This is a genomic window from Fibrobacter sp., assembly GCF_045601785.1.
Lineage (GTDB): Bacteria > Fibrobacterota > Fibrobacteria > Fibrobacterales > Fibrobacteraceae > Fibrobacter.
Map to the genome: position 1 here is coordinate 1 of NZ_JAZSAF010000061.1, position 54,870 is coordinate 54,870.

A 54,870-nucleotide genomic window follows, 5' to 3' on the forward strand; every position below is an offset into this window, starting at 1 on the left:
ATCAAGCGGCTCACACTGTGCTTTTCCATGTATTCGCTCATGTCGATACGCACCAGCGCGTTCTCGTCGTCGAACAGTTCCACGGCAAGCGCCTTCGCAAGTTCCGTCTTGCCCACACCCGTCGGGCCCAGGAACAAGAAACTACCGATCGGCGCATTCTCGCGGCTTAAACCGCTACGGTTACGGAGTATTGCTTCCGAAACCGCTTCCACGGCCTCGTCCTGGCCAATCACGCGGGCATGCAGGCGTTCGTCCAGGTGCAACAACTTGGCCTTTTCGCCTTCGCACAGCTTCGTGACAGGGATTCCCGTCCAGCGGCTCACCACAAGGGCGATGGTCTCTTCCGTCACCTCTTCGCTCAGGTCACTGTCGCTGGCGGACTTCTTGATTTCTTCGGTCTTCGCGGCGATTTCACGCTCCAAGTTCACAATCTTGTTGTACTTGAGTTCGGCAGCGCGGTTCAAGTCGTAGCGGGCTTCAGCCTGCTCCATCTCGTCTTTCGCCTGCTGCAAAGACTTTTTAAGACTCTGCAATTCGGCGTTTTTCGCGCGCCTCTCCTGCCAACGATCCTGCATCAGCTTTACAGCCGCATCCGTCGTCGCCAGCTCTTCACGCAACTCTTTCAGACGCTTTACGCTGGTGTCATCGGTTTCCTTCGCCAAGGCCTGCTCCTCGATTTTCATCTGGAGTTCCTTACGCTGCAAGGTGTCCAAAGCTTCCGGCACCGTATCCATCTGCGTCTTCACAAGGCTTGCGGCTTCATCAATCAGGTCAATAGCCTTGTCCGGCAAGAAACGGTCACTGATGTAGCGGTTCGAAAGTTTCACCGCCGCCACGAGCGCGTTGTCGTGCAGACGCACGCCATGGTGCGCATCAAAACCGTCCTTGATGCCACGGAGAATGGAAATCGATTCCTCTTCGCTGGGCTCGTCAACCTGCACGGGCTGGAAACGGCGTTCCAAGGCGGAATCCTTCTCGATGTACTTGCGGTATTCCTGCGTGGTGGTGGCACCGATGCAGTGCAGTTCACCACGGGCCAGTTTCGGCTTGAGCATGTTGCCCAAGTCCATAGAGCCTTCGGTCTTGCCCGCACCCACGATGGTGTGAATTTCATCGATAAACAGCAAGGTATTGCCGTCTTCTTCAAGCGCGTCCAGCACGGCTTTCAAACGTTCCTCAAAATCGCCACGGTATTTTGCACCCGCCATCAAGGCAGACAAATCCAGCGCAAACAACTTCTTGCCCTTCAGGGCGTCGGGCACATCGCCGCGGTAAATACGCTCGGCGAGCCCTTCCACAATGGCGGTCTTACCCACGCCCGGTTCACCGACCAGGCAGGGGTTGTTTTTCGTCTTACGGCTCAGAATCAAGATGACGCGGCGGATTTCCTCTTCACGGCCAATCACCGGCGAAAGCTTTCCGTCAGCGGCCATTTCCACGAGTTCACGGCCGTACAATTTTAGCGGAGACTGTTCCTCGGCATTCGCGGCACCCGCAAACGGATCCGAAAGCCACGTTTCCACGACCTCCACGCTGCCCAACGCATCTTCAAAAACCTTCGCAAGGCCACGGTCGCCCGAGAACTTCATCAATGCCACGAGCATATCGCCCGGGGTCACCATGCGGTTCACCTGACGCGCCGCCTGCACAGAGGCGCGCAAAATACGGTTCAAGTCGTTATCAGGTTCCACGTCGGGGTTCACGCCTTCCATGCGCGGAATCTTCTGCACAAACGGCTCCAGCTTGCCGCGGAGCTCATTCGTCTTCGCGCCCTTCGACTTGTAGAGTTTCTTCAAGGTGGCATCGGGGCCTTCTACCAGGCCCACCGCCAAATGCGCCGCACCCAGGTAGGAATGCGAGCAACGGTCGCGCAAGCTCTGCGCCTTCGCCAACACCTTTTCTGCATCGTTATTGAAATCGGACATAGTTGCCTCTTTTTTATTTTTACCGCTTTCCAGATGCAAAACCCGTGCCAAGGCCCTAAAAGCCCTAAAAATACCGAGATTTTCTTCCCGTGTTTAATAAAAAAATGCCTTTTTTTCAAAAAAAAACGCTTTTCCGGCTCTTTTTGATACGTCGGGGTGTTGTAAAACACAACAACACTTTGTCGCCGACCACTATACCTTTTCACCCCGTAGGAATCTATCTTATAGATACGAAACCAAACATCCCAAACACCAACGACGGCATCCCTTTGGGGGGGATGCCGTTTGTTATATTTGTGCCATGTATATTATCGTAGGTCTTGGAAATCCGGGTACACAGTACCAGAATACGCATCACAACGCCGGCTTCATGGCTTTAGATACGCTCGCCAGTTCCGACAAGGACTGGAAATCGGAGCATAAGGCTCTGACGATGAAGGTAAACATTGCGGGGGAGGAAGTTCTCCTGGCAAAGCCGCAAACCTACATGAACCTCTCAGGCGAAGCCGTGCAGGCCCTGATGACTTGGTACAAGGTGAAAACGGACCACCTGCTGGTTTTTAGCGATGATGTCAACTTGGATGTGGGCCGCATCCGTTGCCGCAAGGACGGCAGTCACGGCGGACAGAACGGACTCAGGAACATCATTGATCATGTGGGCGACAAGTTTCCGCGCATCCGCTTCGGAGTCGGCAAGTGTCCGCCAAAATTTGACCTTTCCAACTGGGTTTTGGCGAAGTTCTCTCCCGAAGACCGCCCCGTATTCAACGAGGCGATTGCAAAGGTCCCCGCCTTGGTAGAATGCTATTTTAAGCTGGGAATCGAGAAGTGCATGGAACGCTACAACGGAAAGTAGCGGGGCGCCTTATTCCCTGATTGTGAATCGGAGCTCGGCGAACGGAGTGCAGAAATCCAGGTTCTCGAGGTTGTTCGTCTCGATTCCTGTGAACATACGGTAGCCGCCGCCTATCGAAATTTCAAGCATCTTGGTGACGCGGTAGTTGAAGTGCGCCGCCATATCCGCCGTGAAGAAGTAGTCTTCGGATTCGAAGGATTCGTCTTCGGGTTCCATCACGTAGAGCGCACCGCCACCAATTTGGATAGGCACGGAAACAGAGAACTTGTCGAAGCGGAGCGGGAACAGTTCCACGAATCCGCCGAACGACATGTACTTGATCATCTGTTTTTCTTTGACATTGTAGTTGCGAACATCGCTCAGGAGCCTGGAGACCCAGACACCCGTAGAAAACAGCGGGTTGATGTCGAGACCGATGCGCAGGTTCGCGAAGATGGCGCCGTCGTCAGCCACAAGCACGTTTCCGCCGCTTACGCCGATGAATGCCTTCAGGCCGTCGTCGGATTTTTCTTCGGGGGTGAACTGCACGCTGCGGAGTTCGGCGTTTGCAACTGCCGCAATGGCAACAACGAGCAAGAGAATCTTCTTCATAGTCGGTCTCCTTCTGAAAGTTAATCTACAGCCTGTCCTTCGTCATGTTCAGCCCTTCGGTGGGGGCTCCTTCCCAGTTCCATATACGGTCTTTGGATTCGGGCCAGGTGCAAATCGTCCACACCACGGAATTTCCGCAGAGGACTATGGTCCAAATGCCGAATACCAAGAAAAGGATGAGAGGAATAAAGGCGAGCGAACCGTAGAAAATAGACATACGGGTCACGAGCATAGTCTGGATAAGCATCAGGATCTTCACGTAGATGATAATGCAAATCCATGCGAGAACGGTAATGCCGATTGAAGAGACAAGCAACTTTTTCTTGGTGTAGTTCTTGGGGTCCGGTCTGGCGGGGAGCGCGTACAGGGTCAAGAAGATAACCAAGAGGAATGCGCCGTGAACAGTCAAGTACCAGAAAGCGTTGATCAGGGTCTTTAGGACCGAGGGGTCGAAGTGGAGTCCGTCGACGACGATGACCGAAAGCACGTTCTGCACATGGTTCACAAAGCCGGCGTAAAGACCGATGATGCCTGCAAAAATGAGGAGGAGCGGGGTATAGATGCGGAGCTGCTTGTGGAGCGGGCGAGAGACCTTGTTTTCCCAAACCACGTTGAAGTTCGATTCGAGACTTCCGAAGGCGAGGATGAACGTGATAAAGAGACCCATGGCGCCGATAAAGCCGAGCTTTCCAATGGGGACGTGTTCGGCGTTTTTCACGATGGCGATAATGGGGTCAATGGGCCAGTCCAAGTCTAGGAACTTAAGCAGGTGCGGCAGGTAGTCCGAGGCGAAATTGCCAAATCCGACGGCGATGGTAATCGACGTCAAGAGGATCAGCAGCGGAACCACGGCAAGGAATGTCGTGTAGGTGAGTGCCGCCGCACGGGTCAGTCCATGGAAATAGAGGAAAGACTTGCCTGCGATGATGGCAACTTTAACCGGAGTTCCGGAGCGTTCGGCGATGGCGTCGAACAGTCTTTCCCAGGAAAAATCCTTAAACCAATTGGGCATTCCGCTAAGAAAACCTTACTTGATGGTGCTGGTCAGGCGGAAGGCGAGTCCCACATCGCTCAGTTCGTTTTCGCTGTAGACGCTGAGCTGGATCTTGGACTTGCCGATGCTTTTCACATAGGCAACGGTCCATGCCCAGTCATCGTAGGTGCCCTTCGTGGCGCCGTAGAGGTTGTCGCGCTTGTTGATGTATTCCCATTCCACCATCAGGTTGCTCAACAGCGTGTTCAAGATGCCTGTTTTCGGGGCGAAGTCCAGACCCAGGTAGAACGGCTGGTAGTAGATGCCCGGCTGGAAGTACTTGGATTCGGGAGCGATGTAGTTTTCGGCATTCTGGTCGACATCGTCGTCTTGGGTGTAGATGCAAGCGTATTCACCATAGGCGCGCAGGAAGGGGAGGAATCCGTAGCTTGCGTAAGCGGCCACGCGGTGGGTAATGTAGGCACTGTTCTGAACCACGTCCACGAGGTTGGCGCGGTAGGCGGCCTTGACTTCGAGCGGGAAGGTGAACTTCATGTCGTCTTCGATGCGGATGTAGCCCTGGTTGGCGGTTCCGTTCTTGGCGGCGACCATGGCATTCAGCTGGTTGAGGCCGCTCTTCCAGCCAAGCTCAACGGCGTTGTGGCTGTAGTCGCGCATCCAGAGGCCGCGCTTGGTCAAATCCTTGTCGACATAGGTACCGAAGTTGGTGGACTGCGACCAGTCGGTTTTCCAGCGACCGATCTTCAGGTTCATCTGATTTTCGTCGTTGAGTTTCCACTTGTAGTTCACCCAGTAGAGGTCGGCGAGAATCTTGTCATAGCTAGAGGTCTTGCCGTCGCCGTCCTTGATCTTGTTGCCGAATTCGGGGGCGAAGATGCGGAGCATGATGGTTCCGTCCAGGTTGTCGCTCTTGTACTGACCACCGATGTTTGCGCGAATCCAGCCACTGCTGAAGTTGTTGTCTTCGTCGGCGATGGACTTGGTGACTTGAGTCTGCACATTGCCCTTGAGGGTCATGTTGTCGGTGACATCTGCGGCGATTGCGGAAATGCTCATGGCAAGTGCTACCGTAGCGAATTTCCTGAAGTTCATAGATACTCCTTGAAGGATTAGTTCTCGTGCTAAAATTTAGAATTTGGATCTTTTTTTTCAAGGAACTCTGCCAGAATATTGCTATTTTTGGCGCGTTTTTTTAGGGAGTGCCCCCATGAATTCTTTTTTTAGCGCAATCGTTTCTGTCGCTTTTTTGTTTGTGTGCGGTGTATCATCAGCGTATGCCCGCGATATTGTCCCGAACAAGACGCATGCAGTGCTCACGGTGTCCTATACCAACTTTGACGATGTTCCGCAGGCAAGAAAAAAACTTGTCTTTGTGGGACAGAACGACCCAAAGAAAAAAGTAACGGTCGTAACTGATGCCGAAGGTGAAGCGACTTTCCATATTCCGCGCGAGGAAACCTATACCATTTTCTGTGAGAGCCTTACGGGTCTTTTTGAATGTGGGACGAGCCCTTATGTGTCTACGACGGCTAGCACGGGGGGCATCAATGTCGCTTTTGACGACACCCGAGTCGAGCTCACGGGGGTAAACTTCAAGGCGGGAAGCGCAGAACTGGATTCGAGCTCGCTGCAGACCCTTGATGCCGCTATTGTAGGACTCAAGAAGAACCCGAAGGCAATCGTGGAAATCCAGGGGCATACCAGTTCCGAAGGCGACGAGAACATGAACCAGAAGCTCTCGGAAGAGCGCGCCTTTGTGGTGCTGCAGTACATGACTGCTAACGGTATCGATCGTGGACGCCTTGCCGCTAGCGGTTACGGATCTTCGCAGCCCAAGGCGACGAACGCCACGGAGGCGGGCCGCAAGAAGAACCGCCGCATCGAGCTCGTTGTTCTTCGTGACGATGATGGGGAGAAAAACTAGTTGTAAAACTAGTTTTTCCTGAAGCCGTCTTCTTCGAGGACGATTTTCCCTTCGCGGAAAAGTGCTCCGAGAATTTTCTTGAAGGTCTTCTTGGACATGCCGAATTCGCGGCGGATGTCTTCGGGGTCGCTCTTGTCGCCGTAGGGGAGGAATCCGCCCGCTTCTTCAAGCTTCTGGAGTACTGCGGCGGGACTTTCACTTTTCATGAGCCCCTTGTACCCTACGGGGGTGAGGTTCAGCGTAATTTTTCCGTCTTCGGTGAATCGCTGGATGTAGCCCGCCATGGTATCGCCGATGTAGATCCGCGGCGTGCCGGGGGTGACCATGAGCCTGCCCGTGTAACGGTAATCGACGAGAAAGTCGATGTGGTCTCGGGTGACTTCGTAGGCGGCAAGCTGCACTTTTTGTCCTAGGTGGAGTTCTGTGGTGTCCTGGTCCAAAAAGCTCTTGATCTTTTCGGTCGCGACGATGCGGTTGCTCTTGTCGTCTTCAAGGACATAGACCACGCATCGGTCGCCGCGCCTAAGTTCGCCGAGCTGCTGCTTGAAGGGCAAAAACAGGTCCTTGTTGAGTCCCCAATCCAAAAAAGCGCCGTAGCGGTTCACGTCCTTGACTTCCAGGACGGCGAATTCGCCGACGGTGGCAAGCGGCTTGTCGAGCGTGGCGATGGGGCGGTCTTCGGAATCCATGTAGACAAATACGTCTAGAACTTCGCCCACTTCGAGGGAGAATTCTTCCTTTTTTCCGGGGAGCAGCACGCGCCCGCCCGTCTCAAGTTCCAGATAATAGCCCTGCGGCATGATTTCTTCGACGCGGGCGCGGTTGTATTTGCCGAGTTCCATGGGGACCTTCCGTTCAAGTATTTCCCAAAAATAAAAAAAATGGGGGTGTTCTTGTAGGTTTGGGAGCATTTTCTTGGAATTTGGCGTATAGATAATATGGACCTTTAAAAAAAGGATGTCAAATGTCATCAAATTTACCTGTCGAAAGCTCCCCAAAATCCGCCAACCTGCTGTACCGCAGCGCAGACGCCCCCTTGTTGCCCCGCGAAAAGCTCGAAAAGTGGGGGGCGGCTTCCATGACGAACGAAGAATTGCTCGCGTTGATCCTGGGTAGTGGAAACCATGAGTGTAGTGTGTTCGAACTGTCCCGAAGGCTTTCTGACTTTCTTTCGGTTCAGACCCAGGTGCCTCCCCTCGAAGAGCTGCGCCGCATTCGCGGACTTGGCCGCGTCAAGGCATCGCAAGTCCTTGCGTGTCTTGAACTTTCGGGACGCTACATATTAGGCAATTCGTCTTGCCCGGTGATGTCTCCCGAAGACATTTTGCCGCGTCTTTCGTTCTTGAAATATGAAGTCCAGGAACATCTGGTGGTCGTGACTCTCACTGCAGCAAATGGCGTCATTGGAATCCATGAAATCACGACGGGGCTAGTAAACCAGACTCCGGTGCACCCCCGCGAGGCTTTTGTGAAGGCCATCGAGGACCATGCTGTTTCGGTCGTTTTTGCGCATAATCATCCATCCGGATCAATTGAGCCCAGTGGCGAGGACATGGGGGTGACCCGCCTGCTCTGTGCTTCGGGACGGATTCTTCGGATTCCGGTGCTGGATCACATTATCGTGGGGAAGGGTGGGTATACGAGTTTTTGCAGGATGTATCCAGAAATGTTCGAGAAGACTTTTGAACCAGCGTAGGGGTAAAAAGGAATATGTTTTTTTTCTTACATGGCTCGTGTTGTGGCGATTTCATTGATTTTTGTCAAAAATTCCGCGCTTAATGATTGTTTTTGTTTTTTAAAAGTTATATTTAAATCAGTTAAATCGGGTCGCCTTGTTTGGTTGGCTTCCCACTATTAAGGAGTTGCTATGAAAAAAGTAGCTATGGGCATGGCCCTTGCGCTGGCGGCTGCCGCCTTTGCAGGACATCCCCAGACGATTAATAAGGAAGGCTTCGTGGGTGTGAATAAAACCCAGTCGGCCCAGTCCTTGGGACATTCAAAGTTGGTATTTACCCTTTTGGGCGACGCAACCTTCGGCAACGACATGTTCCCGAACAACGATGCCGGTTACGCATTGACCGAACACGATCTTACCGGTCAGGGTTCGGACAAGTATGCGGGTGTGGCGGACTTCCTGGGTGGAAGTGCCTATATGGGCTTTTCTATCGGCATTTGGCACTTCTTTGACTTGGGTGTCACCATTCCGGTCTACTACGACCAGCTGACAGCCGATGATATCAATGGCAATGGTGCTATCCCTGCCACAAAGCCGGGTTACATTGGAAACCTCAAGGTTGACTTGAAGGCCCGCTTCCCGCTCCCTGAAGATCAGATGTTTGACATTGCTGTCTTTGGCGGTATTTCTGCCGGTACGGCGAACGCCACCAAGCAGGGCCTGTGGGTCCGTGAAGTGGAATACATCAATAGGAATTCGGGTGCCGCCATGCCGTTCGGCACCAAGAACACGACCATCAAGGGCGGTCTTGCCGTCACGATGGACGTGAGCAAGCTCGACGGTGGCGAAGGCTTCCCGTTCTTGCTGCACTTGAACGGTGGTTACCGCTACACGACGAACAGCGACTACATGTCGCTTCCGTTCATGAGTGCAGCCGCCGAAGTCTACTTCATGGACTTTATGTCGGTATTCGTGGAATACTACTGGGATATCCAGCTGGATGACTTTGATTTCTGCGAACCGTACAACACTGCTTTTGCTACGGATAGGTGCAGCGGCAAGCTCGACATGAAGCAGCTGACCGGTGCCTTGGTGTTCCATCTGCCGGTCGGAGTCGATCTCCATATCGGTGCTTCCTACTACCTGGGTGGCGAAAAGTACCTGACGAACGTGGCCGTGCTTGAAAATGCCGACCGCACCACTGACGAATCTGCCAAGCAGGTCGTTACTGCCGATCAAATTCGCGTGAACCCGCAGTATACCGTGTATGGCGGTCTCACCTGGAGCGGCTTCTTGCTTGCCCAGGACCGCGACGGTGATGGTGTCAATGACGACGAAGACAAGTGCCCCGACGATGTCGGCCACCGTTTGAACCAGGGCTGCCCGCTCGGCAATCCTGATGCCGACGAAGATGGCGTTTGCGACTCTTGGGTTGCCGAAAAGGGTTTCGAATCTGAATTTACCGAAGTTTGCGAAGGCGTCGACCAGTGCCCGAACGAAGCGGGTGAAGGCGACGATGGCTGCCCGCTCGATGAACCGGATGCCGACAAGGACGGCGTCTGCGATCCGTGGGTGTCCCAGAAGAAGCTTTCCAAGAAGTTTGCCGATGTCTGCCAGGGCATTGACGAATGCCCGAGCCAGGCTGGTTCTCCGGCATTCAACGGATGCCCGACCAAGCAGCCGGACCCGGATAACGACGGTCTCTGCTCTCCGTGGGTCACCGACGAAGGCGTGATGAATGAATTTGCCGATGTCTGTAAGGGTTACGACATGTGTCCGGGCGAACCTGGTTCCAAGGCGAACAAGGGTTGTGCTTGGGATGATCCGGATGCCGACAACGATGGCCTCTGCGATCCGTGGGTAACCGAAAAGAAGATGGGCTTCTACTTCGAAAAGGCTGCAGAAGACCAGGCTATGGCTCAGGAATGGTTCATCGACAAGTCTTGTAAGGGTATCGACAAGTGCCCGACCGAATTTGGTCCGGCCGGCAACGAAGGCTGCCCGCTTGGCGATCCGGATACCGACAAGGATGGCCTCTGCGATCCGTGGGTGACCGAAAAGAATATGCTTGAACAGTACGACGGCATCTGCTCTGGCGTCGACAAGTGCCCGACCGAAGCCGGTGAAGCATTTGCCCAGGGCTGCCCGATGGAAAGCCCGGACCCGGATGGCGACTCCCTCTGCTCTCCGTGGGTCACGAAGCAGAAGATGCTTGACCAGTTCAAGGATATGTGCCATGGCTATGACCGTTGCGAACTTGAAAATGGTCCTGAATGGAATAAGGGCTGCCCGATTGAAGACGATCCGGACCCGGATAAGGACGGCGCCTGCTCTGAATGGGTTGCTACCAAGAAGCTCCAGAAGGAATTCGCTGAAGTCTGTACCGGGATTGACCGCTGTCCGGATGAACCGGGTGACGACGGCCACGGCTGCCCGAAGAAGGCTGTCGAAAAGCTCGACGGCGTGACCTTCAAGAGCGGCAAGGCAACGCTTGAATCGAACGCCAAGAAGATCCTCCAGAACGTGGCTAAGAAGCTCGTGAGCGAAGATAGCTACAAGGATCTGAAGATTGTGATCCAGGGTCACACCGACAACAAGGGTAAGGAAAAGACCAACCAGAAGCTTTCCGAAAAGCGCGCCAAGGAAGTGATGAAGGTGCTTACCAAGGCCGGCGTGAAGAAGGATCGCATCAAGGCTATCGGTATGGGTTCCAGCTGCCCGGTTGAAGACAACAGCACCGAAGAAGGCCGCGAAATGAACCGCCGTATTGAAATGCACTTCGTGACGCCGGATAACGACGGTACCAAGTGCGAAAGCAACCTGGTGCAGTAATACGCGCTAATCTTTGAAGAAAGTCCTCGGCAGACCGCCGGGGACTTTTTCTAATTTAAATGATGATCAACAAACTACTGTCTACTATTTCTATGACAAAACTTGATGAAATTCTCCAGTCCTTGAACGCATCGAACCATGACCTCGTGGAGATGCTTCCCGTGAATTTGAACCACAAAATGGTCCAGAAGGCGCGCCTCGGCAAGAAACCCGTGCCCAAGCATACCCAGGACTTGATCTTACAGGCGCTGAACAAGTACCTTGTGCAGAACGCCGTGACCGAAGACAAGAAAGTCAAGCAGTACAAACGGGTAGAGCTTTTTGAAGAAGTAGACAGTAAACAGTAGGCAGTAGACAGGGATGGTTAGGCGACTTTGCCGCAATTAAGACCCATCAACGACTAGCCACTGTAAACTTCCTACTTCCAACTTCCTACTTCCTACTTTTTTTATTAAATTAGAAACATGCAACAATATTTAGACCTGTTAAAAGATATCTTGGATAATGGCGTTGACCGTTCTGACCGTACGGGGACGGGGACGCGCTCCGTGTTTGGCCGCCAGTGCCGTTATGACCTGTCCAAGGGATTCCCTTGCCTGACGACGAAGAAACTCCACTTGCGCTCGATTATCCACGAACTTTTATGGTTCTTGAAGGGCGATACCAACATCAAGTACCTGCATGACAACAAGGTGACGATTTGGGACGAATGGGCCGACGAAAACGGCGACCTTGGCCCGGTGTATGGCCACCAGTGGCGCAGCTGGCCCACCCCTGATGGTGGTCACATCGACCAGATCCAGAACCTGGTGAACAGCCTCAAGAACAATCCGGATTCCCGCCGCCATTTGGTGTGTGCCTGGAATGTGGCCGAAGTGGACAAAATGGCGCTTCCGCCTTGCCACTGCCTGTTCCAATTCTATGTCGGTGGAGTTGGTGCATCCGGAAAGCGCAAGCTCAGCTGCCAGCTTTACCAGCGCAGTGCCGATACCTTCCTCGGGGTTCCGTTCAACATCGCCTCTTACGCTCTTTTGACTTTGATGCTTGCCCAGGTCTGCGACTACGAACCGGGTGAATTCATCCATACCCTGGGCGACACGCACCTGTATTCGAACCACTTTGAACAGGCTCGTGAACAGCTGACGCGCACACCGCGCAAGCTCCCGACCATGAAGCTGAACCCTGCCGTCAAGGATCTCTTTGAATTTAAGTTCGAAGACTTTGAACTCGTCGATTACGATCCGTGGCCGACCATCAAGGCTCCGATTGCGGTGTAAGCGGAAGGGGAGGCTAAGAGATGTTGATTTCTGCAATCGTTGCAATCTCCCGAAACAATGTCATCGGACGAGATGGACACCTGCCGTGGCACCTGTCCGCCGACCTCAAGCGTTTTAAGGCGATTACCACGGGACATTCGATTATACTGGGTCGAAAGAACTACGACGATATCGGGCGCCCGCTTCCGAACCGTACCAACTATGTGCTGACGCGCAATGCGGCTTTCGAAGCCCCCGGATGCATCGTGTGCGGTAATCTGTCGCAGGCGATTGAATCTGCCCGTGCCGCCCACGAATCGGAATGCTTTATCATTGGCGGCGCGGCCGTCTACCGTGAAGCCATGCCCCTGGTGCAAAAGCTTTATGTAACGCGCGTTCTTGCCGATGTGGACGGCGACGTGTTCTTTCCCGAATGGGGTGATGGCTGGCACAAGGTAAGCGAAGAAAAATTCGAAGCCGACGAAAAGAACGATTTCCCGACCATTTTCGAAGTTTGGGAACGATAGCCCATTTTTTTCGTTTTTTTGTCCGTCTTTAATATATATTAAAGGTATGTTAGACTTTAACGTCTTTTACCGCTTGGCTGCGGCAATTGGTATTGGCCTGATTATAGGCATGCAGCGTGAGCACACCTACTACGACCAGTCGGATAGGCATCCGGCTGGGGTGCGCACGTTTACGCTCGTCGGTCTTGCCGGTGCGATGGCCGCTCTCCTGTCTGACCAGATGGGGGGCGTTGCTCCGTTTGTCACAGGCTTTGTTGTCGTGGGCATGCTGCTCATGGCGATGCACATTTCTTTTGCGATTGGCCGCAAGCGTTCGGATACTTCTGTGGAAGGCGCTCCCGTGGGGGGCGACGGCATTACGACGAGTGTCTCGGTGGTGATTGTTTATTTGCTGGGAGGCGTTTGCTGGTATGGGCGCCTGCTGGAATCCTGCGTGATTATGGTGGTGCTCCTCTGGGTGCTTTCGGCAAAAGAACAACTGCACGCTTTTGCTCAGAAGCTTTCCAAGGAAGACGTGCTTGCGACGGTCAAGTTTGCGGTGATATCCGCTTTGATTTTGCCGTTCCTGCCGAACCAGGCTTATGGCCCGCCAGGCCTTGAAGTCCTGAATCCGCATACCATCTGGCTTTTCGTGGTGTTCATTTCGGGCATAGGCTTTGTGGGCTATGTGCTGATTAAGCTGGTGGGGCCCGGTAAGGGTATCTGGCTTACGGGACTCCTGGGTGGGCTTGCGAGCAGCACGGCTTTGACTCTGAACCTTGCGGGACGCAGCCGCGAAAACGAAGATTATGCTTCGGACTTCACGCTTGGCATTGTTCTCAGCTGGGCGGTGATGTATGTGCGCCTCTACCTGATTTGCATCTTCTTGAGTGGAGCCCTTGCAAGGCCGCTAATGGCGCCGCTCCTGTTGCCGGTGGTTCCTGCACTTTCCTATGCGCTGTATCTCAAGGTAAAGGAATTCCGTGACCATCGGCAAAAATCCGCCGACTTTACGAACCCTTTCAAGCTTTTACCCGCCATCAAGTTCGGCATCGTGTTCACCTGCGTGATGTTTGTCGCGAATGCGGCGCGAGTCTACTTGGGTTCGGGGGCGCTCCTCGCATGTAGTTTCTTGGGCGGTGCCGCCGAAATGGATGCGGTGGCGTTCTCCGTGATCGATATGAATTTGAAGTCGGGCCTTGCGGTTCGTGAACTGGTGCTCGCGTTTTTGTTTGCAAGCCTCGCCAATACGCTCACGAAAGGAATCCTGGTGTGCGTTCTCGGTGCCAAGGCGATGCGCCGTCCGATAATTCCAGCGGTGGTGCTGATTTGTATTGTGACTGGTGGACTCATTGCGTATTATATGATGTGAACAGGAGAATTGGGGATATGGGCGAAAAGTTGATTCACGCTTTGACGGTGGCTGGCTTTGACGGTTCTGCCGGAGCGGGCTTTATCTCGGACATCAAGACGATGGCGCATTTTGGCGTGTACGGCCAGGCGGTCTGCACCGCGCTCACGCAGCAGAACGAAGAAGAATTCGTGGCTCCCGGCTGGGTCATCTGGGACCGCATCGAGGCGCAGCTCGAGACCCTTTTTAGAAAGCATACCTTCAAGTTCGTGAAAATTGGACTTGTGGAAAAGTCGCGTACCCTAAAACGCATCGTTGAATTTGTCCGAGAAAAGTCTCCGGACGCATTCATCGTATGGGATCCCATTGCAAGTGCTTCGGCGGGTTTTCACTTTATGCGCGATGTCGAAAAGTTCCTGCCGATTATGAAGTCGATTGACCTTGTGACGCCGAATCAAGATGAGTACAGCTATCTGGGGCTCGGACTTGCGGAATCCCGCGGCGAAATCCGCATGGGCCATGATTTTGCGGTGCTGCTAAAAGGCGGCCATGCTCACGGCAAGGAATCAATCGATACCTTGTGGTACAAAGATGAACAATACAAGTTCCGGAGCCCAAGGCTCCCCGGCAAGGGCAAACACGGCACCGGCTGTGTGCTGAGTTCAGCAATCCTTGCAAACGTGGCTCTCGGTAAGGATGTTCCCACTGCCTGCGAAATCGCGAAGAACTACATGAATGAATACCTGCAAAGTGGCGAAGGTCGGCTGGGGTTCTTGGTATGAGAAAAATTTCGATTGCTTTGTTTGTATTTGCACTCGGTTTTGCAGCTTGCGGTGATGGCAGCAGCTCTACTTCATCAACCGAGTCCGATATAATTGCCGAGGCCCCCGATTCCGATGTCATTCTGAGCAGCGATAGCCGCGATGGATCCAGTGAATCGCGGACTGAAAACGACTCTTCCTCAGATTTCCTGAGTTCTTCTTCTGTAATTTTGAGCTCTTCTTCTGTCATCCAGAGCGACAGCGAAGGATCTAGCAGTTCTGTTGATGAGTCCAGTAGTTCTTCCCTAGATGATCGGTGGAGTTGGGATGTCCCGAAGGACGCTCGCTTTAATCAAGATATTACATATGATTCTATGACAGACTCACGTGACAATAAAGTCTACAGGATCGTAACGATTAAAAACCAGGTGTGGATGGCGGAGAATTTAGACTATGCCGATAGTTCCCAGACGCCGAGTCTGAATGGTAATAGCTGGTGCTTCAATGACGAATCGCAAAATTGTGCTGTGACCGGTCGCCTTTACACTTGGGCTGCAGCGATTCAGATTTGTCCCGATGGCTGGCATCTGCCGACAGACAAAGAATGGGAAGGTCTTTTTGCTGCTGTTAGCGGTCAATCGACTGCAGGTAAATATCTCAAGTCTAAGACAGGCTGGAATGGTAACGTCAAAGGAGTGGATGATGTCGGTTTTTCTGGGCTCCCTGCCGGTTACAGGGACAACGAAGGCGGCTTCAACTCCGATGGATACAGAGCTATCTTCTGGAGCTCTACTGAGAGCAGTAGTGACGGTGCCTATGACATGAACCTGTTCTTCGATAACGTCAATGCTGCCCTAGGGATCCACACTAAGGACTACGGGTTGTCGGTGCGTTGCCTAAAAGACTAACCGGCTGGATTATTCCAAGTTGGAATATGCGTTTGGCCAGTTGACATCTTTTTTTTGCCCTTTCTTGTAAATAAATTATAGATTGAAAGAAATTCATTTACGAAGAGGTGCTATATGGGTTGCAAAAATTCCCAAAATCTAGGAAAACGAATGCTTTGGTTGCTTCCAGCTGCAGCAGCCATCTTGTTTGCCGCCTGCGGTGATGATGGTAGCTCCACTAAGGGAGCTGATCCTGTCGATGATTTGACAAGCTCATCAGCTGTGTCCGACATTATGGCGGATACTTTCGCAGACTTGCCCGTCTGCGTCGATAAGCGCGAAGGCGCAATCGCTTATGTGAAGGATGAAAAGCTTGCTTACGTTTGCGAAAACGGTGACTGGACGTCCGATGCCGACGAATCCTCTTCCTCCGACAAGGACGAAGCGACCTCTAGCAGCAGTACTGACAAGCCGAATTCCTCCTCCGACACCCAGAGTGACGGCGAAGGATCTAGTAGTTCCAAGGTCCCTGCCAGCATTGAGCAAGGTCAAAGTGAGCCTGCCGAAGGGTCTTGCAGTAGCACAGATTCGTCGAATTCATCCTCCAGTGTAGGCAAGGACTCTAACAGCAGTTCTTCCCTCGTCATTCCTAGCAGTAACGAGGAATCCAGTAGCAGCATTGGAGAGGCTGCCTCTAGCAGTTCATCTGTTGAATTGAATTGTTCTGTTTTTTCAGAGGGTGAATCTGGCTGGAACTGGGATGTCCCCAAAGAATGTCGCTTCAATTCGACAATTACCTATGGCTCCATGACGGACCCCCGCGACAAGAAGGTCTACAAGACCGTCAAGATTGGTGACCAGACTTGGATGGCGGAAAACTTGAACTATGCCGACAGCACGAAGACTCCGAGTCTGTTGGAGCGCAGCTGGTGCTATAGCAACAAGGTTGAAAATTGTGATGTGGCGGGCCGCCTTTACACTTGGGCTGCGGCCATTGACTCGGTGAAACTGGCGACCGCTGCCGACAACCCGCAGGACTGCGGCTACGGCAAGACTTGTTCGCTCTCGGCAATGGTTCGGGGCATTTGCCCCGATGGCTGGCATTTGCCGACCAAAACCGAATGGGAAACCCTGTTTGACGAAGTGGGCAGACAATCAACTGCCGGTAAGATTCTCAAGTCGCAGACGGGGTGGTACAATAATGGCAACGGTACTGACGCCTATGGCTTTTCTGCGCTCCCTGCTGGCCTCAGGTACTACACTGGAATTTTCGATGGCGGTGGTGACTACGCTTACTTCTGGAGTGCCACAGAGAATTTTAACCAAGCCTACCATATGTACCTGTACAGCGACAACGAGGATGCGAACTTGTACGCCTACTACAAGGACTACGCCTACTCAGTTCGTTGCCTCAAGAACTAGTGGTGAGGCGAAGGGCTCCGTAGGAGTCCCTTAGTTTTTTTGAGGGGGTGTTGCGGGGGATTCCCCCGCAGTAGGGGTAATGGAAGACCCGGCGATAGCCTGTCCGCTAAGCGATGTCGGCCGAAGGCCGTAATTTGTTCACGTGCGGAGCAGGCTGAGTCGGGGCTGTAATTAGGGGGAGTCTTCCCCCTTTATAAAACAAAAAAGGCACCCCGCAGGGTGCCTTGAATTTTGTGGATTGCTTCGCCCCGTCGGGGCTCGCAATGACGTTGTTGATTAATCTTCTTCAGCCGGGCGCTTGGAGAGCTGCTTGCGCTTGATCGGGTCGAGCTCGGTCTTCCTCAGGCGCAGCACTTCCGGCGTGACTTCGATGCATTCGTCTTCGTTGATGAAGGTGACGCATTCTTCCAAAGTCAGGCGGCGGTACGGAGTCAGCTGGATCATGTCGTCGGCAGACTTGGAGCGCATGTTGGTCAGGTGCTTACCCTTGGTGACGTTCACGATGATATCGACATCGCGGTTGTGTTCACCCACGATCATGCCCGGATAAACTTCGGCACCCGGTCCGATGATGAGGTAACCACGGTCTTCCAAGTTGGAAAGAGCATAGCTTGCGGCTTCGCCCGGTTCCTTCGCGATGAGCACGCCGTTCACGCGGGCCGGAATTTCGCCCTTGTACGGTTCGTAGTCCTTGAAGATGGACTGGCTGACGGCGTAACCCTTGGAAAGGGACAACAGCTTCGGGCGTATTCCGATAAGGCCACGGGAGGGCACCAGGTATTCGAGAGTGACGCGGTCGTTTTCGTCGGTGGTCATGTTGACCATTTCGCCCTTACGGGTGTTGATTTCCTGGATGCAGGCGCCGCTGAATTCGTTCGGCACCTCGACCTTGAATTCTTCGATCGGTTCCAAAAGCTTGCCGTTTTCGTCGTTCTTGAAAATCACCTGCGGGCTCCCGATGGTGAATTCGTAGAGTTCACGACGCATGTTTTCGACGAGGATAGTGAGGTGCAGAATGCCTCGGCCGGACACCTTGAAGGTGGATGCACCGTCGACCTTTTCGACGAGGAGGGCGGGGTCTGCCATGTGGGCGCGTTCCAAGCGTTCCTGGAGCTGGTTACCCGTCATGAACTTTCCACCGTACTTGCCGGCCAGGGGCGAGGTGTTCACGGTGAAGAGCATAGAGATGGTCGGCGGGTCAATGTGGATGCGGGGGAGGTGCACCGGATTGTTCGTCGAAGAAAGGGTGTCACCGATGTCGAAGTTGTCGAGACCGGCAATCAAGATGATGTCGCCCGGGCCCGCTTCTTCGATCGGCTGTGGGGTCAGGCCTTCGTAGCGCAGAATCTTCTGGATGCGGATGTTTTTCACCTTGCCGTCGCTCATAGCCTGGGCAACGGTCATGTTCGGCTTGAAGGTACCCTGCTGCACGCGGCCCACGGCCAAGCGGCCAAGGAAGCCCGAGTATTCAAGCGATGCAATCTGCAGAAGCGGTTCTGCAGCCGGATCGCCCTTCGGGGCCGGGATGCGTTCGATAATCTTGTCCATCAAAATGTGGAAGTCGCCATCGGGGTCTTCCATTTCGGCCTTGCAGATGCCCTTACGGCCGGAACCGAACACCTTGTCGAAGTCCAGCTGCTGTTCGTTGGCGTCGAGTTCGCAGAACAGGTCGAACACCTTGTCCAACGCGCCGTGCGGGTTACAGCCGTCGCGGTCGATCTTGTTCACCACAACGATTGGAATGAGTCCCATTTCGAGGGCTTTCTGGGTCACGAAGCGGGTCTGAGCCATGGGGCCTTCGAAGGCGTCCACCACCAGAATCACACCGTCCACCGTGCCGAGCACGCGTTCCACCTGGCCGCCGAAGTCGGCGTGCCCCGGGGTATCGACGATGTTCACGCGATAGCCCTTGTACATGACGCTCGTGTTCTTGGAAAGGATGGTGATGCCGCGTTCGCGTTCCAAGTTGTCGCTGTCCATCACGCGTTCGTTCACTTCTTCGTTTTCGTGGAAGGTTCCGCACTGCTTGAGGAGCTGGTCCACCAGGGTAGTCTTACCGTGGTCAACGTGGGCGATAATGGCGACGTTTCTGATTTTAGATGTATCCATAATGGCTCTTTTGATTGACGTTTATTTTTGGGCGCAAATTTAGAAATTCTAGCCGACTATGGCAATGTTTTGGGGCCAAGTTTACTATATTTGGGGTACTATGGCAAAAGAATTCGACAATTTTGACGATGATGAAATGGACGAGGCCGCCCTCGAGAAGTTCGAATCCGAGGAAAGCTTAAACCAGACTCCCCAAATCCGCGACTACAGCGACCGCCGTATTCTGATTTGGGAAGAGGACGATTCCCATCGCGAGGCCTGTCTCGAAGTGCTTACCGACCTTTTGGTGGGTGCCACCATCAAGGCGGTAAAGACCGAAGCCGAAGCCCAGGAACAGCTCGAAAATGACGACTGGGACACATTCGTTGTCGATTTCTACACCGAAGGCGTTTCGTCCAGCGAATTCATCAAGAACGCGAACAACTATCCGGGTTCGATTCTTGTTGCAATCAACATGGGACCGCTGACTCTTTCCGAAGAGCGCGATCCCGTCCGTACGGAACTTCTGCGCAGGCTCTTCGACATCGAAAAAGCCAATACGCAGATTCACGCTTAACCTATTCGCAGAACTTTAGTTCACCGGGAGTGGGACTCCCCATGCACCACGCAGTGGAATCGCTGCGGGTTTTCCACGATTCGATGTTCAGCTGAGTGCTGATGCCGTTCTTGGAATTTGTAGGAACGACATTGGAATGCAGCGAGTCGGGGCTTGCTGAATAATAGAGCGAGTCAATCGTTGTTCCATTGCACTTGAGGACGATGCTGCTCTTGGTGCCCACCAGCGGTGTCCAGCCGTCGGTGTTGACGCTTAGCGGGGGAGTGTTTTCCTTGGAAGCGTCGCCCAGAACAAGGGCGCTTCGCGGTTCGATTTCGCTTACGGTCAGCGGCATGTACTTTAGGGTTGTCGACGTGCCCGAAGCTGAGATTCCGAGAGCGCAGTCATCCAAGATCAGTGTGTCGAGGCTTCCGTTGTAGATTTCTACGAATTCATACTGGGAACTGTCCTTGCTGTCTGGGCTTGCGAAGAATTCCGTAATCAGGATATCTTCGGTCCTGGGGCTGCGGTAGCCTGCCTTGAGCGGAACGGTCATTTCGACGAGGCGCTCTTCGGCGGCCTGAATCGATATCGAGACCGCACTTCGGAGCGAGTTCAGAGTAAGGGTGGGTACTGGGCTATCCTCGGTGAGCGAGAACTTGTCTGTCACCTTGTAGATTTCGTCGCCGCTCTTGTTGGAAAGCGTGATTTCTACGTTGTATTCGCGGTTGAGCGAGAGCATCCCGCTTTTGAAGAGGAATCCTTCGGCGGTTCTTTCCATCGGGACTATGTAGCGGTCGCTTCCCGAAGAGAGCGTCATGGAGCCACTTTCGACTCCGGCGTCGTTCTTGAGTCCGAGCGGCACTTCGACATACACGAAGCCCACGACAGGGTGCATCTGGATATTCAAATCGACGCTTGTTCCCGCTTCGAGCCTAGTCTCTAGTTCACCAAGCTGCATCAGGGCGCCGTTTGCGTAGATCTGCGCCTTGAATTTCCAGTGGTCGCTAGGGAAAAGGTCCATGCTGAATGTGGGATTGTTGGCAGAGCGGACATAGTGGAGCGTGTCGGTTCCGTAGCAGTCCAGCACCAGGCTGTCCAGCAGCGGGGGCGCCTTGTAGGCAAGGCTCAGTGCGACCGATGTCGTGCCCGACTTGCCGATGGCAGCACTTGTTTCGTTCGATTCGCTGCCACAGTTCCAGAGCGAAAGGGCGCACAGGAGCGATGTGGCGATTTTGGCGTGTTTTTTCATCATAGGACTCATGATACCTCCATTGGTTGAGTGGTCCTATTTACTATCACGCTGGAAATGCTGCAAATGTGGAAAGATATCCCCTTTTGGGGGAACTTTTTAGTGTAAAAATATGTTTAGAAAATTGGTGCGGACGTGAAGCTTTCGGCAACTGGGCTTGTGCACCTGCTATTTCAAGGGCTTCTTGCCGTTTTCCTTGCGGTTGCCTTGCAGCTTGGTGGCGCAGGCCTTGTCCTGCCGCAAAATTTTGACGAGGGCGCTTGGTGTCAGGTTGAATGCCGCTGCCGCAGCCTTGGTGTCGCCAGCCTTGGTTGCCATGATGTCGAACACGTGAGCGACAAACAGCGGAAAGAGCGCGTTGCTTGGCTGTAGGTGTCCGTTGCTTCCCGGAAAGGGAATTTCGGGAATTGCGGGGGCTTCGCGAACCTGGAGCGCTAGCGCCATCTGCATTCGGTGCAGTGCATGCACCTTGTTTTCGTGGGCGGATCTCGCTTCGCAGGCTTTGATTTCTAAATTGAATTCCCGAAGGGTGAGCAATACTCCCGTATTGGTCTTGTTGCGGTGTTGTCCGCCGGGGCCGGACCCCTGGTACCCTTTCAGGGTGCAGGCGCGGAGCAGCTCGTCCAAAGTCATTCTCAAGTAGGTATCGCGATGCATGTACTGAAAAATAAAATAGTTGTGGTGCTTTCGTCGGTTGCCTTGGCTGCGTTGGCCTGCCTAGGCGGTTGTGCGGGGTCGTCTGACCAATCGCAGGTGAAGGAATCTGCCGAAGTCAAGGACGCCAAGGTTCAGGACCGTGAGCAGGACAAGCAGCAAATGCTTGAAGACATGTTCCGTAACTTCCTGATGGCAATTCGCGAGGATACTCCCGCCGAAGATTTGTATGCGATGCTCACGGATTCCTCGGAATATTGGCTCGATACGCTGGAACACCATGCGCGCATCTATGGTCCCGAGGATCTAGATACCTGCCAGTTCTACGAAGCCTATGCCATTCTGCTCTACCGCCTCTATGAACGTGAGCACCTGTGGCAGGTTCCCGAGGACCGCATGCTTTGGCTTTTCTTGTCAAAAGCGGGGGTAATCCACAACTTTACCAAGCTGAAACTTGGTCCGATGAAGGTGAAGAACGACCGCGGAAGTATTGGTCTTGCGCAAAGTCCCGAGGTTCCCATCATGATTTTCGAGTGGGACGACAAGGCCTGGAAATTGGATCTTGTGGAAACGATTCCCCTGATTACGAAGGGTGTCGAGGCCATTGCGCTCAAGAAAAGCTGGAGCCACAAGAAACTTGCCCTCTACTGGCTTGATCGCGAATACCATATGCAGTACACTAGGCTTGACGATTCCCTTTGCGAACCTATTGGGTTCTAGCGATCCCCTATGAAAGTTTTTAGCGCGTTTTTGTTGAGCCTTGCCGTTGCGGTTTGCGCAGCACCGGTAAAAAAAACGGCCCAGTACACGGCAGGTTCTGCCAAGGTGATGGGGGCCGTTGAGTCGAAGGTCCCCTTTAGCGGCGACCGCCTTTTTGGTGTACTCGATTCGGTGGGCGGTACGGGTACCTGGATGGAGTGGGATATCAACGGAGTCAAGGACCCGTCGCTCATGGACGTGTTGAATCCGATGCTTTCGGGAGCGAACAAGCCCGAAATGGTGTGGGTTGTGACCGAGCGCTCTAAACCCCTGGTGGCGGTCCTTTTGCCCAAAGGTAATGGCGAGGTGATTCTTTTTTACGAACTGAATTCGCTGAATGCAAAGCCTGAACCGCTTTCGGTGAATCCGGTGCTGAGCCCAGACGTCGTCCTTCGCGATTACAGACAAATTTCTGAGACGGAATTTGTCCACCGCGACAGGGAAAATTTGAAGGTGAAACTTATGCCCAAGGGAATGAGCTTTACCTATGAAAAGAGGGGTGAAGATCCGCTACGCATGGAGCGTGATTACGCCTCGAAAACATTCGCCGAAAAGCAGTCTATCCTCCGCGACTACGAAGACTATTTCAAGTATGAATATTCGCTGATGCTCCGTGCGTTTGTTCAATCGACCCGCGGCATATTCAACTGGCAGGCATGGCACTGGTACATGCCCGAATGGAATGCGAAGTTTTTGATGAGCAGACGGGAGCTGGAAGCGATTCTTGTGCGTGGCGTAGCCCCTTCGATGTGGACCCTTTTTAAGACGAAAACAGCCCGTGGCGAAACCGTAGAATTCAAGTGCAATGGAAATGGCTTCTGGGAACTGGATGTGATTGGGTTCTAATAGCCAATTTTGCTATTTTAGAGCAGTGAATTTTTTCGTCGTTGCCATTCTTTTTTTGATTCTGGGCGTAGCATCCCCGTTTGCACGCGTAGTCGAAGACTCCAGGAACCGCTTTGTTCTCGATGATATCGTCTTGGAATCTAGTATCCATGCCTGCAATTCTAACAAAGACCGTGGGGCGATGTTTCTTCCGGAAAACGCAGCCTACCTCGATGGAAACTCGATGCCCTTCCGCCATTACCGTGTGGCGCTCCCGTCCAGACAGAAGCCTTCTGTGTCGGTGACGGACCAAAAGACCGTGCCTTTGAACAAGCCCCTTTGCAAAGGAGGTCCTGGCGGAGAAGCCGACGTGTTGAAGTTCCTGCCGGTCAGCGTGTCGGAACCCATGCTTCGCGATGGTCTTTGGATGACCGACATCCGGGTTCCGCTTTACGTGAAAAACGCGGGGTCGGTCTCCCTTCGCAAAAATTTTAGATTGACGGTTTCGTTTGCAGGTACTGCCCAGGGGGTGAATCCGGGCGACCGAGCCCTTTCACGGGTGAAAAACCCGAAGGCCGCTTCGCGCTTTGGAGTCTCGAAGGCAAATACCATTCGCGCGTTGCGGAAGAGCGCTTCGGCCTCGTCGTCCGATGCGACTTTCTTGGCGAAGTTCCAGGTGGGCGACAAGAATGTGGCGAACAACAGCGAAGACGGACTGTATGCCGTAGACTACAAGACCATTCGCAATGCTCTTCTGGCTTGGCAGCGGCAGGACGAACTGGACGGCATTCCGGTAGACCGAATCTGCCTTTATGGGGCATCTCCTGATACGCTTGCAGAAATGGGTCCCGGCACAAGGGCGCGCAATCCGAACCAGATTTTTGAGATTCCCATTGAGATTCGCGACCATTCGTCCAGCGGAAACAAGGCGGATGGCATTTTCGGTGATGGAGACACCTTGTTTTTTGTCGGTTACGGTAACGCCTTCTGGAAACGCGTGAATGTCGAGGATCCGACGCTCGAGAGTGGCAGGATGGATTACTTCCATTCCTATTCGCCCTACTCGTTCTACCAATATTTCTTGTTGGGGTATAAGGATTCCGGCAAGGGTTTCCGTTTTTCACAGAAGGTTTCTGCTCCGTCGGGCAGTGGAAAGGATGTTGCCTGGATGCGCTATGTCCGTGTCGAGCAGGACGCCCTTCTGCGAGACAGCTACTTTGGAAAGCCCCTCGACTGGGAATCGTCTTCGGGTAAGGAATGGTTCTGGCTGTGGCATTCCCGTTTCGATACGACGTCGGTTAACCTGAATGCGGATGGCGTTTCCCGTCTTCCGGGTTTGGTGGCGGGAGGCAAGCAGTTTGTATCCGTCTCCTATTTCCCGCATCGTTCTGTGTGGAAAGATACGGCTGTGCTGCCCCAAGACCAAAAAGCGGATGTTTACTTGTCGAGCCACAGCTATGAAGACCGTATGACATCGATCAACTTTACCATGGATGTCAACGGAACCAGGATGCATCGCTCCGAGATGACGCTCCTGCCCGGCGGAAACTTCCGTATGGACAATCCTCGCCTTAAGGAAAACGGCAACCGGTTCAATCTCGAAATGCTCCCGAACGACCGGCAGTATGACCGCTTTGACGGCTATAGCGTTGCCTACCAGTGGAATCCGGTTGTCGATTCTGCGGAGTGGCTTTTGCCTGGTGCAGTTTCTGGAATCATCAATGTTCCCGTTCCTTCGAATGTGCAGGTTCTCAAGTTCGTTGACATGAAACCGGTCGGCTTTCTGTCGGCGTCGAACGGTGTCGCCAAGGACGAAGTTTCTTTAGATACGGATGTGCGCTACTTGGCAGTTCGCAGCGGCGTATACCGCTCGGGCTTGAAGGTGGAGGGGCTCCCGCTTCACGATGCTGGGCTTTTGACAGATCTTTCGCGTCCAAACTCGAAGCTTGAATACCTGATCATAACGCCTGCCGAATTTGCTGCCCCAGCAAAGAGCCTTGCTGAATTCCGCTCGGACGGCTCCGCATCGGCGACTTACGCGACTTCGGTGGTGGCCGTCGAAGACATCTACAATCGCTATACGGGTGGGCGCATGTCTCCGGTCGCAATTCGCAACTACATTTCGTATGTCTACTCCGTGTGCCCGAACCTGCGCTACGTGCTGCTGATTGGTGCCGCCACCTACGACTATCGTGGTTTCAACAGCAAGTTGAGCGCTACCTATATGCCGTCGTTTGAAAAGGAAGACGCCGTGGTCGAAGACTTCTTTGCGGCTCTTGATTCGGGAGAAATCTGTCTCTATGGCAAATACGATCTGGATGTCGCTCTAGGACGTTTGCCGGTTTCTTCGGCAAGCGAACTTTCAGCCTACATCGAAAAGGTCAAGGACTACGAAAAGCGCGGAGTGATGGATTTTTCTGATTGGCGTTCCACTTTGTTGCATACGGCAGACGATGCGAGGAATAATGGCGCGACCGATAACACGGAACATACGAAGTTCCAGGAAGAAGTTGTCCGTTCCATCGATGAAATGTCGAAGCTCAAGGGCGAGCGCTGGAATTTCAAGAAAATATACCTGCTTGAATACCCCGAGGATGCTGCCGGTCAGAAGAAAGATGCCGCGGAAAATTTCATCAACATCCTGAACCAGGGAGCTCTCTTTACGACTTACTTTGGGCATGGCTCCAAGACTGACTGGGCTGCCGAAGGGCTTCTGAAACCAAGCTACATCTCGAAACTTTCCAACAAGGGACGCTACACCATTTTGGCTTCGTTCTCCTGCACGGTGGGACGTTTCGACGAGGGAAATGCGCGCTCCCTTTCGGAAGAATTTCTTTTGACTCCCCATGTGGGGTCGATTGCGTCGATTGGTGCTACCCGCGAAACATTTGCCGATTACAATTCGAAGTTTGGCAAGAATCTGTTGCTCAATGCCCTGACAAACAACGGGGAAACCATTGGCATGGCCATGCTCTCAACCAAGCGGGAAGTGGGCTTGGATACTTCAAGGCAACGCTACAACAACGAACGCTATGTTTTGTTGGGTGAACCTGTCATCCAGATGCCGAGTAAAGACCTGAAGATTACTTTGGATACACCAATCGATACGGTCAAGGCTCTCGACCGGATGACTCTTTCGGGTTCTGTCCAGGGAATGGATGATGGCTATATTAATCTGGTTCTTAGGGAGGGTCGCTTGAAGAGAAGGATTTCCCTTGAGGTTCGGGAAGACTCTCTCGACATTTTCTATGATGGAGCCTTAATCTATTCGGAAAAAATTCCTGTGAAGGGTGGACGCTTCACGACGGAATTTGTGACTCCGCGCAAGATTTCGATCGGGGACACGACTGCAGAATTTTCAGCTTGGGCTTATACCTCCAAGAGCCCGTCTGTAGGAAAGTCGTGGATTCGCGACCTGGTGATTGGAGGCATCTCGAATTATGCCGATTCGCTTGACGACACGATTCCGCCGTCCATAGAGGTGCGGTCTTGCTATGCGGGTGGAGTTTCGACGCCGTTCGCTGATGGTGAAACGGTCAAGCTGCAGTCGCCTGCCTGCCTAGAGGTGGTTGTCGAAGACTCCACGGCAATTGACTACAGGGAACAGGCCGATGAAGGTGTGACTTTCGAAGTGGTGGGGGTGCAGGATCCGTTCCATCCGTGGCCATTCCTGGAACAGACTTCCAAACGCGCCAAGGTCCGCATGAACTTTAGTACGGAGCAATACCCGGCGGGTAAGTATCTTTTCAAGGTGGCCGCAAGCGATGTGCTGGACAATCGTGCCGTTAAGACTTTGCAGTTGGAAATCACGGACGACATGAAGGCCGGCCTAGCCGATGTATTCAACGTGCCTAATCCGATGGGAAAGAAGGGAACCACTTTCTACTTCAAGAATCTTGCCGTGGATAGGGAATCTAAGGTGAACATCTTTATCTACAACCAGAACGGCAAGCTGGTGCGCGTGTTGAAGGATGCTGTATCGGGCGTAACCCATTGGAACGGCCATGACAACCACGGACGACTTTTGGCAAATGGATTGTATCATTATGTCGTTCGTAGCGAAGTGCCCGCTTCGGGGAGCTTTGGCAAGAAGACTTGGACTAAAAAACAAAAACTACTGATTTCGAGGTAATAATGGATTTGAGAGAAAAGCCGGGCAAGGTTCAGACTTTTTTGGAACTCATGTTGCGCTTCCGTCTGATTGCACTTGTGGCGATTGTGGTTGCAACTGTCACGTTTGTGGCAACAAGGTTGTCTGAAATCGTGAGCCTTCCGCTGGGGGCTTCCGAAGCGTTCGGTATGTGGTTTGCCGAAATAGAAAATGTGCAGGGAGTGTGGAACTCGACGCAGTACCTGACCGTTGCAGGCATTGCGTGCGTCGTGATGTTGTTCGTCTTTGGCGGAATCCGTGCAGGAATCGCTTCCATTGTATCGACGGTGCTTTCGCTTTTGGCCTTGCACATTTTGGGAGGTGCCGAAAGTATGCCGCTTCCGATGTTTGGAATCCTTACGCTGGTGTCTCTCGTTTTGATTCTTTTTGTCAAGTGGTCGGTAGCCTGCATGCTATTCCCGTTCGTGCTTGCGTGGGCGTTCTTGAGCGGAGTATTGAGTGTCGTGCCTTGGTCACCTGATGATCCTCCGTATTTGGTGTGGGCGGTTTTCTCGACTTTTGCATTTGCAAGCTCCATGGCTTTCGCGATGGTTGCGGGCAAACATCTTGGCGCCGGCGATCCCCAAGCGGGAGCCCTGGTGAAGGCCGCAAAGCAGATGCTCACTCCGGTTCTTGTAGGATCGCTTCTGCTGGTGGCTGCTATTTCAGTGGACATATCCGGTGGCGCGAATCTGCCTTATTCGGCCTTGTGGTTTGTCATTCTGGTACTCTGGTTCTTCGTGTTCCTGTTCTCGATATCGTCCTTTGCTCCGTGGGAACGCCTGCGTGCAGGTAGCCGCCGCGTTGAAATGAAGGACAAGAAGAAAAAGTCACCGGCAAAAAAGAAGAAGTAGGTTTAAGGAGCGCAAACGATAATCGCGCAACCGAAGCACATGAAAAAGGCTCGTCACTTGACGAGCCCCAATTTTTATGGAAAGATACCGCTTAGATTTTAGCGAGTTTTTTCAATGTGGCAGCTTTATCCGTTTTCTCCCAGGTGAAGCGTGCACCCGTGCGGCCGAAGTGGCCAAGCGCGGCGGTGGACTGGTAGCCCGGCTTTTTGAGGTCGAGCATCTTCACGATGCCGGCCGGAGAAAGGTCGAAGGTCTTGGAAACGATTGCTTCGATTTCGCGGTCGCTGATCTTGCCTGTGCCGAAGGTGTTCACGAGTACGGAAACCGGCTTGGAATAACCGATAGCGTAGGCGAGCTGTACTTCGCAACGGTAGGCGAGGTCTGCGGCGACAATGTTCTTTGCCACATAGCGTGCGGCGTAGGCGGCGCTGCGGTCCACCTTGCTCGGGTCCTTGCCGCTGAAGGCGCCACCACCGTGACGGCCCATGCCGCCGTAGGTGTCGACGATAATCTTACGACCGGTGAGGCCGCAGTCACCGTGCGGGCCACCGACCACGAACTTGCCGGTCGGGTTCACGAGGTAACGGGTCTTCTTGTCGAGGAGCTTCGCGGGAATCACCTTCTTGATGAGTTTTTCGATGATTTCCTTTTCTATGGTAGAATGCTTGAGTTCCTTGCCGTTCACGAATTCGTCGTGCTGGGTAGAAATCACGACCGTGTCCACGCGCACCGGCTTGTCGTTTTCGTCATATTCGACCGTCACCTGGGACTTGGCATCCGGGCGGAGCCACTTGATCTTACCCTTTTCGCGGAGGTTCTGGATTTCTTCCATGAGCTTGTGGGCGAGGCTGATCGGGAGCGGCATCAGTTCCTTGGTTTCCTTTACGGCGTAGCCGAACATCATGCCCTGGTCACCGGCACCCTGTTTGTCGTCTTCTTTACCGTCGGCAGCCTTGGCGTCCACGCCCTGGGCAATGTCGGGGGACTGCTTGTCCATGGCAACGAGCACGGAGCAACCCTTGTAATCGAAGGCGAGTTCCGGATTCACGTAGCCGATGCCCTTGATGGTCTTGCGGGCGATCTGCTGGTAGTCGATGACTGCCTTGGTGGTGATTTCGCCGGAAATCACGACGAGGCCCGTGTTCACGAGCGTTTCGCAAGCGACGCGGCTGTTCGGGTCCTGCGCAAGGCATGCGTCGAGGATAGCGTCAGAAATCTGGTCGCAGACCTTGTCCGGGTGTCCCTTGGACACCGATTCAGAAGTAAAAAGATAATGTGCCATGTAGGCTCCTTGATGTTTTCAGCACCGAAAAGAATGTCGCATTTTTGAGCATTCCCAAGCGTTGAAAAAACGGGTTTGAGTTTATTTATGCGTAAATGTACAAAAATGCATAAAGATTGACAACGTGAAATCTCATTTTGGCATAAAAAAATCAACAGCCCGCAAAAAGGAGTGATTTTTGGTCTTGGGAAAAACTTTTTTTGTATATTATTAAGAGTCCTTGAGACAAGGGCTTTTTTATATCCCGCGGCAGGGTCATTGCCTATCTAGAAGGTTTCCCTTTGACACGTGTTTTTTGGCGTACGCTCGTATGCCTGTTTTTCTGTTTGGGAACATGCTGCTTTGCGCATGGTGCGGAACCCCCTTCGCAAACGCTTTCGTTTGATTTTGTGGACACCCCCATTGCCGATGTCGTGCGGTCGGTTTCGCTGGCGTACGATACTCCGGTGCTTGTGGATGACGCCCTTGACATCAAGGTGACGTTCCATTTGGATGGTGTGGGGGTGCTTGAAGCCCTTTCTGCGTTGTGTTCCGCTTATGGTCTTGAGCTGGTGCAGGAAGGAGCCGTGTTGCACGTCCGTCGAGCAAGGCTTCGCGGCTCCCATGAATTCAGCTGGCATGATTCCCTGGTCTCTGTCTCCGTCAAGGACAAGGACGTGAACGAATTCATTAGGGAGTTCTCCCTGAATTCGGGGCTGAATATCTTAGCAGTTCCGGGGCTTGAAGGAAAAATTACAGGGACGCTTCGGCTTCTGAGCGCAGAAGAGGCTTTCCGTTCCATGATGGAAACGCACGGCTTTCGCGTAACGCGCATAGGCAAGAGCCTTCGTGTGGGACAGTCTCGTAGTAAGGATGCGGATGTTTTTGGAGGTGGTGCTTCCGGTAAGCTTCTGCTGGAGCGCGACGGGGATCTCTACTCGGCAGAGATCGAAGGGGCGCCCCTGTCAAAGGTGCTTGACGAGCTGGCTGAAGTATCGGGCTTGAGCCTTGCCGTGTACGGGGACATCCAGGAGAATGTTTTTTTGAAGATGAAAGGCGCTTCGCTCGAGGCCCTAATAAAGTCGTTGTTCGGTGCGCACCGTTACAGTTTTGTGCTTGATACAGGAATGCTGTTTGTTTCAGAAGGCGGGGCGCGGAACGCCCTGTCGACAACCGCACTCTATCCCTTGCGGCACATCCATTCCGAACGAGCCCTAGCTTATTTAGGAAAAGTCTCGACGGGCGGAGGATTTGTTTCGGCAGAAGTTAAGGAACAGAACGCATTACTCCTCGCTGGCTCCCCTGCAGAAATTCAGATGGCGAAGGATTTGCTGAGGCTTGTCGATGTTCCGGCGCTCCAGGTGACTCTATCGTGCATTGTCGTGGAATTCAAGAAGGGTAATTCCTTTGAAATGGGACTCCATAGCGGTGCGACCCGTAAGACGGCGGAACGCGATATTGGCGCACGGGGCTACTTTGATTTTATGGGGAAGGACTTTTCGGTGGCAGGTTCTTTTGGACGCATTGGATTGTTGCCCGACCGCTTTGAGGTGGAGCTTGCCTCAATGGAAGAGGACAATCGAGCCAAGGTTCTTGCGCGTCCACGCCTTACGACACTGAACGGCAACAAGGCGGAACTCAATGTGACAAATACGGTCTACTACCTGGTGAGTCAGGTATCGGCCGATGGTTATCCGATTACGGATTATCGCAGTTTCAACGACGGCATTTCCTTGGAACTCACTCCGTCGGTGACACAGGACGGTCGCATCACGTTAGAGGTGTCGCCGGAAATCAAAACGGCGGGGCGGAGTTCCGGCGACGGACCGCGCGATATTAGCACGCGTAACCTGAAGACGGTCGTGGTGCTCGAAGACGGCGAAAGCCTTTGCCTTGGAGGGCTCATTCGTAAGAGCAAGTCCGAGGTGCGCACGGCGGTGCCTTTCCTCGGAAGCCTTCCTCTGCTTGGTTTCTTGTTCAGCTACACGTCCGAAATTGAAGAAGAAAATGAGCTCGCCATATTCATTACGCCACATGTTGAAAAGGCTCAAAGATGACGTTTTCCCGTTTTTATCCCATAGACGCAAGGCTCTTTACCTGGGAATGGACTTCGTCCTTTGATGTTGCTCCTAACATGAAGGAGTTGCGTGCTTCGTTTGAGAAGGAGTTCCCGAAGCTGCGGATGCGCCTGGAACAAGTAGGAGGATTCTTTCGCCTGTTGCACATGGTGTCGTTCAATTCGACCGAAGGAAGACGCTCTCGTTACCTTGTCGTGGTCGCGGAGCAATCCTTGCCGAACGCGCGAAAACGCCTGCTGCCAAGGCAGGTGGCGGTTCTTTCGGCCGCGGATCGATTCCTGCGCAGGCTGGGGCCTGCAGGGGACAACAGCGGAAACTTTCTGTGCCATGGAATCGTTGGTGGACGCTTCTATGCGCTGGTATTCTTTGAGGGCAGGCTCTGCCATTGGAGCGAACTTTGTGCAGAGTCCTTCTCGCAAGAAAGGATTGAGTCTGAGCTTGTACGGTTTCGCCGCTTTCTGAAAAAAGACCCTCTGTTTTCAAGGGGCGATTCGTTTGAAGAAGTTTGTATCGACGGTTTGCTTCCGTGTGACATGAAAAGGGGCTCTCGCGACCCGTTCTGGAAACGCATCGACTTGCGGCGAGAGCACATGGTGCCGAAACGGAAGCGCTCGCATGTGCTTGCCGTGGTATCGTTGCTTTTTGCGGTGGCTTGTTGGAAACTTCTCCTTTCGAATTTGGTGGAACCTGGGACTGCACGGGTTGCATTCGATGTTTCGGCGGTAGAGCTTGAAGCGCCGCCGGCGTGGCAGGAATCTGTAGAGGATACGTTTGCGGCGAAACCCATACCGCAGAATATCGCAGTGGAATTACGACGGTGCGTGTTGCCGAATTTCCAATTGAAAGGAGTCATCGCGGCTAGGCTCATGATGGCCGAAGTGGAAGGGGTTCCTTTGACAGTACTTTTGGGAGATTCCCTCGGAAACTTCAAGTTGCTTTCGGTTCGCCGTGACGGAGTGGATCTGGTGTGCGGTGACTCACTTGTGCGTCGGGAGGTTGTCCATGCAACATTCTGATGCGAATTCTTCTGCGGCGAAAATCGGTGCGGTCGTTCCGCTCACGCTGGGCATTCTTCTGTCCGTCACGCTTCTGCTTACGGCGCTCTTGCAGGTGCGAGGAACGCTGCGCCGCGTCGCATTACGTAGCGAACAAACTCTGCTGCAGGTTTACGATGTAGAGTCTGCGTTGCTTGCGTATCTTGAGGAGTTGCCGATGGATTTTTTTTCGGGGGAGCCGTGGAACATCTCGCTTCCGAAAGTACACCGGGAAAGCCTTGGTCCGTGGGCGAGTCTTTCGGCTCCATTGCAGTCTGACGAAGGAACTTCTGCGAGAAGCATCCGTGTGCTTGCGGGGGTTGCCTGTGACAGTGCCTGCAACATGCTCAAGTCGCATAAGCTCCGGCACGAAATTTACGAGGGTTTTCGGCAGCAACTGAATCGTGAAATCACCATGGTGAAGCCTCCGCTCACCTTGGATGTCAAGTCGGGAAATCGTCGTCTTTTTGGACGCATCCCGTCCATGGCTCTCTGGGTTCAGGATGGAGACCTTTCGCTGGACCTGAAAGGGGAAATTTCCTCGTGCCGATTTATCACCGATGGCTCCGTCGAGGTCCGTGGACGAGCGGACTTTGATACGTTGCGGGTTTATGCGCGCGGGCCGCTAATGTTGCGTGGGCAGGCGAAGGTGCGTCATCTCGAAGCTTTTAGCGAGGATCGAATTGAAATCTCTCGAGGAGTGGAGTTCTCGGGGGTTGTCGTGGCGCGCAGTGAAGTCGCGTTTCCCCATGGCGCAGACAAAGTTTTGTTCAGGTATCCGTCGTTCGTGATGTCGCTTTCATCTTCCGATATGCCGCAGCTGGACTCGGTACTGGTGCCAGATTATGTTGTTGGTAAGTTGAAACCGTTTCAGTGGAGCTTGCGATGAATGCCGATGGGCGCAGTGGGTTCACCCTGATGGAAGTTTTCGTGGCGCTTGCGCTGCTGTCTTCTGGGGTGCTTGTTTTGGGGCACTTCGTGGACTCCTTTAACCGAGTCGCTTCGCTAGAACGCGAACAGGCGAAGGCGCTTGTGCAGGCGGCGTCTGCCATTGAGTTATTGGTACAAAGTCCGCCATCCTGTGCCGATGCGTCGCTTGAGATTGGTGGGGTGCAGGTGGTGGTTCGAAGTGTCCCCGGCGTAAGTCCTCTTGCCTGGGTGTGGAGCACTTCTTCGGCCGTTCATGAAGTCAGACTGCGGAGGCTTGTCCGGTGCAAAAAAGTCCGCTAAAACAGTCAATAATTCCGCTGTACCCCGCAAAAAATCCGCTTTATTGCGGTTTTACGTTGATAGAACTTCTGGTGGCCGTTGTAGCCGCATCGGTGGTGTCGCTTGCGGCGTTACAGGTGTATGCAGGATACCATTGGCTCTACCTGCATCTTTATGGGCAGTACCAAAAAGAAACCGCCGCAATCCTTGAGGAACTGCGGCGGTTAAATCCCTATTTTTCAGGAACTAGTCCAAGACGTTAGCTGTCTTTTTGTCTGCCTTGGCGGCGGCCTTTTCGGCAGCGCGGGCCTTGTGCATTTCGATGAGATTGCCGATGTAGTGCATAAAGCTAAGCACGCTCACCGAGAGGAAACCGACGGAATAGAGGGCGAGGAACGGTCCGATAATGAACTTCTGCGCACCGATGTATTCCAAAAGACCGAAGATGCAGTAGACGCCGACACCGAGTTCAACAACTGCCTGCCACGGGAATTTCTGGGCGTAGTGGCTCTTGGCCTTCTTCTTGGAACCGCCGCTCTTCGGGGTGCGGACAAAGCTGCCCTTGGCTCCGATCACGGCAGAGAACACGGCGCGGGAGTTGCTCACTGCAATGCCGACACCGAGAGCCATGAGGATCGGGAGGCTGAGCAGGCGGATTTTCCAACCGGTGTAGCCGGAGCAGCGCTGTGCCACAAAGTAAAGAACAGAAGGTGCGATTGCGGCGAGGAAGATAAAGCTGAAACCGACGGTGTAGGCCCAGGTCGGCAGGTGCGCGACCGGTTCAAAGAAGGCGAGCAACGGCCAAGCACAGAGGGCGGTAAAGAGCATGCAGGGGTGAATCGAGTAGTGCGTCGTGTGGAGGATGGCGCCGATCTTTACGCGGAGAGGAACCTTGGCCTTGAGCACGCGCGGCAAAATCTTGATGGCCGTCTGGATAGAACCCTTTGCCCAGCGGAACTGCTGCGCCTTGAAGGCGTTGATGTCGTTGGGGAGTTCGGCCGGAACGATCACGTCGAACACGAACTTCATCTTCCAACCGGCGAGCTGGCTGCGGTAAGAAAGGTCCATGTCTTCGGTCAGGGTGTCGCCTTCCCAGCCGCCACCGCCGTAGATGGCCTGCTTGCGCCACACGCCGGCGGTACCGTTGAAGTTCATGAAGAGCTTGCCCCAGCTGCGTGCCGACTGTTCCACCACGAAGTGGCCGTCGATACCGATAGACTGTGCAAGGGTTAGACCGGATTCGGTGCGGTTCAAGTGGCCCCAGCGACCCTGGACCAGGCCGATCTGTTCGTCCATCACCAGGTAGGGAATGGTCTTCAGGAGGAAGTCCTTTTCGGGGACGAAGTCGGCGTCGAAAATCGCGAGGAATTCGCCCTTGGCCACTTCCATGGCTTCTTTAAGGGCGCCGGCCTTGAATTCGGAGCGGTTCGTGCGGTGGATCAGCTTGATGTCGTAACCCTTGGCGGCAAGTTCTGCAACTTTCTTCTTGGCGACTTCGTAGCATTCGTCGGTGGAGTCGTCCAGCACCTGGATCTCGTGCTTGTCCTTGGGGTAGTCGATGGCGCACACGGCTTCGAGCAGGCGCTCGACGCAGTTTGCTTCGTTAAAGACGGGGAGCTGAGTGGTGACCTGCGGCAGTTCGTCCATCGAATGTTCGCGGTAGAACTGCAGGATTTTTTTGCGATCAGAAAGACGCGTGGTGCGGCTATTCTTCAAGAATAAGTAGATGCTATAGTAACAGCTAAAACCGTAAATGACCAGTCCGATGCCTGCGATGACGTAGACGACGAACATGATGTCGAGTAGGATTGTACTGATTGCCATAAAACCGTATAACCTATATGTAAAACTTTTTGCCCCTTTTCGGAACTTGGCGCCAAATATAGAAACCCTACACAAAGTTTGCTACATTATGAACGCTATTTCACAAAAATTTATCAAATAAAATGGGATTATGGCTCAAGATATTGAAAAAAGTCCCTTGGAAAAGTGGATTGATGCCCAGAAAGATAAACCGGACTTTACAGAGGCTCTGAAAAGGCTCGTTTCGTATGCCTGTGCGGAGTGGTTCAGGTTGGATAACGCCCTTCCGGTAGCTCCGGAAGAGGCTCTTTCCCGCGTGATTGCCTCTGACTTGCCCGACTATCCGCTTGGAAAATGGTTGGACTCGCCTGCGAGGTTCGCTCCCGAAATTGCCGATTTTTGCGAAAAAACGAAGATTTCGCCACTGCCGTCCGTTCTGAAAGGGGATTTCCCTTCTGTCTTGGACTTGCGTGGGGTCCGGTGCCCTGCCAATGCTGCCCGTAGCAGGCTTGTGATGTCGGGACTGCCAGAAGGGGCGTCGCTGGACATCTACCTGGACGAGGGATCTCCCATCGAAAATGTTCCGGGCGCCCTGGTCGCCGATGGCCATGTTGTCAAAAAAAGGCAAAAAAAAGAAAATTTTTGGGTGATTTCGGTGGTCAAACAGCCTGCAAGAGTGTAGATTATATATTAATGGAAAATAGGATACTGATCATAGGCGACGAACTTTTGGGAGAACAGGGCGAGGCTGCCAACCGCTTTGCTGAGATTATCCTTTGTCGCGAGGCCAATCGGCCCATCCAGTTTTCAATTAATGCGCCTGCCCCCCAGAGCTTGAAGCAGCTTTATGACCGAGCCTCTGCCGATATCATTGGCAAGAAGGCGGGGCGGATTATCGTGGGACTTGGTCTCAAGGAACTCAAGCGTGGCGGCACCGACTATAGCGGTGTGTTTTCCCTTTATGAATCGCTGGCCGGTGAAATCCTGTCCAAGACGCTTGCTCCGCTCCATTTCATGACCATTCCCGAAGACATGTTCCCGATAGCCCCTTCGCAGCTCACGGCTCTGAACGAATGCATCCGGGGCCTTGCCGGAAAGGACGAAAGGCGCATCAAGATTATGGATTTTGCCGCCTATGTGGCGGATTTCAAGGAAAAACAGCTGGAACGTGGCAAGTTCGGCCGCAGCCTTTATACCGAGGACGGGTCTCCTACTTCGATTTGCAACACGTTCATGGCGCTGTTCCTGTACGACTTTATAAAGAAAGAGTTAAAATAAAAAAGGAAGGAAAATTATGAGCTTGACAGATGACCACTTTGCACGCAAGATAGCTGCCCAGAGCAAGGCCTGGGAAGAAACCAGCGACGCCCCCAAGAAGGACCGTAGCCGCGAACCCGCCGCCCCCAAGATGGGCATTTGCGACAAGTGCAAGAAAGAAGCGCTGCTCCGTTCTTTCCGTTTCAAGGAAACGACTGTTTCCAATGGGGCGGCAAGCTTTGGCACGGTGACCAAGCACCTCTGCGAAGATTGCGCTCCCAAGTCGCGTGCCCAGAAGGATGCCGAAGTTCCCAAGATGAGCAACAAGCAGGTAAAAAACCTGATGCGCTTTGCCAAGAAGGGTCTCCTGTAAGGAATTTCTGGGGCTAAAACTATTTCATTTTCCCCCTACACAAAGAGTGTAAATTTTTCTAAATTTGGCGCCGTTCTTCAAGAACGGAGTGCCAATGCCTAATATTCACGCCAAAGAATCCTTCCAAAGTTTCCTTGCTGGCGTCAAGACGACGATTACCCCAGAGCTTTTCCGCACGGTTCGCAGGGGTTATACCAAGAAAAATTTAGTGAGTGACCTGATGTCGGGCCTCATCGTGGGCATTCTGGCTCTTCCGCTTGCCATTGCTTTCGCTATCGCCTCGGGCGTGGGTCCGGAACAAGGCCTTTATACGGCCATCATCGCGGGTTTTGCCATTTCGTTTCTGGGCGGTTCCCGCTTCCAGATTGGAGGTCCCACGGGTGCCTTCATCGTGATTGTCTACGGGATTGTATCGCAGTACGGTTACGACGGTCTCGCTTCGGCGACCCTGTTGGCGGGTATTTTGCTGATTATCTTTGGCCTCGCCAAGTTTGGTGCCATCATCAAGTTCATCCCTTTCCCGGTAACGGTGGGCTTTACTGCCGGTATCGCCATCATCATCGCCCTTGGCCAGGTGCCGAACTTCTTTGGCCTGCGTTTTTTGGCGAAGGACCCGGCCGATGCCGTGGGTAAAATTAAGCTTTATGCATCTTCGCTCGATACCATCAACATTTATGCCGTGATTGTGGGTCTTGTTGCCTTGGCCGTTTGTATTTTGTGGCCGAAAATCACCACCAAGGTTCCCGGCTCCCTGATTGCCATTATCGTTGCGACGGTCATGGTGAAGGTGCTGGGCTGGGACGACCCCATTACGGGGCACGGCGTGGTGACAATCGGCATGAAAAACCATATCCCGAGCGGATTCCCGGTGCCGCACCTGCCCAACATCAGCCTAGAGATGATGCAGAAGGTGTTCCAGCCCGCTTTGACGATTGCTATTCTCGGTGCCATCGAATCCCTTTTATCTGCCGTGGTGGCCGATGGTATGACATCTACCAAGCACCGCTCCAACACCGAACTTTTTGGCCAGGGGGTCGCTAACATCCTTTCCCCGATGTTTGGCGGTATTCCGGCAACAGGTGCAATTGCGCGTACGGCAACAAACATCCGTAACGGTGCCGTGAGCCCGGTATCTGGCCTTGTGCATGCGGTCGTGCTTCTCCTTATTATGCTTGTGCTCGGCAAGTACGCTGAAATGATTCCGATGGCAGCGCTTGCCGCGGTACTTTTCCAGGTGGCTTTCAATATGTGCGGCTACCGCAGCTTCATCAAGATGTTCAAGGCTCCGAAGAGCGACGTCATTGTGATGCTCGTGGCTTTCTTCCTGACGGTGCTGATAGACCTTACGGTGGCCATCGAAGTCGGTGTGCTTTTGGCTGCGGTGCTCTTCATTAAGCGCATGAGTGATGTGGCCGAAGTGGAAACGGTGACCGAAGCTCTTAAAGAAGATGATGAAGAGGCTGCCCACAATGAACTTTCTCGCCAGGTGCCGAAGGGAGTCGCTGTCTACGAACTTGCCGGTTCCCTGTTCTTTGGTGCCGTCGACAAGTTCAAGGATACGATGGCCCGCATCTCGGACAAGCCGAAGATCCTTATTCTGCGTATGCGCAGCGTCTCTAGCATCGATGCCGCCGGTATCCAGATGATCGAGGACCTGCTCAACCGTTGCAAACGCGAAGGCACGCAACTGCTGCTTTCGGGCGTGCATGCTCAGCCCGTGGTGGCGCTCACCCGTGCAGGTGTCTTGAGCCAGCTTGGCGAAGAAAATGCTCTCGGTAACATCGATGCCGCCCTCAACCGTGCCCGTGAACTCCTGGGGCTTCCGATAGTGGATACCTCGCACGAAGCGCAGCAGGCTCCGACGGTTTCTTGGGAAAAGAGTCTTGACAAGCCGTGGATGCCCGAAGAATCGAATGCTGCTATTGCCGAAGAGACTCCGGAAGTCATCGCCGAAAAGATGATGGACGAACCCGTCGTGAAAATCGAAGAAAAGTAAGTTTTTTGACGCTTTGTGACGCCCGTCGCAGTGTGATGTACATCTCTTTAAACACCCTTGACAGAATTCTAAATTGCCTGCCATGATAAAAAATCACACTGCTAAGTCTGTTGAAAATGGCGATCTCTTTTGGAATTTCGTATTCAACTACCTGGTAGCTTTTGGCGGGGTAAGTTGGGTTCTTTACCATTTCTGCTAGACAATTTTTCTATCTTTGCGCCATGTTTAAAATTGGCGTGATGGCTTCCGGCGGAGGAAGCAACTTTAAGGCGATTATAGACCGCATTGGGGAAGGCGATTTGGAAGCCCAGTGCAAGTTCCTGATTACCAATAACGGGAGTTGCGGGGCGGTTTCCCATGCGGAGTCCTACGGGATTCCCGTTTACCATATTTCAGGAAAGACTCACCCCGATGTAGCCGCCTACGAAGCGGCCCTTCTGGAAGTCATCGATCGTTACGACATCGACCTGTTGATTTTGGCGGGCTACATGAAGGCCTTGCCGGTAAGCATGATCAAGCGGCTTCCGAATCGAATTCTGAACATCCATCCGTCGCTTTTGCCAAAGTATGGTGGCAAGGGGTTCTGGGGAATCCACGTGCACGAGGCCGTGGTTGCCGCCCATGAAAAGGAATCGGGGCCGACAGTGCACCTGGTGAGCGAAGAAATCGACCAGGGCCGTATCTTGGCGCAGACGAAGGTCCCGGTGCTCGAAGGCGATACGCCTGAGGAACTTGCCGCACGCGTGCTGGTGCAGGAACACGATCTTTATTGGCGCACCATTCGCGATTATGCGAAGCAGATAGGCGTGTAGACAATGAAATTTAAGCTTCCTGCATTTTTAGAAGGTCTCGAGTCGCCGATTGAAGGCGAAGTTGCTATGCGCGGCTTTGCTGCGTCGGAAATCGGTGCCAATGCGGTTGTCGTAGGTATCGACGAAGTGGGCCGCGGCCCCCTGGCGGGCCCCGTGGTGGCCTGCGCCGCCGTGCTCAAGGCCCCCGATGTCATGGCAGCCCTGAACGACTCCAAGAAGCTGACCCGCGCAAAGCGCGAAGCGATGTACCAGGAAGTGCAGGATGCTTGCGAGTGCTTTGCCATTGCAAGTGCTTCGGTCGAAGAAATCGACCGCATGAACATCCTCGAAGCGGATTTTTTGGCGATGCGCCGTGCGCTACAGACCCTCGGCATGCCCGGCTTGCATGAATCCGCCCCTGAAATCCCAATCTTCCAGAAAGGCTCCTTTGCGTCCCTAACCACTAGCCACCAACCACTAACCACTTTAATTGCTGTCGACGGCAATCTAAAAATCCACGGGATTCCCGAGGAAATGCAGATTCCGGTAGTCAAGGGCGACGGACGCATCGCAAGCATTTCGGCGGCATCGATTTTGGCAAAAGTTTTCCGTGACCGTTATATGGATGATCTCGAAAAGAAATTCCCCGGCTACGGATTCGACAAGCATGCCGGTTACGGTACCAAGAAACATTTGGATGCAATTCGGCGTCTGGGCTATACGCCGGAACACCGGAAAAGTTTCCACCCTAAGAGTTTGCAGACGGAGCTGGATCTTTAAAAAAGGCTCCCGTAGGGGAACTGTTTTCATAGGTAAACAACGACAATAGAGAACTCCAAAAGGATTAGACAGTCGTTGTTTAACCTTCACTTCGACAACAGGCTACAGGCCTGTTGCCTTCGTTCGGCATGTTCTTAAGTGTTATCTTCTTTCGAACATCACGATGGTTTCGAGGTGCGGGGTGCCGGGGAACAAGTCAAGCGGCTGCACCTCGCGCACGCGGTATCCGTAGCGTTCCCATTCCTTGATGGATGCAGGTATTTCGTCGGTGCCGCAGAACACGTGGCATACGCGAATCGGCTTGCGCATCGCAAGCGTGTGGATGACGCCTGGTTCGCAGCCCTTGCGCGGCGGGTCCAAGAGAATTTTTTCCGGCTCGTTCGGGATCGGCCGCGGGAGTCTAGTCTGCACGAACATTTCGTCAATCTTGCCGGCAATGAAACGGTAGGACTTTTTAAGGTGCTTTGCCGAAGCCTTTGCACAGTCGATCGACGGGCCTTCCCATTCTACGCCGAGTACCGACTTGGCGGCTTCGCCGAGCGCAAAGCTGAAGAGCCCGTAACCGCAGTACAAATCCAGGAAATGGTCTTCCTTGGTAAGTGATAGCAGACGGCTTGCCGCTTTGATCAGGTTGTGTATCTGGCTTTCGTTAATCTGGCTGAACCCTGTAACGGGGTAGCGCAGGCTGAACTTGCCCAAGGAAAGGCTCAGTTCGCGTGGACCATAGAGCTGCTTGAAGTCGAGACCGTCGGTGGGCCGCTTCGATTCCAGGTAGTAATCCGATTCGGTCGTGTCCACATAGGCGTGTGCCGCAGTCACCTTGAAAGGCGTTTCCTTCAGGGCGTCCGAAATCAGCTTGAGCTTACGCACGATGCTTGCATCGATTTTCTTGATGTTGAAAATTACCACGCGGTACTGGTAGGTGCCGCGGATGATAATCCAGTTGAGCGCATAGGCGAGCGGCTTGTAGGCGGGCTGAATCAGCTTTTCGAAAAGGAAGGTGTAGATCTTGTTGTGTTCTTCGGGCTCGAGGATGGAATCCTCGCGGTCGAACTGCAAGTTGCCCGGCTGCATATAGACGCGGCGCTTGCTCGTTGTGCGGTAAAAGCGCGGAAGCGGGCTTGCGATGACCTTCTGAGGAGTGCCCGCAAGGCGGTTCACGTCCCAGAATTCCTGGATGGCTAAGTCCTTGATGCGGAGCTCATCTTTGTAGTCGAGCATGGCGAGTGATTCGCCACGGAGGGAGTCGGCTTCACGGGTGTAGCCTGGAATCTGGTGTGCAATGGCTTGTTCGAAGAGCATGATGAATCTAACGGGTTCTGTTTTACGCAAATGTAGAAAAATACGAACGCCGCGGCACTATCCTTTTTTCTATCTTTACTATTATGGAAAAGAAGCATCCTCTCTATTTTACGATTCACGGTCACTTTTACCAGCCGCCGCGCGAAAATCCCTGGACAGGAGTCATCGAAAACCAGCCCAGCGCGCGCCCCTTCCACGACTGGAACGATCGCATCGCCAGCGAATGTTATAGCCCGAACTCTGCAAGCCGCATTTTGAGCCCGCAGGGCCGCATTGTCGATATTGTCAACAACTACGATTTTATGAGCTTCAACATGGGCCCGACTCTGATGGGTTGGATCCGCGTGAATGCTCCCGAAACATACAAGCGCATTCAGGAAGCCGATAAGCGGAGCATGGAGCGCCTGAACGGTCACGGCAACGCGATTGCCCAGGTGTACAACCATATCATCATGCCGCTTGCAAGCGCCGAAGACAAGAAAACGCAGATCCGTTGGGGCATCGAGGATTTCAAGTTCCACTTTGGCCGCATGCCCGAAGCCATGTGGCTCGCCGAGACCGCCATCAATTTCGAAACGGTGGTGGAGCTCATCAAGGCGGGCATCAAGTACACGATTCTTTCTCCGACTCAGGCGGACAAGTTCCGCAAGCTGGGTAGCTCGGAATGGACCGGCTGCAGCAATACCGATATCGACACGACGCGCCCCTACCGCATCTACCCGCGCGACAAGGACGGCGTGCTGGTTTGCGACGGTTACCTGGACGTGTTCTTCTACAATCCGTGGCTTTCTTCGGCCGTGGGTTTTGAACACCTGCTGAGAAACGCAGACACCTTCGGCAACCGCATCAAGGACGCCTGGGATGAAAATCGCAAGGATCCGCAGCTGGTGAGCATCGGTACCGATGGTGAATCTTATGGTCACCACGAACCGTTCGGTGACATGTGCGCCGCTTGGCTCTACAATCACTACGCACCGGAACACAACATGGTGCCGGTGAACTACGGCTGGTTCTTGGAAGAGTTCCCGCCCGAGCACGAAGTGATGCTCAAGAACTTCTACAGCGAAGGTTGCGCCTGGAGCTGCGCCCATGGTGTTGGCCGCTGGTACAGGGATTGCGGCTGCTCTACAGGCGGCGGCCCGGGTTGGAACCAGAAATGGCGCGGTCCGCTGCGCGATGCCTTCAATCATCTGAAGAAGCTCGCCGACGACGTGTTTGTCCGCGAATTTGAAAAAATTTCCGACATAAACCCCTGGGATGCCCGTAACGACTATGTGCAGGCCTTGGTCGCCCCCGAAGACGAATCCCGCATAAAGTCGTTCCTCGAAAGGACGGTGAAGAATCCTTCTGATGCCGACATGTGCGCCAAGGCGATCCGCCTTTTGGAGGTGCAGAAGTTCTGCCTGTTCAGCTTCACGAGCTGCGGCTGGTTCTTCAACGACATCGAAGGCCTTGAACCGGTGCAGAACATGCGTTACGCGCTCCGCGCGATGGAACTTCTGGAACCGTTCCTGCCCTTCGGCCACCATATCAAAAACGAAGTCATTAGCATCCTTGCCCGTGCCACGAGTAACGAACACAAGTGGAACGGCGCCGAGGTGTTTACGAACTATGCCGAAGAGAGAGTCCCCGTGGTCGTGAAGGAAATGGCGGAACAGGCTGCCATATTCCACTTGAACCTGGAAGACGACAACGAAAAGAATAAGAAAATTGTCGCCACCAAGATTGCATCTCGCAGGCGCCAGACTCTTGTGCGTACGGAATATTTCGACAAGTTCATCAACGAACGCCGCATCTCGACCGTCCTTGCCGTCACCGATATGCTCGGCCGCATCAACCTGGTCGTCGCCGATGGAGAAAACGAGAAGAACGGACTCAAGTTCGTCGAGAATCCGAACATGAGTACGCAGGAGCTGCAGTCAATTTACCCGACAGCCTACGTGGTGCGCATGCGCAACTTGATGAGTGACTCGCTCAAGCGCATCAACCAGATTTCGACCAAGAAGTACCTGAACGATCTGACACAGTCTTTCTCCAGCTTTGCCCTTTCGCACGGTCTTTCAATCGACAGCTTGGCCGACCCCGACCATACGCTGCCCGATACCATGCGCAAGATTCTTTCGCTTGAAATCAATTCCAGGATTCACCACTTGGCGCTGGAATACATGGAAAACGACGACCAGAACATCTTTGACGAAATCAAGGACCTGATTGACGAAGCAAACGCCCTGCGCACCCACTACTCCTTCGGTGGCACGGGCCGCATGTTCTATGCCAAGCTCACGGCGCTGATTGATTCTGTGTTTGAAAGTTTTGACAAGGATGCCGTCCATCATATTACGGGGCTTATCACGGTTGCCGACTGGCTCAGACTCGGTATCGACAAGACGAGCCTTGAAAACAAGGTGTTCCCGGCCTATCAGGAATATGTGAAGTATCCGACCAGCAAGATTTCTGCGCTCAAGCCCATGTTCCGCTGGCTGAACTTTGAGGTGTAGACATGTACAGAATGTCTGAAAAACCGCTGATTGGCGCCGATAAAATTTGCGAACGGGTGGCTACCCTCGCTCGCGAAATCGTAGCCGTCTACGATTACGACATCTTGCTTTCGGCCCTTACCGGGGCGTACATGTTTACCGCCGATTTGAGTCGCGAACTGGCGAAGGCTCAAGGGGTAAAGGCCCTGCAAAGAAAGATTGCCTTTATCAAGGCTTCCAGTTACGGCGTGTCTACGGAATCGAGTGGCAACCTCACGGTGACGGGGCTTGAAAAAGTCGATATTTCCGGAAAGAAGGTCCTGCTGGTCGATGACATCGCCGATACAGGGAGTACTCTGCTTGGACTTTTGAATATGCTTCGCGAAAGGGGCGCAAAGGAGGTCCGCTCCTGTGTGCTTCTAAACAAGCAGGAACGCAGGACGGTTGATTTCAAGGCCGACTTCGTGGGATTTGAAATTGCAAATGAATTTGTGGTCGGTTATGGACTCGACTTTGCCGATGACTACCGCACCCTACCCGAAATATGGACGCTACAGGAGACCGACTAGATGGCGAATAATGATTTTGATGACGTCCGACTCCATGCCACCCAGACTTTTGAGGCGGTGGAACGCAGCTACAACAAGATTGGTCGCGGGAAGCGATTCCTGATTAATCTGGTAGTCTGCCTGGTATTCTTTACGGCAGGTTTTGTCGTGTGCAGCGTATGCAACAGCGTGCCAAGCGAAGGCCTGATCGAACGCGTTGCCGCCCAGCCCGACATGCCGAACAAGTGCAAGTATCGCTACGACCGTGCCATGGAATACGCCATTATGCATGAGTGCGTTTTTGCGAAGGGAATGCCCGGCAACGAGAAAACGCTGATTCAGCGGGTCAACTATTGCACCTGCGCCCTTGAAAGCGTGCAGAAGAAGAAACCCTACCAGAAAATGTTCGAAAACAACCTGGTGGACTTTACCTTCAAGATTCGCGAAGAGAACCTGTGCCGCGAAAACAAGGTGATTCCCACTTTGGATGACGAAGAAGACCCGAAGGACAAGGCTAAGAAATGACCGTCGAAGAGATTGAACAGAAAATTCGCTGCGAAGCCGAAAAGCTGGTTCACGACGAACCGCTTTCGGTATTGATGATCACGGAGCAAGTTCTGAATAGCAAGAATTTTGCCGCGATGCTTTCGGTCACGCTTTCCTGTCAGCTTGCGGGCGAGGTGATTGACCGCACTGAACTCGAAAAGGTCTTCGGAATACTTTATCTCAAGTATCCGGAACTGGTAACCTGCGCCAGCAAGGACTTGTACGCCACGGTCCTTCGCGATCCGGCTTGCACGAGTTTTTTGGAGCCGCTGCTTTTCTTCAAGGGCTTCCAGGGACTACAGGCATATCGTGCCGCTCATGCCCTGTGGCTAGAAGGTCGCTCGTTCCCGGCCAAGATGCTCCAGAGCATTATCAGCCGCAAGTTCGGCATGGATATCCACCCGGCAGCAAAAATTGGCCATGGTCTCTTGATTGACCACGCCACAAATATTGTCATCGGTGAAACGGCCGTCGTAGGCAACAATGTAAGCTTCTTGCATGGTGTGACTCTTGGCGGTACCGGTAACGAAGTCGGCGACCGCCATCCAAAAATCGGAAACGGCGTGATGCTTGGCGCCCATGCGCAGCTGCTCGGCAACATCCACATCGGCGATGGTGCAAAGATCGGTGCTGGCGCTGTGGTGGTTTCGGACGTTCCGGCTCATACGACTTACGCAGGTGTGCCTGCGGTTCAGGTGGGTAAGCCGCACGACGATATGCCGAGCTTCAACATGCAGCAGGACTTTACGCAGGACTGCAAGTAGCAAGAACGGCGCAAACGCCTACAGACGAGAGATTTTCTAGGTGAAAAAAGCGGATAAAATAAAATTCATCAGCGAAACGCTCGATGGGCTGTTTCCCGATCCGCCGATTCCATTGGACTACAGCGATCCCTATACGCTTTTAGTCGCTGTGGTGCTGAGTGCTCAGTGTACCGATGCCCGCGTCAACCTGGTCACCAAGGAACTCTACAAAAAGGCCAAAACGCCCAAGGCGATGGTAAAGCTCGGCGTCGAAAGTATTACCGAAATCATCAAGCCCTGTGGACTTTCTGCAACGAAGGGCAAGAACATTTTCAACCTGTCGAAAATCCTTGTCGAAAAATACGGTGGCGAAGTTCCGCAAACTTTTGAAGAACTCGAAGCACTCCCTGGTGTTGGCCACAAGACGGCAAGTGTCATGATGATTCACGCGTTCAAGGTTCCCGCCTTCCCGGTGGACACGCATATTCACCGCCTTGCCAAGCGCTGGGGACTTTCCGACGGCAGCTCCGTCGAACAAACAGAAAAAGATCTCAAGAAAATTTTCCCCGAAAGCGAATGGGAAAAACGCCACCTGCAGATTATCCTCTTCGGTCGCACCTACTGCAAGGCGCTGGGACACAAGCCCGAAAATTGCCCCATTTGCGGCAAGCTATAATCAGTCCCGCTGGTAGAACCAGTAGTAGAATAGGCTCCAGGCTCCCCATAGTACGCAGAGCCACATTCCGATATAGCCTGCGGTATAGACCGCACTTGCAATGGTGTCGTACTTGAGCAGCAGTCCCATTTCCGACAAGATAAAGTTCCAGTCGTGAAAACCGTAAGGAGCTTCTGCTCCGGTTCCGCCACTAATCAGCATAAGCTTCATGTGCAGGGCGTCTTCTATGTAGACGCCGACATCGATGAAGTTTTCGAATGCCCACCAGAGAGCGACGGATGCCCCCAGTATGTCTCGTTGCCAAATCCACAAGGATATACAAAAGACAATTGGCATGATGATTTGAAAGAGGGAACCGCCTAGCGAATGGATGACCCTGTTTCCGAAAATGGAAAAGACGATGTGTCCAGATTCGTGTACAGGTAAATTCAGGCAGTGCAAATACTGCGCAATCCATGCGTCGTAGCCATTTGCCATGAGTTGGATGGTAAAGAAAATCATCGCGATCAGCAGCAAAACGCGAATGAAGAAAAACTGTGAACGCCCTAGGGGCTTGGGGTAAAACAGGAACTGGATGAAGATAGGCCACGTTCCCGCGTCTGTTAAGCGAAACTTCGATTCGTAGCGCTTTACGGTGACGATGTTTAGCGGAACTACGTCGGTAGCCTTTGTAGCTCGATGAACTTGCGTTGTTTGCTGTTCTTCGAGAATCCTTGGTTCTTTTTCATCCTTCATGCAGTAAAAGGTAGACTAGCCTTTCGATAATGTCAATAGGACGGCACCTGCAAGGATGATGAATGTCGCAAGAAGCAGCTTGATTCGTTCACGGGCGGTCTTGTATTCGCCGAAAACGAGAACGCCCCAGCCAAGGTTCACCAGAAGGTTTAGCTGCGTGAGCGGGTAACCGATGGCGTAGCCGAGTGCTCCGTTCACATCGATGGCCCAGAAACAACCGTGCATGCCCACCATCCACAGGATTCCCATCAAGATGGTAACGATGCTTGGAACGCGAAGGTATTCAAACATCTTTTTCCGCTTGATTTCTAGAATGGCGATGAGAATTTGGCTTCCTACAAAGAGACCGATGGTGAAGGGGCAGAGAAATTCTACGTCGGTCATAGAAAGTCCCGACTGGACAGACAGCTTGTAGGGAATCAGGTAGGTGCCAAAGGCGAACCCTCCCAAAAGGGATCGCCAGTTCTTGAAAACGGAACCGCCATGGGATGGGGAAAGCCTGGAAAGCCCGATCAGAAAGCAGGCGATGGCTGGAATGGAAAGTACGAATTTGGATTCTTCGCCGAACAGGAGCACGCCCGACAGGAACGACGCGAGGATGCTCACTCCCATAGAACGCACTCCGGCCCCTGCAAGGTCTGCTTCGGCCTGTACAGCCCAGAAACAGAAGGCTCCGCCTGCAACCCACAGGAGTCCGCACAGAAGCCCGATAGGGTGAACATTGAATGTTCCGGTGTTGAACGCAACGACAAGCGCGCTCAGGAGCGCACCCAAGGTCATCATCGAAAGATAAGCCCAGCTGGAATAATTAGGCCATTTCTTGAGGGGCACCATGTAGGAGCCGAACATGAAAATGGCGAGCAATGCACCTATGTAACTACTTTCCAATGCAGAACCCCGCAAAGATAGATTGTAAGACGTCTTCGGACGAAATTTCGCCCGTTATGCTTTGAAGAGCTCTGCGCACTAGCTGCATTTCGAACGCGAGCAGTTCCACGGCAGGGTTTGTCTTGAACAGGTCGAGTGCGCGGTCTATGCCGGCGATTGCGTCTTCGAGACATGCCTTTTCGCGTTCGCTGGTAATCCAGATATCTTCTTGTTTCTCAGTGGCCTTGAAGAGGGATGCATTCATGGCTCGCTTCAGTTCGGCAAGTCCTTCGCCGGACTTGGAGGAAATACAAAGAGAGCCTTCGACGCGCTTCGCTTGCTCCTTTGTTTGCTCGGCGCTTTGCAAGTCGCTCTTGGTGTAGACTATGATGTCTGCTTTAGTCGCATCGGCGCATTCTTCTAGAGATGTTGTGCTGCTTCCGTCCACGACCAGAATCTTCAAATCTGCTTCTTCAAGAATTTCCTTGCTCTTTTTCATGCTGAGCGCGTCGAGTTCGTCTGCGGCCTGCTCGGCGATTCCTGCCGTATCGACCAGGCGGATCTCGCCGCCATCTAGGAACAGCCGCACTTCTACAAAATCGCGGGTGGTGCCGGGAATGCTGCTTACGAGCAAGCGATCTTCGCCGAGGAGCGCATTCACCAGGCTCGACTTGCCTGCATTGGGCGCTCCGTACAAGACGGCGAGCGGAATACGGCTAAGGCTTGCCTTGCTGCGGAAGCTGTTTAAAAGAGTCTCGATGGATTGCCTGATGCCTTCGAACTTTTGCTGCCATCCGCTGTAGTCGGGGTCGGCTTCTTCTTCGGCGAAGTCAACGTCGAGTTCGAGCCGCGCCGAGATGTCCTTGACCTGTTCTGCAAGGGTTGCAATCTTTTTGGAAAGCGTTCCCGAAAGCAGCCGGTGAGCGTTCTCGAGTTCGGCGCGGTTGGCGCTGTGGATCACGTCGGCGACTGATTCCGCCTGGGTCAAATCCATCTTGCCGTTCAGGAAGGCGCGACGTGTGAATTCGCCCGGTTCGGCGAGGCGCACCCCTTCGATGCTGCGGATTGCTTGCAGCAGGTCGCGCACGATTAGCGGGTTTCCGTGCGGGTAGAGCTCCAGCGTGTCTTCGCCGGTGTAGGAGTTCGGGGCTTCAAAATAAATGTAGAGGAGGCTGTCGATGACCTTGCCCGTTTCCGGGTGGCGAGCTGTTCCAAGGCAAGCCTCTCTCGCCTTCAGCTTTTCAACCGCCTTTTTGCCAAACATCGCTGCGACAACACGACGGACGCTTGCTCCGCTAACGCGTAGCGCTGCAACGGCACTTACGCCCATGGGCGTCATCGGCGCAACAATGGTCTGGGAATCCATGGTGAAAAAGATAGCAAAATAGAAGCTACGGACTTTTTAGTGGATACATGGAATGGTACTTTGTTTTCTAATATTTTCTTACTTGATTGTTGCAAAGGCCCGTTTCGGAATTTTTTTATATATATTCGGTAGCCTATGAGCCAATTCAAACTTTTGTATCGCCCCCTGGGCACAATTCCCTGTTATGTATTGCAACGCGATGATGGCGCCGAATTTGAAGTCCTGAGCGGATTTGGTGGCGGTCTCAACGCCTGGCGGGTCCCTGTTGATGGTTCTTCTGATTCCCACGGCACGATCATGCTCGATTTGCTCTATGGCTATAGGGACGAGCCGACCCTTCGCAAGATTTCTCCTGACACGAATGCCGGTTGCAGGTTGACTCCGTTTCCGGGGCGCACCGCCTATGCGCAATTTAATTGGCTCGGAGAAACATACAAGTTGGTGAACAATGTGAGCTGGGCTCCGCATGCCTTGCACGGGTTCCTGCAGGACAAGGAATGGAAATTTGAAAGCTTCGAAAGCGACGGTGAAAGCTGCACTGCGGTGTTCAGCTGCGATTGGCCGGGTGCCTTTGCTGGATTCCCGTTCCCGTTCCGAGTAACCAATGTCATTACGTTTACCGGAGAAAGCGTTACCGTTACGGCAAGCGTAAAAAATATCGGGACATCGGACTTGCCGTATTCCGAAGGTTGGCACCCTTACTTTATGCTGGGCGAAAAGATCGACAACCTGGTGCTCAAGCTTCCGAAATGTTCCCTTGCCGTCTTGGACAGCGCCGACTTGCCGACGGGCAACTTCAAGGAAGAAACTCGCTTCGTGAGCGGTCGTCAAATTTATGATGAGTTTATCAATGACTGTTTCTGCCTTGAAAAGGAAATGACGCAGTTGCAATCGGGTGACGGCGATATCATCAACAACGCCCACGTGCTGCTCGAAGGCGAACGCTATGCGCTGGACATCTGGCAGAAGGCTGGCCTTGAACAGTATAACGCCATTCAAATTTATACGCCGCCCGACCGCATGAGTATCGCCATCGAGCCGATGTCTTCCGAACCCGATGCGTTGAATCATCATCGCGGATTGATTGTGATCCCCCCCGGAGAGGAACGCACGTTTACCTTTGGCTGCGATTTCCTAGTTCGCTAAGTTGCATAAAAAAACAGGGCTTTGGACAAACCCTGTTTTTTTATTTGAAAGGCTTTTGGCGCAAACCTTTGTGTGGAAATTCTGCGCCGTCGAAACCTTACTTGATGACGATTTTCTTTGATCCCTGGCCTTCGACCTTCACCATGTAGACCGCACTCTTTGCGGTGCTAAGGTCAAACGAGACGTGGCCTGCGTTCAGGAATCCCGACGCAATTTTTTTTCCGTCCAGTTGCAGGATGCGGACCTTGGCGTTACCCGAGGCGTTCACTTGCAGCGTCTTTCCGTACATTTCGGCGGAGAACTTCTTGCCTGCGGTAACCTTCGCGGGCTGGACGCTTGCCGGAACAACATTCACCGGCTTTTCGTCGTAGCGGGCGACAAGCGCGTTCATGAACCACGTGGTATGCGGCAGCCACTGTTCGTCCCAGCGCCACACCTGCCACGATTCCTTCATCGAATCAAATCCCACCGCAGAGACTCCGTCATCAGTCCAGGCGATTCCAGAACCATCTTCGTTCTTGCCGGTGATGCCGTTTGCGATACCGCCCTTGAGCGTAGCATCGAAATCTGACTGGCCGTTGTATACCGCAGGATTCTTTTTGCCGATGCCGTACATCATGCTCACGCCGTAGGGGTTCTTGCCCAGAATCCAGTCGAACTGGTCGGTTGCGAATTTCTGCACGCTATCAGCGACTGTCTCGTTCAAGGCGCGGTCGGCATACACTGCAGCAGCGGCAAGGCTTGCAAGTCGAGCGTCTTCGCCCTGCCACCAGTAGCCACTCTCGTTGTCGTGCGGGATAAAGAAACCATCCTTGATAGAGCCTTGCGTCTTGTATGTCTGGCGGGCATATCCGAACGGATTTGCGACCTTGTTCGTAATACCGACAAGCCAGCTCAGATGAGTCTGAATAGCATCCAGGGCTTCCATTGCATTGGTGTTGTAGCACGATGCCCCGATCATGTCTACGCAGTACCAATCAATAAGTTCACTTGGCGATGTCACTGTAATCTTGCTTTCGACTTCGGCATAGCGCACCAGGGCCACCAGCGGGAGGCCCGCATCGCTCGCATGCCAGAACGGGCGAGTCTTAGCGTCATCGCTCCAGAAATATCCATCATTGCTCAAGCGGTTAATAAGATTCTTCGCACGCGCGCGTGCATCCTTCAGGTAGTCTACCTTCTCGGTTGCGACATAAAGCTCTGTTGCGGCTAAAAGCGCCGTGTAATCGTCGATAATGTTTTCTTTGCCGTCGTCGCAGTAGGCGCAAGACTTGCCGATACCTTGCTTTTCGGAGAGGTGGGCGTATGCCTTTTCTGCTGCGGCGAGGTACTGTTCGCTAGTGTAGTCACCCTTCGCGCCGAGTTTCGAGACGCGGGCAAGGCCGGCAATGGCCATGCCGCCGCCTTCGCGGAATGCCGTCTGGTATTTGGCGCTCTTTTCTCCATCGGAACCACTAAAGGCGCACAAGTAGCGGCTACCTTGGCCCCAGTTGTCAAACACCGTCATGTAGAAGAACCCCTGCTCGTCGAGCATGCGCACCAGGAAGTCCGCACCGTAGGCGGCTTCGTCTGTGGTCGTGGCCTTGGTGCTTGTCGAGGCGAGCAGTGTCGGGATGCGTTCTGCTGCAAAGGCGAGCGACCAGACCGTCAGCGGAATCTGCTGCGGGTTCAAGTAGTTCGCGTAAGAAAGGTGACTCAGATACTTGCTCACGTCGCCGCTTGCATCGTACCAGCCACCGCGGACATCGCGGGTCACTCCGGAACTTCCGTATACGGAGACCTTCTGGTCCCAACCCATGATGGTCGAGTTGTTGGCACGGTCGTTGTAGAAGTAGTCCATGACCATCGCAAGGGTCTTCTTGGCAAGAGCCTGATCTCCGATGTAGAATTTTCCCGATGCAGAAGGGCTTCCTGTGGCAACTTCGACATGGAAGTTGCCCGACTGGGTGGGCTTTTTGTCTAGCGTGATGGTGTAGTACTTGCCACTTTTGGCCCATTTGTCGGGGTCTTCTCCTGCGCCGAACACGCCCGAGGCAACCGAAGCTCCTGTTGATCCACCGTCGGGGTCAAACCAGAGCGTCCAATTGGTACCTTCAAGGTTGTCGGTGCTCTGCACCACAATCGAAATGGGCTTGTCGGAGTCGTAGCCTGCTTCGTTGTAGAAAAAAGTGTTTGCCGCAAACGAACTTGCAGCTAGGGCCAAGGGTGGAAGAATCAGGAATGCATTTTTCATGGCTATAATATATTCTTTTGAGTGTTTGTTTTCAAATGCAGTGTGAGCCAAGTCATGCAAAAGCGGAGTAAACCAATATGTGTCGCTTTGCGGACGAAGGCTTGTCAAAAAAAAAGATTATCAACGCAAAATATGCGTAAAATAGGGATGGCTGGTTTGTCTGGACGTCGGCCCTTTTTTGGGGGTCGGGCCCCTTGAAGTGGAAATTACTAGTTTTAAAGGATAGCTAAAAGATTTTCTAAAGGTTTTGAATCGTTGAAATTTGTGAAATTGGCAGGCTTTTGATTAAAATGACGCAAAATTTGCGTTAAAAATACTCTTTTTTTGGGTGTTTTGTTCTGACGCTCTTGACCGGCGCGTTTACAGAACCTATCTTTGACTGCGAAAATAAAACATTCCGAAAAGGTAAAACAATGTACTACGAATCTATCAAAGTTTTGGACTGCACCATCCGCGATGGCGGCCTGGTGAACAAGCACGACTTCTCCCTCGAATTTGTGCGTCGCCTTTACACCCTCCTGTCTGCCGCCGGTGTGGACTATATGGAAATGGGTTACAAGAACTCTCCGGAACTTTTTGACCCCAAGGAATACGGCCCGTGGAAGTTCTGCGACGACGACCTGCTCTGGAAGGTGAAAGACGGTATCGATTCCAAGATCAAGATGGCCGTGATGGCTGACGTGGGCCGCGTGAACATGGATGCCGTGAAGCCCGCTAGCGAAAGCCCGTACCAGATGTTCCGCGTGGCAAGCTACGTGAAGAACATCGACAAGGGTATCGAAATGGTGAATGCCTTCCACGATATGGGTTACGAAACCACCCTCAACATCATGGCTGTGAGCCGTGACCGTGGTCCGGAACTCGACGAAGCCCTGCACCAGGTCAACGAAGAATGCAAGGCCGACGTGCTTTACCTCGTGGACAGCTTCGGCGCCTTCTACCAGGAAGACATCGATAAGGAAATTACCCGCTACCGCGGTATCGTGAAGGGCAAGAAGTTCGGCTTCCATGGCCACAACAACCAGCAGTTGGCCTTCTCCAACACGATTCAGGCGATCATCGACCACGTGGATTACCTCGATGGTTCCGTGTCCGGTATGGGCCGTGGCGCTGGTAACTGCACCACTGAGCTCTTGCTCGGCTTCTTGAAGAACCCGAAGTACGACTTGCGTCCGGTGCTCGACGCCTACCAGGAACTGTTCTTGCCGCTCAAGGAAAAGTACGAATGGGGTTACATCATCCCGCAGATGATTACGGGCATGCTGAACCGCCACCCGCAAGACGCCATCGCCGTCCGCAAGACCGAAGACCGCGACAACTACACCAAGTTCTATAATCATATGATGAATGACTAGGAGGCGAGCGTCGCAGGAACAAGCTAGCTTGTTCCTATGACATACTGTATTAAATGTCAAGAGGCTTTTGTACAAAAATTTGGTACATAGGCCTCTTTTTTCGTAAGGACTGCATAAAGTTGTCGAAGCAGCTTGTTCGCCACTGCAATCAAGGCTACTTTGCTAGGCTTGCCCGA

Annotated in this window: 49 protein-coding genes; 34 read left to right on the forward strand and 15 right to left on the reverse strand. The window is 53.2% G+C overall.

Annotated elements, in window-relative coordinates; translation table 11 throughout:
- The coding region (locus ACKI61_RS09495) for an ATP-dependent Clp protease ATP-binding subunit (RefSeq protein WP_407457493.1) at window positions 1-1,925 on the reverse strand (1,925 nt) is incomplete at its 3' end.
- 301 nt (window positions 1,926-2,226) lie between these two features.
- Here ACKI61_RS09495 and pth point away from each other — a divergent pair.
- On the forward strand, window positions 2,227-2,781 hold the full coding sequence (pth, locus tag ACKI61_RS09500) for an aminoacyl-tRNA hydrolase (RefSeq protein WP_407457494.1): 555 nt from the start codon (window positions 2,227-2,229) through the stop codon (window positions 2,779-2,781).
- Window positions 2,782-2,790: 9 nt separating this feature from the next.
- On the opposite strand, the gene ACKI61_RS09505 is transcribed toward pth, so the two are convergent.
- Genes ACKI61_RS09505 through ACKI61_RS09515 form a run of 3 tightly spaced genes read right to left on the reverse strand, consistent with a single transcriptional unit; the run spans window position 2,791 to window position 5,458 of the window.
- Window positions 2,791-3,372 (reverse strand): hypothetical protein, encoded by a 582-nt coding sequence (locus tag ACKI61_RS09505; protein ID WP_407457495.1) that lies wholly within the window; start codon window positions 3,370-3,372, stop codon window positions 2,791-2,793.
- Between the two features lie 25 nt (window positions 3,373-3,397).
- Window positions 3,398-4,384: a YihY/virulence factor BrkB family protein gene (locus ACKI61_RS09510; protein WP_407457496.1), complete on the reverse strand. Its 987-nt coding sequence runs from the start codon at window positions 4,382-4,384 to the stop codon at window positions 3,398-3,400.
- 15 nt (window positions 4,385-4,399) lie between these two features.
- The gene (locus tag ACKI61_RS09515; RefSeq protein WP_407457497.1) at window positions 4,400-5,458 is read right to left on the reverse strand and encodes a hypothetical protein; all 1,059 of its coding nucleotides are present in this window, start codon (window positions 5,456-5,458) and stop codon (window positions 4,400-4,402) included.
- Window positions 5,459-5,573: 115 nt separating this feature from the next.
- On the opposite strand from ACKI61_RS09515, the gene ACKI61_RS09520 reads away from it, so the two are divergent.
- The gene (locus ACKI61_RS09520) at window positions 5,574-6,290 is read left to right on the forward strand and encodes an OmpA family protein (protein ID WP_407457498.1); all 717 of its coding nucleotides are present in this window, start codon (window positions 5,574-5,576) and stop codon (window positions 6,288-6,290) included.
- A gap of 8 nt (window positions 6,291-6,298) precedes the next feature.
- On the opposite strand, the gene ACKI61_RS09525 is transcribed toward ACKI61_RS09520, so the two are convergent.
- Window positions 6,299-7,132 (reverse strand): S1 RNA-binding domain-containing protein, encoded by an 834-nt coding sequence (locus ACKI61_RS09525; RefSeq protein WP_407457499.1) that lies wholly within the window; start codon window positions 7,130-7,132, stop codon window positions 6,299-6,301.
- 122 nt (window positions 7,133-7,254) lie between these two features.
- Between ACKI61_RS09525 and ACKI61_RS09530 the strand changes: the two genes are divergently transcribed.
- The 9 genes from ACKI61_RS09530 (at window position 7,255) to ACKI61_RS09570 (ending at window position 16,980) form a co-directional block, all read left to right on the forward strand.
- Window positions 7,255-7,986, forward strand: coding sequence for a RadC family protein (locus ACKI61_RS09530; protein WP_407457500.1), 732 nt, complete (start codon window positions 7,255-7,257; stop codon window positions 7,984-7,986).
- A 171-nt stretch (window positions 7,987-8,157) separates the two neighbouring features.
- On the forward strand, window positions 8,158-10,797 hold the full coding sequence (locus tag ACKI61_RS09535) for an OmpA family protein (RefSeq protein ID WP_407457501.1): 2,640 nt from the start codon (window positions 8,158-8,160) through the stop codon (window positions 10,795-10,797).
- Between the two features lie 92 nt (window positions 10,798-10,889).
- Window positions 10,890-11,144, forward strand: a complete 255-nt coding sequence (locus tag ACKI61_RS09540; RefSeq protein ID WP_407457502.1) for a hypothetical protein — start codon at window positions 10,890-10,892, stop codon at window positions 11,142-11,144.
- 117 nt (window positions 11,145-11,261) lie between these two features.
- The gene (locus tag ACKI61_RS09545; protein ID WP_173566202.1) at window positions 11,262-12,074 is read left to right on the forward strand and encodes a thymidylate synthase; all 813 of its coding nucleotides are present in this window, start codon (window positions 11,262-11,264) and stop codon (window positions 12,072-12,074) included.
- A gap of 20 nt (window positions 12,075-12,094) precedes the next feature.
- Window positions 12,095-12,580, forward strand: a complete 486-nt coding sequence (locus tag ACKI61_RS09550) for a dihydrofolate reductase (RefSeq protein WP_407457503.1) — start codon at window positions 12,095-12,097, stop codon at window positions 12,578-12,580.
- Window positions 12,581-12,626: 46 nt separating this feature from the next.
- Window positions 12,627-13,931 carry an MgtC/SapB family protein gene (locus ACKI61_RS09555; protein WP_407457504.1) on the forward strand — a complete coding sequence of 435 codons (1,305 nt, stop codon included), beginning with the start codon at window positions 12,627-12,629 and terminating at the stop codon, window positions 13,929-13,931.
- A 17-nt stretch (window positions 13,932-13,948) separates the two neighbouring features.
- Complete coding sequence (locus ACKI61_RS09560; protein ID WP_407457505.1) at window positions 13,949-14,692, forward strand: hydroxymethylpyrimidine/phosphomethylpyrimidine kinase; 744 nt, start codon at window positions 13,949-13,951, stop codon at window positions 14,690-14,692.
- Window positions 14,689-15,579, forward strand: coding sequence for a fibrobacter succinogenes major paralogous domain-containing protein (locus ACKI61_RS09565; RefSeq protein ID WP_407457506.1), 891 nt, complete (start codon window positions 14,689-14,691; stop codon window positions 15,577-15,579). The genes ACKI61_RS09560 and ACKI61_RS09565 overlap by 4 nt, the downstream gene beginning before the upstream one ends.
- Before the next feature lie 150 nt (window positions 15,580-15,729).
- Window positions 15,730-16,980, forward strand: coding sequence for a fibrobacter succinogenes major paralogous domain-containing protein (locus ACKI61_RS09570; protein WP_407457507.1), 1,251 nt, complete (start codon window positions 15,730-15,732; stop codon window positions 16,978-16,980).
- Window positions 16,981-17,256: 276 nt separating this feature from the next.
- Here ACKI61_RS09570 and typA read toward each other — a convergent pair whose 3' ends face one another.
- Window positions 17,257-19,089, reverse strand: a complete 1,833-nt coding sequence (gene typA, locus ACKI61_RS09575; protein WP_300191913.1) for a translational GTPase TypA — start codon at window positions 19,087-19,089, stop codon at window positions 17,257-17,259.
- A gap of 100 nt (window positions 19,090-19,189) precedes the next feature.
- Here typA and ACKI61_RS09580 point away from each other — a divergent pair, with 100 nt between their 5' ends.
- Window positions 19,190-19,645, forward strand: a complete 456-nt coding sequence (locus ACKI61_RS09580; RefSeq protein ID WP_173566210.1) for a hypothetical protein — start codon at window positions 19,190-19,192, stop codon at window positions 19,643-19,645.
- A gap of 1 nt (window position 19,646) precedes the next feature.
- Here ACKI61_RS09580 and ACKI61_RS09585 read toward each other — a convergent pair whose 3' ends face one another.
- Together ACKI61_RS09585 and ACKI61_RS09590 are read right to left on the reverse strand one after the other, a co-directional pair.
- Window positions 19,647-20,879, reverse strand: coding sequence for a lamin tail domain-containing protein (locus ACKI61_RS09585; protein WP_407457508.1), 1,233 nt, complete (start codon window positions 20,877-20,879; stop codon window positions 19,647-19,649).
- Window positions 20,880-21,044: 165 nt separating this feature from the next.
- Window positions 21,045-21,533, reverse strand: a complete 489-nt coding sequence (locus tag ACKI61_RS09590; protein ID WP_407457509.1) for a peptide chain release factor-like protein — start codon at window positions 21,531-21,533, stop codon at window positions 21,045-21,047.
- On the opposite strand from ACKI61_RS09590, the gene ACKI61_RS09595 reads away from it, so the two are divergent.
- The 4 genes from ACKI61_RS09595 to ACKI61_RS09610 are packed head-to-tail and all read left to right on the forward strand — an operon-like array spanning window position 21,528 to window position 28,118.
- A complete protein-coding gene (locus ACKI61_RS09595; RefSeq protein ID WP_407457510.1) occupies window positions 21,528-22,250 on the forward strand; it encodes a hypothetical protein in 723 nt (240 codons plus the stop codon). The two genes, ACKI61_RS09590 and ACKI61_RS09595, sit on opposite strands and share 6 nt — an antisense overlap.
- A 9-nt stretch (window positions 22,251-22,259) precedes the next feature.
- The gene (locus ACKI61_RS09600) at window positions 22,260-23,135 is read left to right on the forward strand and encodes a hypothetical protein (protein ID WP_407457511.1); all 876 of its coding nucleotides are present in this window, start codon (window positions 22,260-22,262) and stop codon (window positions 23,133-23,135) included.
- 25 nt (window positions 23,136-23,160) lie between these two features.
- Complete coding sequence (locus ACKI61_RS09605; RefSeq protein ID WP_407457512.1) at window positions 23,161-27,246, forward strand: C25 family cysteine peptidase; 4,086 nt, start codon at window positions 23,161-23,163, stop codon at window positions 27,244-27,246.
- A 2-nt stretch (window positions 27,247-27,248) separates the two neighbouring features.
- Window positions 27,249-28,118 (forward strand): hypothetical protein, encoded by an 870-nt coding sequence (locus tag ACKI61_RS09610; protein WP_407457513.1) that lies wholly within the window; start codon window positions 27,249-27,251, stop codon window positions 28,116-28,118.
- Window positions 28,119-28,209: 91 nt separating this feature from the next.
- Here the strand turns inward: ACKI61_RS09610 and metK are convergent, their stop codons facing one another.
- Window positions 28,210-29,400 (reverse strand): methionine adenosyltransferase, encoded by a 1,191-nt coding sequence (gene metK / locus ACKI61_RS09615; RefSeq protein ID WP_407457514.1) that lies wholly within the window; start codon window positions 29,398-29,400, stop codon window positions 28,210-28,212.
- A gap of 326 nt (window positions 29,401-29,726) precedes the next feature.
- Between metK and ACKI61_RS09620 the strand changes: the two genes are divergently transcribed.
- The 5 genes from ACKI61_RS09620 (at window position 29,727) to ACKI61_RS09640 (ending at window position 33,963) form a co-directional block, all read left to right on the forward strand.
- Window positions 29,727-31,436, forward strand: coding sequence for a type II secretion system protein GspD (locus ACKI61_RS09620; RefSeq protein ID WP_407457515.1), 1,710 nt, complete (start codon window positions 29,727-29,729; stop codon window positions 31,434-31,436).
- A complete protein-coding gene (locus ACKI61_RS09625; protein WP_407457516.1) occupies window positions 31,433-32,473 on the forward strand; it encodes a hypothetical protein in 1,041 nt (346 codons plus the stop codon). Before ACKI61_RS09620 ends, ACKI61_RS09625 begins: the two co-directional genes overlap by 4 nt.
- On the forward strand, window positions 32,460-33,380 hold the full coding sequence (locus tag ACKI61_RS09630) for a hypothetical protein (RefSeq protein ID WP_407457517.1): 921 nt from the start codon (window positions 32,460-32,462) through the stop codon (window positions 33,378-33,380). The genes ACKI61_RS09625 and ACKI61_RS09630 overlap by 14 nt, the downstream gene beginning before the upstream one ends.
- 89 nt (window positions 33,381-33,469) lie before the next feature.
- Window positions 33,470-33,721 (forward strand): hypothetical protein, encoded by a 252-nt coding sequence (locus ACKI61_RS09635; RefSeq protein ID WP_407457518.1) that lies wholly within the window; start codon window positions 33,470-33,472, stop codon window positions 33,719-33,721.
- Complete coding sequence (locus ACKI61_RS09640) at window positions 33,703-33,963, forward strand: prepilin-type N-terminal cleavage/methylation domain-containing protein (RefSeq protein WP_407457519.1); 261 nt, start codon at window positions 33,703-33,705, stop codon at window positions 33,961-33,963. Before ACKI61_RS09635 ends, ACKI61_RS09640 begins: the two co-directional genes overlap by 19 nt.
- Here the strand turns inward: ACKI61_RS09640 and ACKI61_RS09645 are convergent.
- Window positions 33,947-35,524 carry a glycosyltransferase gene (locus ACKI61_RS09645; RefSeq protein ID WP_407457520.1) on the reverse strand — a complete coding sequence of 526 codons (1,578 nt, stop codon included), beginning with the start codon at window positions 35,522-35,524 and terminating at the stop codon, window positions 33,947-33,949. The genes ACKI61_RS09640 and ACKI61_RS09645 overlap by 17 nt on opposite strands.
- 130 nt (window positions 35,525-35,654) lie before the next feature.
- On the opposite strand from ACKI61_RS09645, the gene ACKI61_RS09650 reads away from it, so the two are divergent.
- From ACKI61_RS09650 to ACKI61_RS09675, 6 genes are all read left to right on the forward strand, one after another.
- Entirely contained in the window at window positions 35,655-36,185 is a 531-nt protein-coding gene (locus ACKI61_RS09650) for a sulfurtransferase TusA family protein (RefSeq protein WP_407457521.1), read from the forward strand.
- Between the two features lie 11 nt (window positions 36,186-36,196).
- On the forward strand, window positions 36,197-36,781 hold the full coding sequence (locus ACKI61_RS09655) for a hypothetical protein (protein WP_407457522.1): 585 nt from the start codon (window positions 36,197-36,199) through the stop codon (window positions 36,779-36,781).
- 16 nt (window positions 36,782-36,797) lie between these two features.
- On the forward strand, window positions 36,798-37,133 hold the full coding sequence (locus ACKI61_RS09660; protein WP_407457523.1) for a hypothetical protein: 336 nt from the start codon (window positions 36,798-36,800) through the stop codon (window positions 37,131-37,133).
- A gap of 94 nt (window positions 37,134-37,227) precedes the next feature.
- Window positions 37,228-39,129: a SulP family inorganic anion transporter gene (locus ACKI61_RS09665; RefSeq protein ID WP_407457524.1), complete on the forward strand. Its 1,902-nt coding sequence runs from the start codon at window positions 37,228-37,230 to the stop codon at window positions 39,127-39,129.
- A 221-nt stretch (window positions 39,130-39,350) separates the two neighbouring features.
- Entirely contained in the window at window positions 39,351-39,941 is a 591-nt protein-coding gene (purN, locus tag ACKI61_RS09670; protein WP_407457525.1) for a phosphoribosylglycinamide formyltransferase, read from the forward strand.
- Window positions 39,942-39,944: 3 nt separating this feature from the next.
- The gene (locus ACKI61_RS09675; protein ID WP_407457526.1) at window positions 39,945-40,700 is read left to right on the forward strand and encodes a ribonuclease HII; all 756 of its coding nucleotides are present in this window, start codon (window positions 39,945-39,947) and stop codon (window positions 40,698-40,700) included.
- Window positions 40,701-40,841: 141 nt separating this feature from the next.
- Here the strand turns inward: ACKI61_RS09675 and ACKI61_RS09680 are convergent, their stop codons facing one another.
- Window positions 40,842-42,002: a class I SAM-dependent RNA methyltransferase gene (locus ACKI61_RS09680; protein WP_407457527.1), complete on the reverse strand. Its 1,161-nt coding sequence runs from the start codon at window positions 42,000-42,002 to the stop codon at window positions 40,842-40,844.
- 83 nt (window positions 42,003-42,085) lie between these two features.
- On the opposite strand from ACKI61_RS09680, the gene ACKI61_RS09685 reads away from it, so the two are divergent.
- The 5 genes from ACKI61_RS09685 to nth are packed head-to-tail and all read left to right on the forward strand — an operon-like array spanning window position 42,086 to window position 46,992.
- Window positions 42,086-44,500 (forward strand): DUF3536 domain-containing protein, encoded by a 2,415-nt coding sequence (locus ACKI61_RS09685; protein ID WP_407457528.1) that lies wholly within the window; start codon window positions 42,086-42,088, stop codon window positions 44,498-44,500.
- A 2-nt stretch (window positions 44,501-44,502) separates the two neighbouring features.
- Window positions 44,503-45,048, forward strand: coding sequence for a hypoxanthine phosphoribosyltransferase (gene hpt / locus ACKI61_RS09690; RefSeq protein ID WP_407457529.1), 546 nt, complete (start codon window positions 44,503-44,505; stop codon window positions 45,046-45,048).
- Window positions 45,049-45,552 carry a hypothetical protein gene (locus ACKI61_RS09695; RefSeq protein WP_407457530.1) on the forward strand — a complete coding sequence of 168 codons (504 nt, stop codon included), beginning with the start codon at window positions 45,049-45,051 and terminating at the stop codon, window positions 45,550-45,552. It begins immediately after the preceding gene.
- A complete protein-coding gene (gene cysE, locus ACKI61_RS09700; RefSeq protein WP_407457531.1) occupies window positions 45,549-46,337 on the forward strand; it encodes a serine O-acetyltransferase in 789 nt (262 codons plus the stop codon). The genes ACKI61_RS09695 and cysE overlap by 4 nt, the downstream gene beginning before the upstream one ends.
- A gap of 40 nt (window positions 46,338-46,377) precedes the next feature.
- The gene (nth, locus tag ACKI61_RS09705; RefSeq protein WP_407457532.1) at window positions 46,378-46,992 is read left to right on the forward strand and encodes an endonuclease III; all 615 of its coding nucleotides are present in this window, start codon (window positions 46,378-46,380) and stop codon (window positions 46,990-46,992) included.
- On the opposite strand, the gene ACKI61_RS09710 is transcribed toward nth, so the two are convergent.
- From ACKI61_RS09710 to mnmE, 3 genes are read right to left on the reverse strand one after another with little or no spacing between them, the layout of a single operon-like run.
- Window positions 46,993-47,727, reverse strand: coding sequence for a hypothetical protein (locus ACKI61_RS09710; protein ID WP_407457533.1), 735 nt, complete (start codon window positions 47,725-47,727; stop codon window positions 46,993-46,995).
- A 15-nt stretch (window positions 47,728-47,742) separates the two neighbouring features.
- A complete protein-coding gene (locus ACKI61_RS09715) occupies window positions 47,743-48,615 on the reverse strand; it encodes a GRP family sugar transporter (protein WP_407457534.1) in 873 nt (290 codons plus the stop codon).
- Complete coding sequence (gene mnmE / locus ACKI61_RS09720; protein WP_407457535.1) at window positions 48,605-49,960, reverse strand: tRNA uridine-5-carboxymethylaminomethyl(34) synthesis GTPase MnmE; 1,356 nt, start codon at window positions 49,958-49,960, stop codon at window positions 48,605-48,607. The genes ACKI61_RS09715 and mnmE overlap by 11 nt, the downstream gene beginning before the upstream one ends.
- A 135-nt stretch (window positions 49,961-50,095) precedes the next feature.
- Between mnmE and ACKI61_RS09725 the strand changes: the two genes are divergently transcribed.
- Window positions 50,096-51,106 (forward strand): aldose 1-epimerase, encoded by a 1,011-nt coding sequence (locus tag ACKI61_RS09725; protein ID WP_407457536.1) that lies wholly within the window; start codon window positions 50,096-50,098, stop codon window positions 51,104-51,106.
- Window positions 51,107-51,203: 97 nt separating this feature from the next.
- On the opposite strand, the gene ACKI61_RS09730 is transcribed toward ACKI61_RS09725, so the two are convergent.
- Window positions 51,204-53,339: a glycoside hydrolase family 9 protein gene (locus tag ACKI61_RS09730; protein ID WP_407457537.1), complete on the reverse strand. Its 2,136-nt coding sequence runs from the start codon at window positions 53,337-53,339 to the stop codon at window positions 51,204-51,206.
- Between the two features lie 413 nt (window positions 53,340-53,752).
- Between ACKI61_RS09730 and ACKI61_RS09735 the strand changes: the two genes are divergently transcribed.
- A complete protein-coding gene (locus tag ACKI61_RS09735) occupies window positions 53,753-54,694 on the forward strand; it encodes an aldolase catalytic domain-containing protein (RefSeq protein WP_073058176.1) in 942 nt (313 codons plus the stop codon).
- Window positions 54,695-54,870: the final 176 nt, after the last annotated feature.

Excerpts from the sequence above, each read along its gene's own strand:
- pth (WP_407457494.1), top strand. The coding sequence starts at position 2,227 with ATGTATATTATCGTAGGTCTTGGAAATCCGGGTACACAGTACCAGAAT.
- ACKI61_RS09505 (WP_407457495.1), bottom strand. The coding sequence starts at position 3,372 with ATGAAGAAGATTCTCTTGCTCGTTGTTGCCATTGCGGCAGTTGCAAAC.
- ACKI61_RS09510 (WP_407457496.1), bottom strand. The coding sequence starts at position 4,384 with ATGCCCAATTGGTTTAAGGATTTTTCCTGGGAAAGACTGTTCGACGCC.
- ACKI61_RS09515 (WP_407457497.1), bottom strand. The coding sequence starts at position 5,458 with ATGAACTTCAGGAAATTCGCTACGGTAGCACTTGCCATGAGCATTTCC.
- ACKI61_RS09520 (WP_407457498.1), top strand. The coding sequence starts at position 5,574 with ATGAATTCTTTTTTTAGCGCAATCGTTTCTGTCGCTTTTTTGTTTGTG.
- ACKI61_RS09525 (WP_407457499.1), bottom strand. The coding sequence starts at position 7,132 with ATGGAACTCGGCAAATACAACCGCGCCCGCGTCGAAGAAATCATGCCG.
- ACKI61_RS09530 (WP_407457500.1), top strand. The coding sequence starts at position 7,255 with ATGTCATCAAATTTACCTGTCGAAAGCTCCCCAAAATCCGCCAACCTG.
- ACKI61_RS09535 (WP_407457501.1), top strand. The coding sequence starts at position 8,158 with ATGAAAAAAGTAGCTATGGGCATGGCCCTTGCGCTGGCGGCTGCCGCC.
- ACKI61_RS09540 (WP_407457502.1), top strand. The coding sequence starts at position 10,890 with ATGACAAAACTTGATGAAATTCTCCAGTCCTTGAACGCATCGAACCAT.
- ACKI61_RS09545 (WP_173566202.1), top strand. The coding sequence starts at position 11,262 with ATGCAACAATATTTAGACCTGTTAAAAGATATCTTGGATAATGGCGTT.
- ACKI61_RS09550 (WP_407457503.1), top strand. The coding sequence starts at position 12,095 with ATGTTGATTTCTGCAATCGTTGCAATCTCCCGAAACAATGTCATCGGA.
- ACKI61_RS09555 (WP_407457504.1), top strand. The coding sequence starts at position 12,627 with ATGTTAGACTTTAACGTCTTTTACCGCTTGGCTGCGGCAATTGGTATT.
- ACKI61_RS09560 (WP_407457505.1), top strand. The coding sequence starts at position 13,949 with ATGGGCGAAAAGTTGATTCACGCTTTGACGGTGGCTGGCTTTGACGGT.
- ACKI61_RS09565 (WP_407457506.1), top strand. The coding sequence starts at position 14,689 with ATGAGAAAAATTTCGATTGCTTTGTTTGTATTTGCACTCGGTTTTGCA.
- ACKI61_RS09570 (WP_407457507.1), top strand. The coding sequence starts at position 15,730 with ATGCTTTGGTTGCTTCCAGCTGCAGCAGCCATCTTGTTTGCCGCCTGC.
- typA (WP_300191913.1), bottom strand. The coding sequence starts at position 19,089 with ATGGATACATCTAAAATCAGAAACGTCGCCATTATCGCCCACGTTGAC.
- ACKI61_RS09580 (WP_173566210.1), top strand. The coding sequence starts at position 19,190 with ATGGCAAAAGAATTCGACAATTTTGACGATGATGAAATGGACGAGGCC.
- ACKI61_RS09585 (WP_407457508.1), bottom strand. The coding sequence starts at position 20,879 with ATGATGAAAAAACACGCCAAAATCGCCACATCGCTCCTGTGCGCCCTT.
- ACKI61_RS09595 (WP_407457510.1), top strand. The coding sequence starts at position 21,528 with ATGCATGTACTGAAAAATAAAATAGTTGTGGTGCTTTCGTCGGTTGCC.
- ACKI61_RS09590 (WP_407457509.1), bottom strand. The coding sequence starts at position 21,533 with ATGCATCGCGATACCTACTTGAGAATGACTTTGGACGAGCTGCTCCGC.
- ACKI61_RS09600 (WP_407457511.1), top strand. The coding sequence starts at position 22,260 with ATGAAAGTTTTTAGCGCGTTTTTGTTGAGCCTTGCCGTTGCGGTTTGC.
- ACKI61_RS09610 (WP_407457513.1), top strand. The coding sequence starts at position 27,249 with ATGGATTTGAGAGAAAAGCCGGGCAAGGTTCAGACTTTTTTGGAACTC.
- metK (WP_407457514.1), bottom strand. The coding sequence starts at position 29,400 with ATGGCACATTATCTTTTTACTTCTGAATCGGTGTCCAAGGGACACCCG.
- ACKI61_RS09625 (WP_407457516.1), top strand. The coding sequence starts at position 31,433 with ATGACGTTTTCCCGTTTTTATCCCATAGACGCAAGGCTCTTTACCTGG.
- ACKI61_RS09630 (WP_407457517.1), top strand. The coding sequence starts at position 32,460 with ATGCAACATTCTGATGCGAATTCTTCTGCGGCGAAAATCGGTGCGGTC.
- ACKI61_RS09645 (WP_407457520.1), bottom strand. The coding sequence starts at position 35,524 with ATGGCAATCAGTACAATCCTACTCGACATCATGTTCGTCGTCTACGTC.
- ACKI61_RS09650 (WP_407457521.1), top strand. The coding sequence starts at position 35,655 with ATGGCTCAAGATATTGAAAAAAGTCCCTTGGAAAAGTGGATTGATGCC.
- ACKI61_RS09655 (WP_407457522.1), top strand. The coding sequence starts at position 36,197 with ATGGAAAATAGGATACTGATCATAGGCGACGAACTTTTGGGAGAACAG.
- ACKI61_RS09660 (WP_407457523.1), top strand. The coding sequence starts at position 36,798 with ATGAGCTTGACAGATGACCACTTTGCACGCAAGATAGCTGCCCAGAGC.
- ACKI61_RS09665 (WP_407457524.1), top strand. The coding sequence starts at position 37,228 with ATGCCTAATATTCACGCCAAAGAATCCTTCCAAAGTTTCCTTGCTGGC.
- purN (WP_407457525.1), top strand. The coding sequence starts at position 39,351 with ATGTTTAAAATTGGCGTGATGGCTTCCGGCGGAGGAAGCAACTTTAAG.
- ACKI61_RS09675 (WP_407457526.1), top strand. The coding sequence starts at position 39,945 with ATGAAATTTAAGCTTCCTGCATTTTTAGAAGGTCTCGAGTCGCCGATT.
- ACKI61_RS09680 (WP_407457527.1), bottom strand. The coding sequence starts at position 42,002 with ATGCTCTTCGAACAAGCCATTGCACACCAGATTCCAGGCTACACCCGT.
- ACKI61_RS09685 (WP_407457528.1), top strand. The coding sequence starts at position 42,086 with ATGGAAAAGAAGCATCCTCTCTATTTTACGATTCACGGTCACTTTTAC.
- hpt (WP_407457529.1), top strand. The coding sequence starts at position 44,503 with ATGTACAGAATGTCTGAAAAACCGCTGATTGGCGCCGATAAAATTTGC.
- ACKI61_RS09695 (WP_407457530.1), top strand. The coding sequence starts at position 45,049 with ATGGCGAATAATGATTTTGATGACGTCCGACTCCATGCCACCCAGACT.
- cysE (WP_407457531.1), top strand. The coding sequence starts at position 45,549 with ATGACCGTCGAAGAGATTGAACAGAAAATTCGCTGCGAAGCCGAAAAG.
- ACKI61_RS09710 (WP_407457533.1), bottom strand. The coding sequence starts at position 47,727 with ATGAAGGATGAAAAAGAACCAAGGATTCTCGAAGAACAGCAAACAACG.
- mnmE (WP_407457535.1), bottom strand. The coding sequence starts at position 49,960 with ATGGATTCCCAGACCATTGTTGCGCCGATGACGCCCATGGGCGTAAGT.
- ACKI61_RS09725 (WP_407457536.1), top strand. The coding sequence starts at position 50,096 with ATGAGCCAATTCAAACTTTTGTATCGCCCCCTGGGCACAATTCCCTGT.
- ACKI61_RS09730 (WP_407457537.1), bottom strand. The coding sequence starts at position 53,339 with ATGAAAAATGCATTCCTGATTCTTCCACCCTTGGCCCTAGCTGCAAGT.
- ACKI61_RS09735 (WP_073058176.1), top strand. The coding sequence starts at position 53,753 with ATGTACTACGAATCTATCAAAGTTTTGGACTGCACCATCCGCGATGGC.